At 37.6% G+C, this 57,671-nt stretch carries 44 protein-coding genes (1 of these 44 running past the window's edge); 25 read left to right on the plus strand and 19 right to left on the minus strand.

Features of this window, described 5'->3' with window-relative positions; genetic code table 11:
- On the plus strand, positions 1–314 hold a 314-nt coding region (locus tag BM141_RS02040; RefSeq protein ID WP_143090758.1), incomplete at its 5' end, for a transposase.
- A gap of 1 nt (position 315) precedes the next feature.
- On the opposite strand, the gene BM141_RS23615 is transcribed toward BM141_RS02040, so the two are convergent.
- On the minus strand, positions 316–438 hold the full coding sequence (locus tag BM141_RS23615; RefSeq protein WP_262509444.1) for a hypothetical protein: 123 nt from the start codon (positions 436–438) through the stop codon (positions 316–318).
- Positions 439–522: 84 nt separating this feature from the next.
- Here BM141_RS23615 and BM141_RS02050 point away from each other — a divergent pair, with 84 nt between their 5' ends.
- Positions 523–1,548: a M28 family peptidase gene (locus BM141_RS02050; RefSeq protein ID WP_091539185.1), complete on the plus strand. Its 1,026-nt coding sequence runs from the start codon at positions 523–525 to the stop codon at positions 1,546–1,548.
- 17 nt (positions 1,549–1,565) lie between these two features.
- Here BM141_RS02050 and BM141_RS02055 read toward each other — a convergent pair whose 3' ends face one another.
- Complete coding sequence (locus tag BM141_RS02055) at positions 1,566–3,749, minus strand: carotenoid oxygenase family protein (protein WP_091539189.1); 2,184 nt, start codon at positions 3,747–3,749, stop codon at positions 1,566–1,568.
- A gap of 561 nt (positions 3,750–4,310) precedes the next feature.
- Here BM141_RS02055 and BM141_RS02060 point away from each other — a divergent pair.
- From BM141_RS02060 to gmhA, 3 genes are read left to right on the plus strand one after another with little or no spacing between them, the layout of a single operon-like run.
- Positions 4,311–4,838, plus strand: a complete 528-nt coding sequence (locus BM141_RS02060; protein WP_091539192.1) for a hypothetical protein — start codon at positions 4,311–4,313, stop codon at positions 4,836–4,838.
- 48 nt (positions 4,839–4,886) lie between these two features.
- A complete protein-coding gene (rfaE1, locus tag BM141_RS23505) occupies positions 4,887–6,323 on the plus strand; it encodes a D-glycero-beta-D-manno-heptose-7-phosphate kinase (protein WP_091539196.1) in 1,437 nt (478 codons plus the stop codon).
- Positions 6,320–6,883: a D-sedoheptulose 7-phosphate isomerase gene (gene gmhA / locus BM141_RS02070; RefSeq protein ID WP_091539199.1), complete on the plus strand. Its 564-nt coding sequence runs from the start codon at positions 6,320–6,322 to the stop codon at positions 6,881–6,883. The genes rfaE1 and gmhA overlap by 4 nt, the downstream gene beginning before the upstream one ends.
- Positions 6,884–6,924: 41 nt before the next feature.
- On the opposite strand, the gene BM141_RS02075 is transcribed toward gmhA, so the two are convergent.
- Positions 6,925–7,119 carry a histone H1 gene (locus BM141_RS02075; protein ID WP_091539203.1) on the minus strand — a complete coding sequence of 65 codons (195 nt, stop codon included), beginning with the start codon at positions 7,117–7,119 and terminating at the stop codon, positions 6,925–6,927.
- A 301-nt stretch (positions 7,120–7,420) separates the two neighbouring features.
- Here BM141_RS02075 and scpA point away from each other — a divergent pair, with 301 nt between their 5' ends.
- Positions 7,421–9,553, plus strand: coding sequence for a methylmalonyl-CoA mutase (scpA, locus tag BM141_RS02080; protein WP_091539206.1), 2,133 nt, complete (start codon positions 7,421–7,423; stop codon positions 9,551–9,553).
- Here the strand turns inward: scpA and BM141_RS02085 are convergent.
- From BM141_RS02085 to BM141_RS02095, 3 genes are all read right to left on the minus strand, one after another.
- Positions 9,550–9,843, minus strand: a complete 294-nt coding sequence (locus BM141_RS02085; protein WP_143090759.1) for a hypothetical protein — start codon at positions 9,841–9,843, stop codon at positions 9,550–9,552. The genes scpA and BM141_RS02085 overlap by 4 nt on opposite strands.
- A gap of 64 nt (positions 9,844–9,907) precedes the next feature.
- Positions 9,908–10,189 carry a hypothetical protein gene (locus BM141_RS02090; RefSeq protein WP_143090760.1) on the minus strand — a complete coding sequence of 94 codons (282 nt, stop codon included), beginning with the start codon at positions 10,187–10,189 and terminating at the stop codon, positions 9,908–9,910.
- A gap of 218 nt (positions 10,190–10,407) precedes the next feature.
- Positions 10,408–11,517 (minus strand): hypothetical protein, encoded by a 1,110-nt coding sequence (locus tag BM141_RS02095; protein ID WP_143090761.1) that lies wholly within the window; start codon positions 11,515–11,517, stop codon positions 10,408–10,410.
- Positions 11,518–11,823: 306 nt separating this feature from the next.
- Between BM141_RS02095 and BM141_RS02100 the strand changes: the two genes are divergently transcribed.
- From BM141_RS02100 to BM141_RS02110, 3 genes are read left to right on the plus strand one after another with little or no spacing between them, the layout of a single operon-like run.
- Positions 11,824–13,545, plus strand: a complete 1,722-nt coding sequence (locus BM141_RS02100; RefSeq protein ID WP_091539218.1) for an AAA family ATPase — start codon at positions 11,824–11,826, stop codon at positions 13,543–13,545.
- A 35-nt stretch (positions 13,546–13,580) separates the two neighbouring features.
- Complete coding sequence (locus BM141_RS02105) at positions 13,581–14,558, plus strand: helix-turn-helix domain-containing protein (protein ID WP_091539221.1); 978 nt, start codon at positions 13,581–13,583, stop codon at positions 14,556–14,558.
- 36 nt (positions 14,559–14,594) lie between these two features.
- A complete protein-coding gene (locus BM141_RS02110; RefSeq protein WP_091539223.1) occupies positions 14,595–17,753 on the plus strand; it encodes an HsdM family class I SAM-dependent methyltransferase in 3,159 nt (1,052 codons plus the stop codon).
- Here the strand turns inward: BM141_RS02110 and BM141_RS02115 are convergent.
- Together BM141_RS02115 and BM141_RS02120 are read right to left on the minus strand one after the other, a co-directional pair.
- The gene (locus BM141_RS02115) at positions 17,750–20,284 is read right to left on the minus strand and encodes a heavy metal translocating P-type ATPase (RefSeq protein ID WP_245763963.1); all 2,535 of its coding nucleotides are present in this window, start codon (positions 20,282–20,284) and stop codon (positions 17,750–17,752) included. The genes BM141_RS02110 and BM141_RS02115 overlap by 4 nt on opposite strands.
- A 66-nt stretch (positions 20,285–20,350) precedes the next feature.
- Positions 20,351–21,697 (minus strand): cytochrome P450, encoded by a 1,347-nt coding sequence (locus BM141_RS02120; RefSeq protein ID WP_091539230.1) that lies wholly within the window; start codon positions 21,695–21,697, stop codon positions 20,351–20,353.
- A gap of 421 nt (positions 21,698–22,118) precedes the next feature.
- Between BM141_RS02120 and BM141_RS02125 the strand changes: the two genes are divergently transcribed.
- Positions 22,119–23,258, plus strand: coding sequence for an imelysin family protein (locus BM141_RS02125; protein ID WP_091539233.1), 1,140 nt, complete (start codon positions 22,119–22,121; stop codon positions 23,256–23,258).
- Positions 23,259–23,284: 26 nt separating this feature from the next.
- Here the strand turns inward: BM141_RS02125 and BM141_RS02130 are convergent, their stop codons facing one another.
- From BM141_RS02130 to BM141_RS02145, 4 genes are all read right to left on the minus strand, one after another.
- On the minus strand, positions 23,285–23,947 hold the full coding sequence (locus BM141_RS02130; protein WP_091539237.1) for a ParA family protein: 663 nt from the start codon (positions 23,945–23,947) through the stop codon (positions 23,285–23,287).
- Between the two features lie 268 nt (positions 23,948–24,215).
- Positions 24,216–25,175 carry a bifunctional riboflavin kinase/FAD synthetase gene (locus tag BM141_RS02135; RefSeq protein WP_091539240.1) on the minus strand — a complete coding sequence of 320 codons (960 nt, stop codon included), beginning with the start codon at positions 25,173–25,175 and terminating at the stop codon, positions 24,216–24,218.
- A gap of 1,312 nt (positions 25,176–26,487) precedes the next feature.
- A complete protein-coding gene (locus tag BM141_RS02140) occupies positions 26,488–27,141 on the minus strand; it encodes a response regulator transcription factor (protein ID WP_091539242.1) in 654 nt (217 codons plus the stop codon).
- An 8-nt stretch (positions 27,142–27,149) separates the two neighbouring features.
- Positions 27,150–28,619, minus strand: a complete 1,470-nt coding sequence (locus BM141_RS02145) for a histidine kinase (RefSeq protein ID WP_091539243.1) — start codon at positions 28,617–28,619, stop codon at positions 27,150–27,152.
- A 1,143-nt stretch (positions 28,620–29,762) separates the two neighbouring features.
- Here BM141_RS02145 and BM141_RS02150 point away from each other — a divergent pair.
- The 10 genes from BM141_RS02150 (at position 29,763) to cobA (ending at position 44,676) form a co-directional block, all read left to right on the plus strand.
- Positions 29,763–31,352, plus strand: a complete 1,590-nt coding sequence (locus BM141_RS02150) for an alginate export family protein (protein ID WP_143090762.1) — start codon at positions 29,763–29,765, stop codon at positions 31,350–31,352.
- A gap of 152 nt (positions 31,353–31,504) precedes the next feature.
- Entirely contained in the window at positions 31,505–32,632 is a 1,128-nt protein-coding gene (locus BM141_RS02155) for a CmpA/NrtA family ABC transporter substrate-binding protein (RefSeq protein WP_245763964.1), read from the plus strand.
- A 125-nt stretch (positions 32,633–32,757) separates the two neighbouring features.
- Positions 32,758–33,546, plus strand: a complete 789-nt coding sequence (gene ntrB, locus BM141_RS02160) for a nitrate ABC transporter permease (RefSeq protein WP_177217237.1) — start codon at positions 32,758–32,760, stop codon at positions 33,544–33,546.
- Positions 33,536–34,423: an ABC transporter ATP-binding protein gene (locus tag BM141_RS02165; protein ID WP_091539249.1), complete on the plus strand. Its 888-nt coding sequence runs from the start codon at positions 33,536–33,538 to the stop codon at positions 34,421–34,423. The genes ntrB and BM141_RS02165 overlap by 11 nt, the downstream gene beginning before the upstream one ends.
- 142 nt (positions 34,424–34,565) lie before the next feature.
- On the plus strand, positions 34,566–38,084 hold the full coding sequence (locus BM141_RS02170) for a nitrate reductase (RefSeq protein WP_091539251.1): 3,519 nt from the start codon (positions 34,566–34,568) through the stop codon (positions 38,082–38,084).
- Positions 38,085–38,277: 193 nt separating this feature from the next.
- Positions 38,278–38,733: a nitrate reductase associated protein gene (locus BM141_RS02175; RefSeq protein WP_091539255.1), complete on the plus strand. Its 456-nt coding sequence runs from the start codon at positions 38,278–38,280 to the stop codon at positions 38,731–38,733.
- Positions 38,734–38,785: 52 nt separating this feature from the next.
- Complete coding sequence (locus BM141_RS02180) at positions 38,786–40,294, plus strand: rubredoxin (RefSeq protein WP_091539258.1); 1,509 nt, start codon at positions 38,786–38,788, stop codon at positions 40,292–40,294.
- Positions 40,295–40,650: 356 nt separating this feature from the next.
- The gene (gene nirB, locus BM141_RS02185; protein WP_091539261.1) at positions 40,651–43,143 is read left to right on the plus strand and encodes a nitrite reductase large subunit NirB; all 2,493 of its coding nucleotides are present in this window, start codon (positions 40,651–40,653) and stop codon (positions 43,141–43,143) included.
- A 93-nt stretch (positions 43,144–43,236) separates the two neighbouring features.
- The gene (gene nirD, locus BM141_RS02190) at positions 43,237–43,566 is read left to right on the plus strand and encodes a nitrite reductase small subunit NirD (RefSeq protein ID WP_091539264.1); all 330 of its coding nucleotides are present in this window, start codon (positions 43,237–43,239) and stop codon (positions 43,564–43,566) included.
- Between the two features lie 330 nt (positions 43,567–43,896).
- On the plus strand, positions 43,897–44,676 hold the full coding sequence (cobA, locus tag BM141_RS02195; protein WP_091539267.1) for a uroporphyrinogen-III C-methyltransferase: 780 nt from the start codon (positions 43,897–43,899) through the stop codon (positions 44,674–44,676).
- Between the two features lie 63 nt (positions 44,677–44,739).
- Here the strand turns inward: cobA and BM141_RS02200 are convergent, their stop codons facing one another.
- The 3 genes from BM141_RS02200 to gpmI are packed head-to-tail and all read right to left on the minus strand — an operon-like array spanning position 44,740 to position 48,589.
- A complete protein-coding gene (locus BM141_RS02200) occupies positions 44,740–46,065 on the minus strand; it encodes a serine hydroxymethyltransferase (RefSeq protein ID WP_143090763.1) in 1,326 nt (441 codons plus the stop codon).
- A gap of 52 nt (positions 46,066–46,117) precedes the next feature.
- Positions 46,118–47,047, minus strand: coding sequence for a Ppx/GppA phosphatase family protein (locus tag BM141_RS02205; protein ID WP_091539274.1), 930 nt, complete (start codon positions 47,045–47,047; stop codon positions 46,118–46,120).
- A gap of 15 nt (positions 47,048–47,062) precedes the next feature.
- Complete coding sequence (gpmI, locus tag BM141_RS02210; RefSeq protein WP_091539278.1) at positions 47,063–48,589, minus strand: 2,3-bisphosphoglycerate-independent phosphoglycerate mutase; 1,527 nt, start codon at positions 48,587–48,589, stop codon at positions 47,063–47,065.
- A 190-nt stretch (positions 48,590–48,779) separates the two neighbouring features.
- Between gpmI and BM141_RS02215 the strand changes: the two genes are divergently transcribed.
- From BM141_RS02215 to BM141_RS02235, 5 genes are all read left to right on the plus strand, one after another.
- Complete coding sequence (locus BM141_RS02215; RefSeq protein WP_091539282.1) at positions 48,780–49,214, plus strand: hypothetical protein; 435 nt, start codon at positions 48,780–48,782, stop codon at positions 49,212–49,214.
- Positions 49,215–49,217: 3 nt separating this feature from the next.
- Positions 49,218–49,535 carry a hypothetical protein gene (locus BM141_RS02220; RefSeq protein WP_091539285.1) on the plus strand — a complete coding sequence of 106 codons (318 nt, stop codon included), beginning with the start codon at positions 49,218–49,220 and terminating at the stop codon, positions 49,533–49,535.
- A 5-nt stretch (positions 49,536–49,540) separates the two neighbouring features.
- Positions 49,541–51,019, plus strand: a complete 1,479-nt coding sequence (locus BM141_RS02225; RefSeq protein WP_091539289.1) for a cryptochrome/deoxyribodipyrimidine photo-lyase family protein — start codon at positions 49,541–49,543, stop codon at positions 51,017–51,019.
- Between the two features lie 111 nt (positions 51,020–51,130).
- On the plus strand, positions 51,131–52,933 hold the full coding sequence (locus BM141_RS02230; protein WP_091539292.1) for an acyl-CoA dehydrogenase: 1,803 nt from the start codon (positions 51,131–51,133) through the stop codon (positions 52,931–52,933).
- 6 nt (positions 52,934–52,939) lie between these two features.
- The gene (locus BM141_RS02235; RefSeq protein WP_091539295.1) at positions 52,940–54,916 is read left to right on the plus strand and encodes a tetratricopeptide repeat-containing sensor histidine kinase; all 1,977 of its coding nucleotides are present in this window, start codon (positions 52,940–52,942) and stop codon (positions 54,914–54,916) included.
- Positions 54,917–54,922: 6 nt separating this feature from the next.
- Here the strand turns inward: BM141_RS02235 and BM141_RS02240 are convergent, their stop codons facing one another.
- The 4 genes from BM141_RS02240 to BM141_RS02255 form a co-directional block, all read right to left on the minus strand.
- Complete coding sequence (locus BM141_RS02240) at positions 54,923–56,389, minus strand: hypothetical protein (RefSeq protein ID WP_091539302.1); 1,467 nt, start codon at positions 56,387–56,389, stop codon at positions 54,923–54,925.
- 206 nt (positions 56,390–56,595) lie between these two features.
- A complete protein-coding gene (locus BM141_RS22505) occupies positions 56,596–56,805 on the minus strand; it encodes a hypothetical protein (RefSeq protein ID WP_143090764.1) in 210 nt (69 codons plus the stop codon).
- Between the two features lie 117 nt (positions 56,806–56,922).
- The gene (locus tag BM141_RS02250; protein ID WP_091539311.1) at positions 56,923–57,267 is read right to left on the minus strand and encodes a carboxymuconolactone decarboxylase family protein; all 345 of its coding nucleotides are present in this window, start codon (positions 57,265–57,267) and stop codon (positions 56,923–56,925) included.
- A gap of 189 nt (positions 57,268–57,456) precedes the next feature.
- Positions 57,457–57,671: the 3' end of a sulfite exporter TauE/SafE family protein gene (locus BM141_RS02255; protein ID WP_091539313.1), read on the minus strand. Its footprint extends 598 nt past the window's final position; 215 of the gene's 813 nt are visible here — the last part of the coding sequence; its start codon lies off the right edge, out of view — the gene reads right to left on this strand; its stop codon occupies positions 57,457–57,459.

Here is a 57,671-nt window from a genome sequence, read left to right on the forward strand (position 1 = left end):
TAAAAGAAGAATTTGCAGAAAGAAACTTGCACTTAATCACTAAGTTAAGAGCTAATATGAAGAAAAATCAAGTATTAACAGAACCACAAGCCTATTATTTAAGGCATAGAGGATTGATAGAAACTGCTTTCGATGTACTTAAAAATCAACTAAATATAGAACATTCAAGGCACAGAAGCCCTAAAAATTTTCTTATTAATTTGCTGGCAGGCTTAATTGCTTATACATTTTTGGAAAAAACACCAAACATAAAAGCATATCCACAAAAATTAGAGGACAAACAAATTGTATTTATTCAAGAAAATGTAAAATAATTCACGTTATATTAGTAGCTGTTACTTTTGTCCAAGTAAACACCTCTGTACGGCTTCCGCAAGCATAAAGAGCAAGTAAAATGACTAAACTACCAATGATAAGTAGATTATACCTAAATTTCATTTTTTTAACGCTATCAAAAAATTTGTAACCAACAAAATTATTTAACTTTCGGACAAGTTTTTTCAAATTAACAATCTTTACGATATGCTCCGCAATATTTTATTTTTTAAAATACTTATTATCAATACCATAGCTATTCCATTTTTTTTTCTTTTTTCCTGCGAGCAAAAGAAAAAAAGTAGAGAAAATGAAAAGCCTATTCCCGTTGTCCTACAACCCGCCCCAGATTTTAATGCAGATTCTGCCTATTATTTTGTAGAAAAACAAGTCAGTTTCGGGGCGAGAGTACCTAATACCCTTGCTCATGAAAATTGTGCGAACTTTTTGATAAGCCAATTAGAAAGCTATCATTGGCAAGTTACCCCACAACGCTTTGAAGCAGTGGCGTTTGATGGCACGGTGCTAAAATCGACCAATATCATTGCAAGTTTAAAACCTGAACTCAAAAAACGCATTTTGTTAGCGGCACATTGGGATTCTCGTCCTTTTGCCGACCAAGATAGCCAAAGAAAAAACGAACCTATTTTAGGGGCAAATGACGGAGGCAGCGGTGTAGGTGTGCTTTTAGAAATTGCCAGATTACTCCAAGCAGATACAGCCAAGCTCAATATCGGAATAGATATTATCTTTTTTGATAGCGAGGATTACGGACAGAAAGAGGATACCAAATCTACTGATTATAAGCCTGATACATGGTGCTTAGGTTCTCAATATTGGGCAAAAAATAAGCATATTCCTTCCTATATGGCTTTTTATGGGGTTCTTTTAGATATGGTCGGAGCGAAAGGAGCAAAATTTTACCAAGAAGAAAACTCTATGAAGTTTGCCCCAAGCATAGTACAAAAAATGTGGTCTATTGGGCATCAATTGGGCTACCAAGATTATTTTATTTTTGAGTCTTGTGGAAATATTACTGATGACCACTTGTACGTCAATCAGTTAGCTAAGATTCCTATGATAGACGTTATCCAATATCACCCTAAAAACGGTTTTGGTGAGTTTTGGCACAAACATACAGACACTATGGACATCATAGATAAGAATACACTTAAAGCAGTAGGGCAAACGTTAGTACAACTACTTTATAATGAGAACGTTCCTACACAGTAAAACCAAGATGCATCTACTCAAAAATGAGGATACACAAACTCATTAAAAAATGCTTGCACTTCTTTCCTTTTCTTAGGTCTAATGATGCTCTTTATCAGTTCATTATAATCATCTCTGACAGGAATATTGTACTTCGTAGAGCTTTTGCCTAAGGTTGGAATCCAAGTACAGTGAAGCGTAAAAGTAAATGCCATCTCGGGGTGTTCCAACTTGCAAATAGGTTTGCTCAAATCTTTGGCATCAAAAATCCATATTTGGTTGAAGTATTTGGTATTAGGTTCTTCGCCTTCGCCTATGAGCATGGTGCAAAAAATATATCCGTGCAGTTCAGGCTCTACTCCCGTAGGTACTTCTCCCTTTTTAGGCATGAATTGGATACTCCTGAGATTGTAGTTGTTAGGGAAAACATACACTTGCTTTGCTTTCATGTTGCTGGTGTCTATGTGTAGCAAGGTGTAAGGTATCTGCTTCTTTGTGAGTTCTTTAAGTTCTGAAAGCGGAATAATTCTATTGGGATAATCTGCATACAGATTGTAGATGAATTGGGAAAGCATATCGCGGTTTAGCCCATAGGTTTGCCAAAAAATATGCTTGATGTGGGAAGTTGGGACTGTAGGGGAAATAATGTTTCTAAAGGTGTGCAAACCTACTCCCCAAGAATTTGCCCCTATCTGACTTGGATTTTGTGTATTTCCTTTTTCGCAAAAAATCGCTTGTTTAGTAATTTCTGCTTTCTCAGCATCAATTTCAAAACGCCCAATTCGCCCAATATCCATATCTCCCAAAGCAAAAATCCCCATGTAGTCTTTGTCAATCGCTTGACCGTCAAGAGCTGATACATCGTAAGGACGCAACCACTCTGCCAAGCAAGCTGCGCTGTTATGAGCAGTATGCAACACAATCGTATGATTAGGATTTTCGTATTCCGCTGTAAAATGCACGCACTCCAAAGGAATGGGCTTGATTAATTTCTTTGCTTTTACTTTGCTTACATTTGTCTGTAAATCAGCTCTTTTTACGATGTAAACATCTGTAAAAGGCTCCATTTCTCCTGAAATTAGCTTGCGAATAATGCGGTCAATCGTGTAATTATTTGGGAAAGGGTTGTTTACTAAAATATCTATGGAAAATTTGAAAGAGGAATCAATCAGAACGATATAGTCCCTCGTCAGGCTAATCTGGTGAATACACTGCTTTATGGCAATGGCTTTCCCATTTTCATCAAGCACTTCCCACTTGTTTAGTTTGCCTTGCTGCCCGTTCCATTCCAAAATATAAACACTGTCGTAAGTTTTTGTATTTTCATTGATATAGTTTTCTACTTCACCTAAAATCCAATTCAGAATTTTTTTCCACCAAGTAGGTTTTCCCTTGATTTCCAAGCGAATATTTTTTAAGAAATGATTGATCTTTTGTAAAGATTCTTTTCTTTCCCCATTTTCTACTTTCTCCAACAATTCCTCTAATTTATCTTCGACCTTCTGCTCATCCTCGAGCATCATCTCAAAAATTTCCATAGATGAAAGCATAGTTTGCGTGGATTTAGTAAAATTTACCGTATAAAAAATCTTTTTTACTGGGTCAAAGACAGGGTGAGCAGTACTCTGTACCAAGGGGAAAGGGAAATTGAGCAAGGGCGGCGTAGCGGGTAGCCACTCAGTATTTCGCCCAATTGGGGTTACTACTTCCAAAGAAACAGGGTCAATCTCATAGGGTCGCCCTACATCGTAGGTCGCCACCATTCTGCTATTTGTATCTCCCTCGAAGGCAAAAGGGACTAAGGCAGTATTGAGTTCGTTTCTTGCCCCCAAAGCCAAAGAGATACGAGAAATACCCATGTTTCTGAAAAAAAAATTCTTGTATTTATTTGGGTCTGCTTGAGGATTATCTTTCTTAGTAGCAAGGTCGGCGTAATAGCAAGGCGTTTTGAGCAAGCGAGTTTTGAGTTTGACTTTTTTTGCCTCATCAAAATCGAAGCGAAAAACGTAAGCATCTCCATTCATAATAGGGCTAGCATATTCCCTATTGAAGCTTCCATCTTTATTTTTCTCAGGGAAAGGTAAACCATTTGAATTGACGCTTCCACAAGGCGAATTGACAAAAACATGACCATAAATGTCCTCAGGAATTGCACCCTCTACTACTTTCAACTCTACATCCAATTCCTTCCTACTTGCGTACATGACAGGGCGATTCATCATTGTCTTTAGTGTTTTGAGTTTAGTAGGCGAAAGTAACAAGAATTTTAGAGAAAGCTGAAAATATACCTAATAAAAGTTGTGATTCTCCTATTTTTTTATGCCTAACTTTGTGAAGTTTAGTTAGTTCAAAGATAACTATCCTCCGAAAATGTGCTATTAGGGTAAAAGATATGTGGAATTATACTCAAAATAAAATGATTTTTCAATCCCTTTCTCTTGCTGAGAAAGGAACTTTGGTTCTCTGACACTTTTGGTGGAGTTAGCCAATGAACAATACTACATCTAACTTTAAGCCCGTAGGGCTGTCATCTTGGTAGAAAAGAATAAGCCCAACCCACCTACAGCATCGCCGTAGGCGTGAAATATGCCACCGTTACGCGGTTTTATTCATTATTTTCTACAAAAATAGCACACCTACGGTATTAGTCAAGGGCAGATGAAAGTCCATTGCTTACATAAGTTTTACACAGAAAGTGTCAGAGAACAGGGACGTTGGAGTAAAGAAAATTTTAAAAACACTTTGGATTGAGTATAACAAATAATTTTAAAAAGTTAAAATCTATGAGAAATCAGTATTTTTTCTTGCTTTGTTTGTTGCTTTTAGCTTGCCAAGAAAATAATAATCAACAATTACCGAACATTGTGCTTAGTCCTAATTCGTCTTACGTATCGCCAGAAGGAAACTTTGAAATATTTTTTCCTCATAAACCGCTCATTTCTTCTTTGGAAGGGCAGGTGCAGGGACAGAAAGTTATCAATTATGTTTTTGTATATGATAGTGGGAAAGAAAAATATGCAGTAAACTATGCCGACTACCCAGACAGTTTAAATATTGATTTAGAGGAAATTAAGCAGAAGGGTTTGCAAAGCATGGGAGAGGTCATCATGAAGGAAGAGAAGCAGGTAAGTTTAGGAAAATATCAAGGTTTGCAGTATCAAGCCCAAGTCAAAAATGGCATCGCCAAAGCAAGTGTGGCAGGGAAGATTTACTTGGCAGGACATCGCGTTTATCATATTTCTGTTTTTACTAACAAAGAATTGCCTGAAAACACCCAAACCTTTTTAGATTCTTTTGTTATCACTAAGTAAAATAGCTAAGTTTGCAGTTTGAAATTAGCACAGCTATTTTATTTACTGATGAAGATAAATTTTAAGCACCCACACCCACAAATTTTAGTGGTAGGGGATTTGATGATAGACCATTACCTTTGGGGGAGTTGTAGCCGAATTTCGCCTGAAGCTCCTGTTCAAGTAATTGATATTCAAAGAGAAACTACTGTGCTTGGAGGTGCGGGAAATGTGGTAAACAATCTACTGACTTTTGGCGCAAAAGTTGAAGTGGGGGGGGTAGTAGGCAAGGACGAAGCAGGGCAGGAGTTAGTTCAAATGCTCCAAAATGCAGGAGCAGGCACTTCGCTTTTGCAAGTACAAGAAGGGAGAAAAACAAGCAAAAAAAGTAGAATCATTGCCGCTAACCAGCAAGTAGTTCGCTATGACAAGGAGTCCAAAGACAGTATCAGCAAGGAAAGCGAACAGAAACTGCTCTCAGGAATAGAAAAAAACATTCACCAATACCAACTTATTATTCTTTCTGATTATAACAAAGGAGTGCTTACACCTACACTCACTCAGGCAATCATTAAGATAGCTAATCTAAACAATATCAAAGTATTAATAGACCCAAAAGGCTCGGATTATAGCAAATATACGGGTGCTTTTCTCCTTACGCCAAATAAAAAGGAAGCAAGTACAGCCACCAGCATTGAGATAAAAGACGAGCATACTTTGCAGGAGGCAGGATTTTTACTGAAAAAAAATTATCAACTTACCTATTCAGTCATTACTCTTTCAGAGGAAGGCATTGCATTTTTTGATGAGAAGGAAATGCACAAAATTCCTACCAAAGCAAAAGCCGTCTATGACGTTACAGGGGCAGGAGATACAGTATTGGCAAGTTTAGGCTTTGCTATAGCCAACGATTGGGACATGATTGAGGCTTGTAATTTTGCCAACTATGCCGCTGCCGTAGTGATTAGCAAGGTAGGAAGTGCTACGGCTACTCTGAGCGAAATAGAGGAGTACATTGCTTCGTATATTCCTGATTTTAACAGCGATACAGCTATTAAAACCAGAGAGGAAATAGCAGAAATTAGCAAAGACTTGCGAAAAAGAAATAAGAAAATTGTCTTTACTAATGGTTGCTTTGACGTGTTACACTTAGGTCATGTCAAATACTTAGAAAAAGCGAAAAGTTTTGGTGATGTCCTCATCGTTGGGGTAAATGCTGATGCCTCAGTGAAGCGATTGAAGGGAGAAGAAAGACCTATCAACCCCGAATACGACAGAGCATATCTCTTGGCTTCGCTAAATGTGGTGGACTATGTGGTTGTTTTTGAGGAAGATACTCCTTATAATCTCATTGAAGCAATCAGCCCAGAAATCTTGGTCAAAGGCGGAGATTATGAAGGAAAGGAAGTCGTAGGGAGCAACTTGGTCAAAGAAGTCAAGTTAGTAACTTTTGTAGAAGGAAAAAGCACAACAAACATCATCAAGAAAATTAAAACCAAAGCATGAAAACAATGATTTTGACTGAGTTACAGGCTCATAAAGCGGTAATTCAAAAAGTAATAGATACCCTCCAAGAGGATATTTTGAAAGCCTCAGAGATGCTCGTAGAAACGCTTAAACGAGGAAATAAAATTCTTCTTTTTGGCAATGGAGGGAGCGCAGGAGATGCCCAACACATTGCCGCAGAGCTAACAGGACGCTACAAAACAGAACGCAGAGGACTTCCTGCCATCGCACTTACTACTGACACCTCTGCACTGACAGCCATTGGGAATGACTATGGTTTTCAGAGAGTTTTTGATAGACAAGTAGAAGCGTTGGCGGTCAAAGGAGATTTGTTAGTAGGCATTTCTACGAGTGGGAATAGCCCTAACGTGATAAATGCACTAAAACTTGGGAAAGAAATAGGGTGTATGACTTTGGGATTGAGCGGAAGAGGGGGAGGAAAAATGACAGAATTTTGCGACTTGAACCTTATTGTGCCTTCGGAAGATACGCCTCGTATCCAAGAAATGCACATTTTGATTGGGCATATTGTTTGCCAAGCGGTAGATGATGCTATTTAGACCTTATAAGGTTTTCAAAACCTTATAAGGTTACTAATTAGTTACTTTTTTGTAGCTTCTTGTTCATTTTTAATGTCCTGAACATTTTTGCGAATGTCTTGTGCTAAATTCTTCAAGTCCAACATGCCCTTACGGATACGAGTACCAGCAGCCTTATTTCCCTGTTCGTAGAACTTCTTGAAATCAGCCTCTAAAGACATTACTAAATCTTTGATTTCATTGAATCTGTTTGCCATAATGATTAATACCTAATGTTTTAAAATTGATTAAATGTAAATTTCTTTAAGACGTAGATTAGTGTTGTTACCTAAATTCATTGGCAATTAATAACAAATTCGCTAATAATCCAAAAAAAAACGCTTTATTAATGCTGTTTACTGCTTTTTTTCCATTTGGCAGGATACTTTGTAGTGAATTATAACAAAATTTTACTGATACTGCTTCCCAATCAAAGAAACTCTCACTAATTTTGAGCAAAGCACAATTTATTGCTGAGTAAAGTTTTTACCGAGTTTATAGATTCCAGACTGATATACTATGTTTTCTCATATAACCTTTTCCGAAATACGACAACGTATTCAAAACCAATCTTTTACAGAAATAGAACAAAAAGATGCTTGGACTACTGCCGAGAAAATCAAGGTCAAGCCCTTGCTAAACAAAAAAGATATTCAAGGCGCTGAACATTTAAAATTTACCGCAGGAGTGCCACCCTACTTGCGGGGTCCTTACGCTACTATGTACGTCCAACGCCCTTGGACGATTCGCCAATATGCAGGTTTTTCTACGGCTGCGGAATCTAATGCCTTCTATCGCAGAAACTTAGCCTCAGGGCAGATGGGGCTTTCTGTGGCTTTTGACTTAGCAACCCATAGGGGTTACGACTCCGACCACCCCAGAGTAGTGGGAGATGTGGGCAAGGCAGGAGTAGCTATTGATTCTGTTTTAGATATGAAAATCCTTTTTGACCAGATTCCTCTGGACAAAATGTCAGTTTCTATGACTATGAATGGCGCAGTGATTCCTGTCATGGCTTTTTATATCGTCGCTGCGGAAGAACAGGGCGTAAAACCTGAACAGCTAAGCGGCACAATCCAAAATGACATTTTAAAAGAATTCATGGTTCGCAATACCTATATCTATCCTCCCAAGCCAAGTATGCGAATTGTGGCAGATATTTTTGCTTATACTGCGGAAAAGATGCCTAAGTTTAACTCCATCAGTATCAGTGGCTACCACATGCACGAGGCGGGTGCTACCGCAGAAATAGAGTTGGCTTATACGCTGGCTGACGGTCTGGAATACTTGAAAACGGGGTTAGAGGCTGGATTGGATATTGATGATTTTGCCCCTCGCTTGTCTTTCTTTTGGGGGATTGGCATGAATCATTTTATGGAAATTGCCAAAATGCGTGCAGGTCGCTTGCTTTGGGCAAAAATAGTTAATCAATTTAACCCCAAAAATCCTAAGTCAATGGCTCTGCGAACACATTGCCAAACTTCGGGTTGGAGTTTGACAGAGCAAGACCCCTTCAACAATGTAGCTCGTACTTGCATAGAAGCTATGGCAGCAGCTTTGGGAGGAACGCAGTCTTTGCACACCAATTCGCTTGATGAGGCGATTGCTCTTCCTACGGATTTTTCTGCCAGAATTGCCCGCAATACCCAACTTTTCCTTCAAAAGCAAACCCAAATCACCAAAGCCATAGACCCTTGGGGAGGCTCGTATTATGTGGAATATCTCACTGATAATCTGGTGAAAAAGGCTTGGAAGCTCATCAAAGAAGTGGAAGAATTGGGGGGTATGACGAAAGCAATAGAAACAGGCTTGCCCAAAATGCGGATAGAGGAAGCGGCGGCAAGGAAGCAAGCAAGAATTGATGCTGGCAAAGATACGATTGTAGGCGTGAACAAATACCAAACAGAAGAAGAAACGAAAATAGACCTCTTGGAAGTGGACAATACCGCAGTGCGAAATGCTCAAATTGCTCGTTTAGAACAGCTTAGGAGGGAAAGAAATCAAGAAGAAGTAAAAAAAGCCTTGGACGAATTGACCAAATGTGCAGAAACAGGAGAAGGCAATCTGCTCGAGTTGGCAGTGAAAGCGGCAAGAATAAGAGCGAGTTTAGGAGAAATTTCTACTGCAATGGAAAAAGTTTTTGGCAGACATCAGGCAGTTATCAAATCTATCTCAGGTGTTTATATGAGTGAAGTAACTGAAAACGAAGAATTTAAAAAAGCAAAAGAACTTTCTGATAAGTTTGCAGAAATGGAGGGACGCAGACCGCGTATCCTCATCGCCAAAATGGGGCAGGACGGACACGACAGAGGGGCAAAAGTGATAGCAACGAGTTTTGCCGATTTAGGCTTTGATGTGGACATTGGTTCACTTTTCCAAACTCCCCAAGAAGTTGCCTATCAAGCCGCAGAAAATGATGTACATATCATTGGGGCTTCCAGCCTTGCCGCAGGGCATAAAACTCTGATTCCCCAACTGATAGAAGAACTAAAAAAAATAGGCAGGGAAGACATCATGGTAATAGCTGGCGGAGTGATTCCCCCTAAAGACTATGATTTCCTTTATCAAGCAGGGGTAAGTGGTATTTTTGGACCTGGTACAGTAATTCCTGTGGCAGCACAGGAAATTTTGAGAAAATTGATGCAAAATTAAATTTTTTCTTTTGGTGAAAGCCGAAGAATCTCAGGAAGTTCTATCTTCCTTATTTCTAAGGATTTAGATAGTTTTTCAAACAATAGTGCTTGACTTTCTTTGCTCAAAGAAGATAAGGGGATAAGCATAGACTTAAAAATATCTGCCTTTAATTCCAAAGCATTGCCAAAGTCGTGGTATTTGATTTTATCAATATCTTTGAATTTAAGAGTGCCGATGGAAGAGTTATTTACCAAAGTAATTTCTTCCTCAGTCAGAATAACTCTATGCGGCGAATAAAACTTTTGCAAGAAAATACGGGCTAACTCTACTAAAAAAATTAAAATCCATAGAATATGATTAAAAAACTTAGGGTTAGGCATTGGGCAAAAAAGCAATTACTGAGTACAAAATTCCAGTAATGACTATCCACCAACGTACTTCTACCTTGCTAAAAGTAATCTCTGTAGCATTCTTAGGAGCAGTAAATTCCTTAGCTTTTTTTGCTTTTAAGCCTGTCGTAACAAACATGGGGGGCAGTACGCCTATCATAAGTTCTTTCAAATAGGGAAAATCTATCGTTTCACCTATTCCTAAGATAGCCAATACTACCCAAGCAACCACTAAGCAAATCTCGATAAGAGTAAGGAATTTCATAAGCAATGAAACAAAATACATAGTTTAACGGGAGTAACTTTTATTCAAAACAAATTTTAAATAAAGCCTTACCCCCGTTTATTTGTGGACAAATTTAGCGTAAATCATCAATTTTTCATTATTGTAACTAAAATAGTTACCCCTATAAGGATAAAAAACTGACTTTGATGCCCGTTTTGTATAGAAAAACTTAACTGACTACGCCTATATGTTAGGGCTTACTCATTCTTTGCATTAAAGCCAAAGGAAAGTCCAACCTGCATTCCATCTTTTCTGGGGACAAAGTAGGCATTCAAAGGAATATTCATTCTTCCAGAGCGAAAAGTTTTACCACAAGCAATGACAAAGCCTGTGCGAAGCTGACGTTCTCCTCTACTGTCCAAACGCTTCTCTGTAACCTGTTCAGGATTAGTAAATTCATTTTTCAGTTTCCAAACTCCATCTTCAAAATAGCCCTCTGCCTGAGAAATTGCTTTGAAAGTGGGACCAAAAGCAAATTCCCAACCGTTTTTGTTGTTCCTAATGCCATGCAAAATGCTAAAACTTGGGATAAATAGGCTCTGGTCTATGCCTGTAACCATAGGGATAAACTCAAATAGCCCTTGAAACTTGCCCTCATTCAAATACTGTTTTTCAAACTGATAGCCGAACTGAAACATCGTAGGGAGTACGTCAAAACCGCCTGTGGCTGTTCCTTCTTGCAAACGAGTGGCAATTTCTCCTGAAAATAAGGTTATGCCCATTCTGGGTCCGTCAGAGCGCAAGCGTTTGACTTGATTAAAAGCAGGATTGTTCAAAAAGGTTTCTTGCGTGTTTTTCTTAGTGAGTTGTTGGACGATGAAGTCTTCATTTTTTTGCCCAAAAAGTTCCCTCACTGACAATCGCAACATCAATTGCACCTGTTCAGGCAAGTAAAGGTATTCCCTGACCAAAGATTTTTCCATGTTTGCTTTTTCCACATCAAACAGTCGCAAAGTTACCATGATACTATTTCCATATTTCTCCACGCTTCCCATGAGCATTTTTTCAGCTTTGATAGCTTTGCCAGCCTCTACTAAGCACTGTTTCCCATAACAGCCTTTTACTTCTATTCCACTCTGTTTGAGCAAGTAAAAAACATCATACTTGTCTATGACCTCCATAGTTTCCAACTTTTCCAATTCCAAGCGAAGCATATTGCCTGCCTGCTCGGGCGTTTCGTACAAGCCCTGTACGTCTGCATGCAAAACAGCAATGACAGTACGTTTTTGCGCTTGGGTAAAAGACCTGTTTGTAAAAACACAAACAAGGGCGACTAAGAATGTGAAAATTAAATTTTGTGTTTTCATGTTATTTTTTGATTTTGGGTTTATTCATACTTTTTTGTTTTGCAAGTGAAACACATGCAAAGATGACCTTCAATATGGCACTTGTTATACTTGTTTTAATTAACATCACAAACTTAATACCTTGATTTTAAATTAGATAATTGCTTTTTACAGGCGATTAGGTAGGCTTTACGAAGAAGTGCAAATTCAAATAGCAAAAATACTCGGCTTGCATACTATTTGCGGAAAATATTTTTGTTATCTTTGCTTTTACGGAAAATCGCAAAAATATTTCCTACCTTTACTAAAAATAGCTGAAGAATTCCCATGCCTAAAATTCGCTTTCCTTATGGCATAAGCAACATAGAGCAGTTGATAACACAAGGGTATTACTTTGTGGACAAGACAGCTTTTATAGAAAAATTGGAAGAGAGAAGTGAGAAATTTATCTCTTTCCTTCGCCCTCGCCGCATAGGAAAGAGTTTGTTTGTGTCTATTTTGGAGTATTACTACGGCAAGGAATACCAAGCCAAGTTTAACCAAATCTTTGGCAAGCTGTATATTGGCAAGAATCCTACTCCCCTGCAAGGCAAGTACGCAGTGCTAACAATGGATTTTAGTGGAATAGATACCCAAACCGAAGAGAGCAGTTATAGAGGTTTTTTGGTAAAAGTGCGTAGCTACTTGCATAGTTTTATGATTCGCTATGAACTTTTTGATGAAGCAATCAAAAATGAAATCCTCAGCCAAGCAAGTCCTGATGGAGTAATGACTATGTTTTTCAACTTTTATCTTGCTCATTTTCAAGAAACACCTATCTACCTTATCATAGATGAGTACGACCACTTTACCAACGAGATTCTGCTTCAAGATTTAAGTCAATTCAAAAAAGCAGTTACTCAAAATGGGTATGTCCGCAAGTTTTATGAAACTATCAAAGAAGCAACTCGGAAAAATGTAGTGGATAGGGTTTTCATCACAGGTGTTGCCCCCATCACGCTGGATTCGCTGACCAGTGGCTTCAATATCATTACCCATTTGACGCATCACATTCAGTTTCACGACATGATGGGCTTTACCACAGAGGAGGTAGGCACTATGCTGGATTTGATTTTGGAAGACAAAACTCGCAAAGAAAACATCATGCAAGACCTCAAAGAGTGGTACAACGGATACAAGTTTCGGGTGGAGGCAAAAACTACCCTGTATAACTCTGATATGGTTTTGTACTTTATGTTGGCATGGGCAGATGAGCAGGCTTACCCTAAACCTATGCTTGACCCCAACATCGCCCCTGACTACGGCAAAGTAAAACGAGTGTTTGAAATCCAAAATCCAAAAGGAAACTATGAAGTCTTGGAAAAAATTATCCGAGAAAATGAAATTAACAATACATTAATTTTTCAATTCTCTTTTGATAAGCCCTTTGATGAAACTGCCTTTGTTAGCTTGCTTTATTATTTAGGGTATCTAACACTGAAAGAAGATATAGGGGCTGGGTTTGCTACTTTCAAAATCCCCAATTACGTCATCAAAGAATTGTATTGGGAATATTTTGCTTATCTGATAACAGAGCAAAAGCAACTCCCTTTCAACACCACTAAGCTCATAGAAGCCATGTCGCCTATGGCATTGAAAGGGGATATTTCTCTGTTTATGAGCATTATCCAAGAGGTCTTACAAACGCTTTCCAATCGTGATTTTAGGCAGTTTGATGAAAAGTATATCAAAATGCTCATCATCGCTTTTGCCCTGCAAAGTCAAATTTACTACATCAGAAGTGAAGCAGAAAACAGGGTAGGCTATACAGACATAGAGTTTATTACTCCCCCACAAAATCCCAATGTACTGCATGAATACATTTTTGAGGTCAAGTATTTGAGAAAAGAGCAAGCAAGTCTGTTGGCAAGCAAGCAAGAAGAAGCCAAAATGCAGATAAAGAAATATTTAGCTACTGATGATTTCTTGAAAAAGAGGCAAAAACTTCATGCCTATACTATCGTAGTGGTCAAAGATGAAATGTTTATAGATAAAGTAGAAAATGATTAAACCTCAAACCATTTCAAACAATATCAAATATTCTTATGGAAGCACAAATTCAATTCTTGCAAAAAATCAGGAACTTATCGCAGGGGCAGTATTCTTTTGCTGATGAGTTGGCTGAGGTCTTAGGATTGAGTGCAGACAGCATTTATAGACGCATACGTGGAGAAACCGCTCTTTCTGTGGACGAGTTACTCAAAATTTGTAGGCATTACAAGGTGTCGCCCGATATTTTGAATGAAACAGATTCGGGTTTTGTCAATTTCCACTACAATCTCTTGCAAAATGCAGCAGATTTTGAAAACTACTTGACCTCCTTTTTGGCTTCCTTGCAAATGCTCAAAAAAGCAGGAAAGTCCGCACAGATTATATATGCAGCAGACGATGTACCTATTTTTCACCATTTTAACTTTACAGAACACGCGGCTTTCAAGATGTTTTATTGGATGAAATCAGTCCTGAATATGGATATTTTTGCGGGCAAAAAATTTTCCTATTCCCTCATCAAGCCCGAACTCCTCCGATTAGGAAAGGAAATTTATGAAGCCTATTGCCAAGTGCCTTCCATAGAAATTTGGACAGAAGAATCGCTCAATAGTACCTTAAATCAAATTTTATACTATTGGGAATCAGGTCTTTTTGAAAATCCCAAAGAGATAGGAATCATCATAGAGCAAACTTACAAACTCATAGACTTGATTCAAAAGCAAGCCGAAGCAGGCTCAAAAACCTTAGATATTCGCAATAGGGATAATTTTTTAATGTATCACACTGAAATTCAGATAGGAAACAACTGTGTGTTGGTAACAGCAGGTGAGCAGAAAATGGTCTATATTCGCCACCAAACTTTTAATACCTTGCGAAGTACTAACCCCAATTTTTGCAAAGAAACACAGCAATGGCTTCAAAACGAAATTCGCAAATCCTTGCCTATCAGTGGAGTAGCTGAAAAGCAACGCTACCAATTTTTTCAAAAGATAAAACAAAAGATAGACAAATTAGCCAATAAGGTAGGGTAAGAAACTGTATATTTGCATTTTATTTTTCCAACAAAAATGAAAATAGAACGACAACTACAAGGAATACTCAGCTCCATTTTATCTAAGCGCATAGAAGCAAGGGGATTGCAAGATAAAATTTTACTTCCTGTCCAAGAGGAAGGAAGGGCTGACGTCATGCTCGTTGCTGCCAAAAATAACAAAAACATTTTTTTCATAGAACTCAAAGACCCAACCACAGTAGAAGGAAAAACAATTTATAATTTCCAACTCATTTATAGAGAGGCAAAAAGGGCAGAAAAATTAGAGGTAATCTATTTCGGCATCTGCAATTTTACTACGGCGGCTCTGCTACATAGGGACAAGATTTTAGAAAATTCTGATTTTCAGGGCAATTTGTTTTCTGCCACAGAAATACTGAATCTCCAAAGGGATTTTTCAGCTTTTATCAATCAAAAATACTACCTGCAAAAGATTGAGCAAATCGCTGATTTCTACTTAGATAAAGCCCTTGAAATTTTGCAAAACAAGAAAATTGTTGGCAAACCTCTTGATGCTACTTTCATTTTTGTTATCCAAGAACTCATCAATGCCTACACCGCAGACATTGCCTTGAAAGCCTTTGATAAGTATCAGAAAAACAGAGAGTTTAGACACAAAATACAATTATACGCCCAAAAACAGCAGTGGAACACCCCCACGACTTATGAAGAAATAGAAAACATCACTACGATTTCCCTACTTGTACTGGTTTCCAAGTTGATTTTCTACAAAACTTGCTATGACAATAAAGTCTGGACTGGGCTTTCCCCTCTCCAAATCTCTGAAAACATACAAGAGGCAGCAGATTTGAAAATAAAAATTTGGAGCTTTTTCGAGGAGTTTAAAGAGGCTACAGGAGATTTTGAACTGCTCATTGGGGAGAAAGAGGACATTATTTTTGACTTGCCTTTTGTTTCAGATAGCGTGCTTGAGGTAGTAAAAAAGATAATAGAGTCAGGTAAAATCTACGACTTCAGCAAGATAGAGTACGACATTATTGGGAGGATTTTTGAAGGATTGATTCGTCCTGACGAAAGACATCAGTTAGGGCAATATTTTACGCCCTCTGACGTGATAGATGTGATGCTGGCTTTGGTGATGAAACATGGAAAGGAAAAGGTTTTTGACCCTTCCTGTGGCTCTGGGACATTTTTAGTAAGGGCTTATCAGCGAAAACGCCAACTTTCCAATCAATCTCATCGCTACTTATTAGAAGATATTTACGGGAATGACCTTGCCAATTATCCCGCTTACTTGGCAATGCTCAACTTGGCTATTCGCAATGTAAGTTCGCCTTCTTATCCCAAAATCATCAATCAAGATTTTTTTAGCATTACTGACAAAACGAAAGTAGAAATCCATGATTTTGAGGGGAAAAAGCAGAAGAAAATATTACCCAAATTTGATATTATCATTGGCAATCCTCCTTATACGAGGCAAGAAGACATTGGGATAATGCAAGGCACGGTCAAAAAAGAAACTATCCAACAGTTGGTAAAAGATTATTGGAACATGACTCCTTCGGCTCGCACTTCCATTTATGCTTACTTCTTTTACCATGCCGCTCTTTTCCTCAAAGAAAATGGCTATTTGGCTTTCATTGTGTCAAATTCTTGGTTAGATACCGACTTTGGGGCAGATTTACAGCGATTTATGCTCAAAAACTTCCAGATTGTAGCTATTATGGACAGTGCGGTGGAACGCTTTTTCCCTGATGCTTCTGTAAATACTACTATGGTAGTTTTGAAAAAGGAAAGCAAGGAAGAGCAAAGAAATAACCATCTGGTGCAGTTTGTTTATTTTAAAAATAGCCTTGCCAACTTATTAAAAAAATACCAGACCGCAGACAAGTTAGTAAGTCATTTAACTCAAAATGAAGGAAATAACTCAGATTTTTCTTGCCGTAAAGTACCGCAAAGCCAACTTGACCAAGACATGAAATGGGGAAAATACCTCAAAGCCCCACAAATTTACTTTGATATCTTGGAAAAAGGCAAAAATAAATTTGTTCCTTTAAACAAGTTGGCAGAAGTGAGGTTTGGGATAAAAACAGGTTGCAATGAGTTCTTTATTTTAGAAGATTTCGCTACTCAACTGACTGACAAAGACTTAGGTTTTGCTGTCAATAACACAGGCAGAAAATATATCCATTCCATAGCAGAAGCCACGCAAGAAGGTTTAGCTATAGTCAAAAATGGCTTTAATGAGCTTTGGCTGATAGAAAAAGAGTGCGTAGCGGCTTTTTTGACCAGCCCCAAAGACGTAAAAACTTACCACGTACAGCAAAAAGATTTGACATACATGGTTTTACGCATCAGTGAAGCCCCAGAAGTAGTAAAAGATTTGTTCCCCTATACTTGGAAATATATTTTGTACGGGGAGAAAATGCAAATCCACGAAAGACCTACTTGCAAATCGCGAAAGTACTGGTACAGCATAGGAAATAGGGAAATTCCTCCCATGTCCTTTAACTATATGCTTAATGATGCAGGACGTACTTTTTTGGGAAATGTGCTTGCCATCAACAATTTTCATAATATCTATACTTTAAATAATACGAAAAGTATTTGGCTATATCTAAATTCTACTATTTCATGGCTAATCCAGCAAACAATGATAAGAAGTAATTTAGGAGATGGCTTAGGGAAAATAGAAACCTATGAATTAGCTAATTTCCCTGTCATTCAAGTAGATTTAGAAAACACAGACATCGATTTGGGGCAGACAAAAAGCTATAAAGAAGAATTAGGGACATTGAAAAGTTTGAAAACCGTCAATCCTCAACGCTTGAAATTGGACAATGCCATACTGACAGCGATTGGTTTTGTAGATAAAGCAGAAAGAGAAAAAACCTTATTAGCACTTTATCGAGTTACAGCAGAGATGATAGAAGCTCGCTTCCAAAAAGCACAAAGTATGGATATAGTGAAAAAAGAAAGAGAAAAAGTAGAAATAGAGGCTTACGTAGCAGAGTTTAGGCAAATCCTTGATTTAGAGCCTACAAAGCCTCAAAACAATCTCAGTTTTGCTAAAAAACTACAAAAGTTAGCTCCCTCTATCACCTCCAATTTGAAACTACAAAAGAAAATCATTAGCACCTATTGGCAGGAGGAGTTTCAAGAGCCTTTTGACGAAAAGAAAATGATAAAAAAAGAGCAAGGAAGTATTTTTTAGGAGTTCTTCCCTTTAACAATTCTCCTCGCCCACAAACTGACCGCCAGCGTAGCAAAACTCACTACGGTAATAGAACTCAAAGGCATCAAAATCGCTGAGATGACGGGCGTAAACAGCCCTTGCACAGCAAAACTTAGCCCTACTATGTTGTAAGCCAGCGAGATAGCAAAACTCCAATTCACAACTTGCTTGCCTGCTTTGGCAATTTGCAAAAATTGGGGAAGTTGGGTAAAAACACTTGCCTCTAAAATGCCGTCAGAAGCTGGCGAAAAAGAAGCTACGTCCTCGGCTAAGGCAATTCCTACATTGCTTTGCTTCAAAGCCCCTGCATCGTTCAGCCCATCGCCTATCATCATGACGTTTTTTCCTTTAACTTGCAAGTCTTTGATAAAGTTGAGCTTATCTTGGGGGGTTTGTTTGAAGGTCAAGTTCTTTTTATCAAAAATTTTGCTAAGGCGTTCTTTTTCTTGTTCATTGTCGCCTGAAAGCACCAAAAGTTCGTACTTATTTTCTAAGGAATTGAGCATTTTTTCTAAGCCTTTGCGGTACTCATTGCTAATCAGGAATTTACCTTTGTAATCTCCATTGATTGCCAAATGCACGACAGCAGAAGCCTCTGTACTTTTATCTTCTTTTTCATCTTTTACATAGGCAGAAATAAAACTGTAAGAGCCTAATAATAAGTGATTTCCTTCTATCTCCCCCTCTATTCCCTTGCCAATATATTCTCTAAAATTAGCAATAGCAAACGTTTGATTTTTTTCCGGTAGGTTCATTTTTGCCAATGCCTTGCTCAAAGGGTGAGTAGAGTTCTTGGCTACATGCTGCACCATAGCTAACTCTTTGTCTGTAAGTAATTTACCTTCATATTTTACTTGGGTTTTGTGCGTATCGGTAATTGTTCCAGTCTTGTCAAAAACAATGGTGTCTATGTTCGCCAAACTTTCTACGGCATCGGTACTTTTAAGGTACAATTTGTACTTTCCTAAGATTCTCAAGGTATTTCCCAAAGCAAAAGGAGCGGACAAAGCCAAAGCACAAGGGCAAGCGACAATCAGCACAGAGGTAAAAACTTTGAGGGCAGTCGAGGTATCTCCCTGCCAAAGCCAGTAAGCTGTAGCCGTAATAGCTACTAATAATAGATTGATAGTGAATCTTTTGCTAAATTGGTCGGTGATTCTTGTAATTTTAGAATTATTTTGTTTTTTAAAAATATCGTTGTTCCAAAGTTGTGTAAGATAGCTTTGCGAAAAAGGCTTCATCACCTCTAACTCTATCGTTCCCCCGATTTGCCTACCCCCCGCATAAATCATTTCTCCACTCACTTTTTCCACAGGCACTGCCTCTCCCGTTACAAAACTATAATCTATCAAAGCCTTTCCCGAAGCATCATTAATTTGTAACAAAATAGAATCCGAAGGAATAAGCTCCTGATTATGAATCACTATTCTATCGCCTACTTTGAGTTCTTTGACGGGTACATATTTTTCTGAATCTTGATTTTTGACCAACACAGAAACAGGGAAATAAGACAAATGGTCGCGCTCAAAAGAAAGCGATTGATAGGTTTTTTGCTGAAAAAGTCGTCCTAAGAGCAAAAAGAAAATTAAGCCAGCCAAAGAATCAAAATAACCCGCACCTGTACCCGTAAAAACTTCGTATGTGCTTACAAACAAAAGCACTATCATTCCCAAAGCAATCGGCACTTCTATATTGAGATGCTTTTGGCGGAATGCAGTCAGGGCAGATTGCAAATAATACATCCCACTGTAAAAAGCCACAGGGAGAGCCAGTATAAAATTTAGATAACCAAATAGTTTGCGAAAATTAGTTTCTATATAATCTGAAAAAGATAGGTACTCAGGCAGACTCAAGAGCATGATATTGCCAAAGCAGAAAAATGCTACGCCTAACTTATAGTACATTTGTCGGTAGGCTTTTTTATCTTGTTGGATTTCTTTTTGCTTGTTGCTTTCTTTTTTCTCTAAGCTATCCAGACGTATCAAGGGTGTATAGCCAATAGAAGTCAGCAAATCAGCCACTTGCCTTAGACTAATGCCTTCATGTTTGAAAGTAACACTGACCTCCTTACGCAAGAAGTTCACCCTTGAGTTTAAAATATTTTCATCTAATTTATGTAAGTTTTCTAATAGCCAGATACAAGCGCTGCAATGAATGGCAGGTATATAGAAAGTCATCTTACTAATACCCCCATCGGAAAAATCCAATAATTTGAAAGCAATAGCTTGGTCATCTAAAAAGGCAAATTGGGTGGAGGTAGGCAAGTCTTTGAGGCTTCGCCCTGCAGTTTTATCGGCTAAATTGTAGTAACTGCAAAGATTGTTTTCCTCTAAAATCTCATAAACGGTCTTACATCCTTGACAGCAGAATTGTTTTTCTTCTATTTTCAGGGCTTCGTTGGGTTCACATTCTTCTCCGCAGTGATAGCAAGCCAAATGTTGCTCTATGAGCGGCACATCAGTGATAATTTCGGGCATAATGACAAAATGATAAGTTGTAATTTTTCTCAAAATTGGGGGAAAGAGGAAAGAAAAAAAATGACTTAAATCATTTTGCCTGTGAAGAATGAAATTTTTTTATTTGACCTGTACCCAAATACCATGTTTGGGTTTGAGAGTAATCATAGCCTCTTCTGTTATTACTTGTTTATCAACTAATTCAAAATCAAATTTCTGAAGAATCATGGTTAAAGCAAGCGTCATCTCCAGCATTGCAAAGTTATTGCCTATACAAAATCTGGGACCTCCACCAAAAGGAAAATGTGCAAACTTATGTCTTGTTTTTACTAATTCACTCTCAAAGCGTTCAGGATAAAAGCTTTGAGGATTTTCCCAAAGGTCAGGGTGTCTATGAATGACCCAAGTAGGCATGATAGTTTGTGTTCGTTTAGGAATAAAGTATCCGTCTATCTCGTCGTCTTCTTTGGCTTGCCTACCTACTATCCAAGCGGGCGGATAAAGCCTAAGGGTTTCTTGAATGACTTGGTTAGTATAAGTAAGTTTTTGAATATCTGTAAATTGAGGGCTATTGCATTGAAGTACGCCTTGGATTTCTTTTTTTAATTTTTCTTTTTTTTCAGGATTGGTTGCAAGCAAGAAAATAGCCCAAGCGAGAGCATTGGAGGAGGTTTCTGAACCTGCGGCAAAAAGTGTAATCACTTCATCTCTTAGTTGCAAATTGTCCATACTTTCTCCTGTTTCCTCATCTTTTGCCTCCAAAAGTAACTGTAATAAATCATTGTAGCGGTCAGTCTGTGTTTTTCGCCTGTTTTCTATTAGGTAATAGATGATTTTATCAAACGCTCTTTGATTTTTTCTAAAAAACAGATTATTAGGCGTAGGAAACCACCCCACAAACCTACTAAATGGGGATTTTATCATGTTAGAGATAGATAGATTTAGATTGTTGATGCAATCTATCACCTTGTCTTTAAAGCCAGAAATATCAGAACTAAAAAGTGCCTTAGCAGCAATATCAGAGGTAAGTCGCATCATCTCATCTGCTATATCAAAAGCTTTTCCTTGAGCTTTGTAAGTTTCCATTCTTAGCAACGACTCCTCAATAGAATCAGTCATGATTTGTGCCAAAGCAGTCAGCCGCTCTCTATGAAAAGCGGGTTGGGCTATCCTTCTTTGTCTTAGCCAAAAATCTCCTTCACTTGTTACTAAGCCGTTTCCTAAGGCTCGTTTCAGAAAGCCATACGCAAAACTTTTCGTGTAATTTTTTGCATTATCTATTAGCAAGTGCTTGACATATTCAGGTTTACAAAAGACAAACATTCTTAAAAATGGGGAGAGGTTAGACTCATACACATCTCCATATTTTTGCCGATTTTTTTCAAAGAAAGCAAGCGGATTGCGAGCAAAAACCAGCATATTTCTGGTAATTAGGTTCTCAACAGGGACTTGGGGAATGGGTTTCATAGTATAGTAGCACTTTGATTTACGAAGATATAAAAACGCTACAGAAGATATAGTAAGTAATTCAATAAAAAATCAATAGAGTTTTTACTTACTTATAATCAGCAGGTTAATTGAATAACTTTTTTGCATAATAACTTTAGAACACAGATTTTACAGATGATACGGATTTTCACTGATAAATTACCCCAAAATCTGTGTTTTATCAGTAAAATCAGTATTATCTGTGTTCCATAAATAGTTAATAACAATTTAGATAAATTAATCATCTAAGTCTTAAAAAGTAATCTATTGAAAATCAAATAGTAAAAAGTCTATTGTAAGAAAACAAAAGTTTACCTTTACAAAAATTTGCTAACATTAAAAAAACATTTACTTTTGCATCTATTTAGAATTAGTCTAAACAAACTTGATAACTAAAATAATGCAGAAAATAAAATACATCTTCTTTCTTCTTTTTATACTTTTTGCTTGTAGTGATAACGCTAAGCAAATCAACAACTTAAAAGCAGAAGTGGTACGTGATTATGCCCAAATAGCTTACCTGAATTATCAAGATGCTTACCAACATACTTTAGCATTGAAAATAGCAATTGATTCTTTCGTCTTTTCTCCTTCTGACGATTTGTTCCAAAAAACCAAACAAGCATGGTTAGCAGCAAGAAAAGTATATTCGCAAACAGAGGTATTTCGCTTCTATGGCAGTCCCATAGACCACCCACAGCATAACTTAGAACCACAAATCAATGCTTGGCCACTTGACGAAAGCTATATAGATTATGTCGAAGATAATCTTAGTAGCGGCATCATTAATGACCTCAGTATCAACTTAGACAAAGCTACCCTAAGAGCCAAGAATGAACAAGACGGAGTCGAGGAGAATGTAAGTATTGGTTATCATGCGATTGAGTTTTTACTCTGGGGGCAGGATTTGTATGAGGAGAGTGCAGGAAAAAGAAGTTTTACTGACTATACTACAGCAAAAAATGCAGACCGCAGAAAAAAATATTTACAACTTTGTGCAGAATTGTTAGTAGAAGATTTGGCAAAAGTCATTAAACAATGGAATCCTGATGAAAAAGACAACTATAGGAGTGAATTTGTCAAAGATGTAGATACTTCATTAGCCAAAATATTGACAGGTTGGGGTAGCCTAAGTCGAGCCGAGTTAGGTGGGGAACGCATGAGAGTAGCCTTAGTTAATCACGACCAAGAAGACGAACATTCTTGCTTTAGTGATAATACCCACAATGACGTTATTGCCAATATTCAAGGTATGGTAAATATTTACGAAGGAAGGTATAGCAATTTTCAAGGCAAAGGATTAGCTGATTTGCTGACCGTCTTAGACAAAAATTTGGCGGAGAAGATGAGAGAAAACTTAGCTCATTCGCTCCAGTGCGCCAGAACTATACAGCCTCCTTTTGATATGGAAATAAGTGCTAAAAATCCTCAGGGAAATGAACGTATTTTAAAAACTATTCAAGCCTTAGATGAGCAGACCCAAACTATAGAAGAAATAGCTAAACTCCTTGGGCTAAGCATCAATACTAAAGGGACATAGCACTTAGTCAGGAGGTCAAAATTGGGCTAAAAAACATAGCACTTAGTACAAAATTCATCAAAATACATATTGAATTCGTCTTCCTTGGCATCGGGCAAAGTAATATCGTGTACCGTAGAAATACCTCTCTTGTAACGCACTAAGTTAGACAAGGGAGAGTAAAATAACTGCATACCTCCTATGCCTGCTAACTTAGTAAGATGCTTGTACTCTATGCTTTGGTCTTGTTTATTGATAACACCATACACTTCCAAAGGAGTTGTTTTATCTTTAAGTATTTCAGGTAGCGTTTCCAAAAAAGTAGTCGTAGCGTTGATGTCAAGTACACTTGCTACTACAGGCACTATTAGTACATCTGAGCGCAAAATACTGTGGTAAATTTCTGTATCTGTAATGCGTCCGGGAGGCAAGTCCATGAAAATCAAGTCGTATTTGCTTTTAGCAATGGTAAGTACTTTCTCAAAATTCTCATCGGGCTTGGGCTGATTCCAATTAAAAGCAAATACATCGTAAGAGTTTTTGTTATTTTCTTGCACATAAATTTGCTTTACAGAACGCTGTGGGTCAGAATCAATTACTAAGAGTTTCTTGTGAGTACGGTTATGTACTGCCGCTGCCGTTAGCATCAGCAGTGTAGTTTTTCCTGAGCCACCTTTGAGCGTTACAAAAGAAATCACTTTGGTTGCCATGTTGCTATGTAGTTGGTAATAGTTGGATACTATGTGCCAAAGCTGGTAGCTTTGTCAGTATAAAATTGTATGTATTGGATATTACTGCCTATAAAATAACTTACTAAACTTAGTCAATACAGAGGATTAAGATTCACTACAAAACGGTCATCTCCAAGAGATTATAAAGAACGACTATTTTTATTGAATTACCTTCTTTACAAATATATAAATATTTTTAATCAATAATAACATACATTCTCTAATTTTCAAACACTATTACATGAATCTATGCTTTAATTTGTGCTAATTTGTAAAGAGCCACCTCCTTATCTTTGTCTAACTGCACTTTCATTTCTTCTATGCTATTGAACTTCATCTCTTGACGAAGTAAAGCAACTAACTCAACAGATAAGTTTTCCCCATAAATCATTTTATCAAAATCAAAAATATTGACTTCTATGGTTCTTTGTAAGTCCTCCCCTAGCGTTGTACGAGAGCCTATATATAACATTCCCTTGTAAATCAACTCATTATAAATCACTTTCACTGCATAAATACCATCTGCTGGAATTAATTTGTGCTTCTCTGGAATAGCCATATTAGCAGTAGGGTAGTCAATAGTCCTTCCGATTTGATTCCCTTTGACTACCTGCCCTGAGAGCATGTACAAATGTCCTAAATATTCATTTGCCATTTCTATTTTACCTTGAATAAGAGCATTACGAATCTTTGTACTACTAATTGCCACATTATCAATATCTTGTCGTGGTATTTCTTCTATTTCAAAAGGATACAAGTGCTGATTTGCCCGTAAATACTCAAAACTTCCTTCCCTATTTTTGCCAAATCTATGGTCATAGCCTATGACTAACTTTTTAGTATTGAGCTTATTAATCAGTATATTTTGAATAAAGTCTTTTGAGCTTGTCTGGGAAAATTCTTTGTCAAAAGGAATAACAAGCAAATGCTCTACACCGTATTTTTCCATCAAGTTTATTTTTTCATCTAAGGTGGAAAGTAGAAATAAATTTGCTTGATCAGGAAACAGCACCAAACGCGGATGAGGGTGATAAGTAATCACGACAGACTCAGCGTGCTTATGTTCTTTTTCTCTTAAAAGAGTTACTATTTCTCGAATGCGTTGGAGGATTTTTTGATGCCCGATATGCACTCCGTCGAAAGTACCGCTTGTTACTACTGTGTGAGGAAGTTTACTTATATTTTCAAGTCCGTAATGTACTTGCATTATATTTCAAATAGTTAATTTACAGTTAGATGAGTATCTCAATATTAGGTTATTCTACAAAATTAGAATAAGGAAGTGAAAAAGCTATTTATCAAGTAGATTAAATATTTGATTGGTTTTGAGCATCAGGCTAATAAAATAAAAAAGGTTTTAGCAAAGCCAAAACCCTTAGTCGACTATCTAGTAAATATGAAAATGAAAAATCTTTATCTTTATTTGGAAAAACTCTATTAACTCTTTTTAATCAAACTACACCTATATAACGTAAATGCTTGACAGAAGGTTTTAAATATTAGATGTTTTTTGTTAAAATTTAACATATTTTCAAAAAAAAGCATACTTTATTGATGCAAATTTAATAAATATAACTCTATTTTGAAAATATTTTAATGAAATTCTTTTTAAAAAGGGCTTTATCACAAATAAAGCCCTTAGTCTAACATAGTAAATATGAAAATGAAAAGTCTCTATGGCTTCATCAATGAATCTTAGTCATCAATGTACTTTCATTATCAGCTTTTAATCATCAACCTTTATTAATAAGTTCAGTCTATGCATTCAAACGACTCTTAGCTTTACCTACCTTACTAATTTATGCTACAAAATTAGGGATAATTTATAAAGCCACAAAACTGCTTATTTGCTTATTCAAATATAAGCCCAATATTTTATAATTATTTAACATTACAAAATTTGCATAAACAAATATACAAAACTAAGTATTGCAATATTTTTAATATGAAAATTGGCTTTAAATATAATTAGGGAGGCATAATAGCGTTCAAACATGCCTAAATAGCGTAGGTTCATTAACTTTGTCTTTGCTGAAAAGTAATTTTTATATAAAGTAGTTTTGATCGCAAAGTGTCAGAGATTTAACAATAAATTAATACCTGTTCCTTGAGCAGAAAGATACATGCGTAAATATTTATATTCGAAATAAAATGATTTTTCAATCCATTTCTCTTGCTGAGAAAGGGACTTTGGTTCTCTGACACTTTTTCCAATGAACAATACTACATCTAACTTTAAGCCCGTAGGGCTGTCATCTTGGTAGAAAAGAGCAAGCCCAACCCACCTACAGCAAGGTCGTAGGCGTGAAATATGCCACCGCTACGCGGTTTTATTCATTATTTTCTACAAAAATAGTACACCTATGGTGTTAGTCTAAAAGTCCAATGCTTACCTAAGTTTTACACGGAAAGTGTCAGAGAACAGGGACTTTGGAGTAAAGAAAATTTCAAAACCACTTTTGATGGAGTATATTTTATAATAGTTACAATTTATGAACAGTAAAAAGAATAATAAGCCATTATTCTACCAGTTTCTCTTCCATAGCAATTTTTACTAGCTCGGCAGTATTACGCACTTGCAGTCGCTTTATAATGTTAGCTCGGTGATTATCTACTGTTCTTACGCTAAGGTCTAATTTTTCAGCAATTTCTTTGCTATTTAAACCTTCAATAAGAAGTGCTATAATCTCTTTTTCTCTGTCAGAAAGAATTGTTTTTTTCTTATCGTTTTGGTGCTGCACTTGCTTATTTAGGTTCATATACGCATTGACAATCAAATTGGCAACTGCATTACTAAAAAAGCGTTCGCCTCTATTTACCTCGCGGATTGCCCTTAACATTTCTTCTTGGGTAGAATCTTTGAGCATATATCCGTAAGCCCCTGCATCTAAGGATTGTAAAATGTATTCTTCGCTGTTATGCATAGATAAAATCAGTGATTTTACCTGTGGAAATTGTTTTTTTGCTTCTCCAACCATTTCTATCCCATTCATTTCGGGCATACTAATATCTACTAAGGCAAGGTCAGGTTGCAGCATTTTTATTTTTTCCAATCCTTCTTTTCCATTGCTTGCTTCGCCTATGACTTCTATATCTTCTACGTCTTCTAAAAGCAGACGGATTCCTTTTCGTACTAAATGATGGTCATCTATAAGTAAAACTTTGATTTTCATTAATATATTTAATTTTTAATTTTCAGCATTACTTTCGTTCCTCTATCCATTACCGATACTATCTGCAACTGAGCATTAATCAAACTTGCCCTTTGCTTCATATTTTGTAGTCCATAAGTGGCGTTACTTTTTCCTTTTGTTATTTCTGACTTATATTCTCCGAGTTGAAACCCAATACCATTATCCACCAGTAAAAATACTAAGTATTTTTGATTTTGTACAACTTTTAGTTTAATTTCTGTAGCTTTTGAGTGCTTGACAGCGTTGGTAAGAGCTTCTTGAGCGATACGAAAAATATTGATTTCCGTATTTTTATCTAATATTTGCATAGGCAAATCTATCTCAGAAGTGATTTTTGCAGAAGTAATTTTTGCATAACGCTCAACTAAATCTTTTAGCGCAGAGGCAAGCCCAAAATCACTCAATACCGTAGGCATAAGGTCATGTGAAATATTACGAACCTCTTGAATTGTTTTGAAAATCATGGATTTGAGTTCTAAAAATACTACTTTTTCTTTTGCAGATAGACTTTCTAAATTTTTTATCTTCTCAGCAAGTAGTTTCATTACCGTTAGTGTTTGTCCAATACCATCATGCAGTTCTCGGCTAATCCTTTTTCGCTCCTCTTCCTGCCCTTGTAAGAGTGCTATGGTTGTAATTTTATGTTCATTGAGTTCTTGTTGATAGCGTTTTTGAGTTGCTTGTAATAATTCTTCTTTGGTAGCTTCCAAAAGTTGGTTACTGTGCTTTAGCTGATTATTAATCATGGAAAGTTCTTGATTTATCAAGGTTTTTTTCTTTTCAGATTCTAAGAGTTGGAGAATAGTTTTTCTTAGGGTATTGACTGCGGGACGAAAAACAAAAAAGCCTTCTAATAATAAGATTATCAGCGTAAAAGTAATTAGTAAGAATTCTATTTGTTGTAGTGTCTTGACCTTTTCACGAGCATTCTTGTCGTATTGGAAGACAATTCTATCCATTTTGTGCAAAAACAAAAATTCATTTGCTAAAACAGTTCGGATAGCCTCTTTCATTGTTGTATCATCTGCTTTATGATTTTCTAACATTGTAATTATCTTTTTTACATTGTTCTTTACTAAGTAAAAATGCGGGTCTATATCAGCAAAGAGCTGGTAAATCTCTGGAGTATTAGGAACAATAATGCTCGAATTTTTAATTTTTCCACTTTTCAAGCCCTCATGATAGCTTTCCCAATTGTTAAGAACGGTCTTTAAATTCATTAAGTAAAAAGTAGTATCTATGGGAATAGTAGTTTGATTAAGTAAAACTACATTTTTAGTAATTAATTGACTTTGAAAACGTTGCCTACCCGCATAGTTCACTACCCACGAATCGTTAAGGTGATTTTTAAGGGTAAACTGTACCAAAATCTGTCCCAAAATACTTAATAACGCAACGCCCAAGAGGGCAAGCACATACAAACGCGTAAAACGACGCGCTATTGTAAGAGGCTGCATAAGTTTAATTGATTGTAATTAAAAGATTATTAGTAAGTTAATCTTGCGTTGTTTGGTAAGCCACTAAAAATAAGTAAATGTATTTTTAATTAAGTAGTCTTGCATACATCATAACTACTTAAAATGTCCGCTTTATAGCTAATAAGAAGCATTAAACATAGAAATATCTTTTTAGAAACACAGTATTGCCTCTTATCTATTTTATTTATATTTTTATAAAATTAATATTTTTTTATAAAAAATGCAATAAAAAACAGATAATTATAAAAATTAGCAAAAATTATAAGCAAAAATTAAAAAAAATATAATTAAAAATTTGGATTGTAATTTTTTGTTATTAACTTTGGGTATAAATACTAAGTATTAACGCTTAATGAATATATTATCACTTTTTGTAAGAGTCGCTTCATGTATGAAAATGAAATTAGAGAGAAGTCTAATTTACTGAATTATACCTCTTTAAACAAACAAACAAACAAAATAAGAATATAAAAAGTATAAAAAATTTGACTAAGCTAACTTAAACAAATTTTTCATTAAGCGTTGTATTTAGTATTAAATAGTAGCATACGTCTTGGAGTATATGCAGAAGTGGTCAGTAAAGTCTATGCTGCGTTTTAAGTCAAACCAAATTATCAATTTTTTAGACCAGAAAAGCAAGTTTTATTTTGCATATAAGTAAGTGGGCAAGAATCACCGCACCTTACCCAACTCTTATCCAAAAAAGGGAGTCAAAATATCGATAATCAAAAAGTCTTTCCCTTGTTGGGTAAAAATTAGGAGAGAGGGTAAAAGAGCTTTAGAATTGTTTACTTACTTAATTATAGTAGAGTAGTACTGAGCCTTTCGTTCTTCACCAAACCAAATCAATTTAGTGCGAATGTAGCCTCTGATAGATATATCAATGCTTTGCGATACATTCGTCAAAAATTACAAATCATTCTTCTTTGCTAATACTGGGCTAAGGTGATTTTTCATCTTAGGATTAAAAATACTTGTGTGGGTCTGTGCCAAAGAAAATGGCAGTTTTCATTTGGTTAAAGATTTTTCTCACAGAAACACATAAAGAATCCCCGCAAGAATGGCAGTTCTTACAGGGATGAGATGTTTTAAATCATTGCTAACTTAAAACTAAACAAAATTATGAGTAAATTCTTATTTTATCAAGAAATCTACTTGATTATTTTACTTACGGGAATTACTTGTTTTGGTTGCACTTCTGAAACAAAAGCACAGTTTTCTCTCATTGGACAAGTTCGCACACGCTCCGAACTCCGCAATGGCTTTGGTACGCTTAATCTGAATGATGCAAAAGCAGCCTTCTTTACCTCGCAACGCACTCGCTTGACCTTTGGCTACAAATGGGAAAGACTTAATTTTCAAACCTCGATACAAGACGTAAGAATATGGGGACAAGATGCTTCCTCTATTAGCAATAGTGATGGCAGCAAATTTATGCTACATGAGGCTTGGGCAGAAGTAGTGCTTGCTAATATGGCAGATACTACCTTTAAATTTAGACTTATAGAAAATCTCTCTCTAAAAATTGGCAGGCAAGAATTACTCTATGATGACTCTCGTCTTTTGGGCAACTTAGATTGGTTACAGCAGGCACGCCGACATGATGCAGTCGTCTTAAAAGCCTTACACAAAGGCTGGCAAGTAGATATTGGAGGTGCATTCAACCAGAATACCGATGCGTTTGGTTACACGGGTACGGGCTACGCGCCCGCCAATGTCCCTCAATTTTTAGCTGGCACGCAAGGGGGGGTGGTCGAGATACCTGTAGGTTTTGTTCCTACCAATGGCAAGGGCGGTACACCAAGGTTCAATAATCCACCAAGCACCAACGGCATGAATCAGCAATACAAATCCATGCAGTTTGTTTATCTAAGTCGCAAATTTGGGCAAACTAAGTTTGCAGGGCTATTTTTTAAAGACGACTTTGGAGTATATCAACTTGACTCCGTCGGTAATGCTACTACAGGATATGTCTATGGTCGCAATTACCGCAAAGGGGAAGGGGTAAATAGTCGGTACACTTATGGATTTTTACTTACAAAAACAATGGGTAATGCCTCGTTGGGTTTTAAAACGGTGCTGACCGTAGGGTTGTATTTTCAAAGTGGCAAAAATAGAGATGGTAGGGACTTGAGAGCGCAGCACTATACTGCGGCACTGACTTTCCAAAAAGGCAATTTTAGCTTCGGACCTGGCTGGGACTATCTCTCTGGCAACCATACGATAGGCGGTGGAAACAGGACAAATTTTACCGATGCCAGTGCTACCGATAATCGCTTTGACCCACTTTACGGTACACCTCACAAGTTTTGGGGCTACATGGACTACTTCTATGTAGGTACAGGCGCGCCTATGCAAGGACTAAACAATGGTTATTTCAAAGCCAAGTATGCAACCAATACACTTTCCATTGGTTTAGATTATCATTATTTTGCAACTATCGCAACCCAAACGACGCTTATTTCTGATGCTCAGCCCAACACACAATTGGACAAATATCTGGGGAGTGAAATAGACCTTATTATAAATTATTCCCTGAACAAGTTTACCAATTTGGAATTTGGATTTAGTGTTATGAAGGCGACAAATAGCTTGGAATACAATAAGTTAGGCTCTTTTGATAAAGCAAACCAAACTCCTACTTGGGCTTATTTGATGGTCAATCTTCGCCCTGACTTTTTCTTTGTAAAACCTGTGGCGATAAAGCAATAATCCAATCAAGTAAGGCAATCTGAAAGTAAGTTAGTTCACCTCAATTCATTAGAAACTCATTTTAAAATACAAAAACTATGAAAAAATATCTCTTATTCTTCGTTTATTTATTTTTGTGTTTCACTTTTTCATCTTACACATCGCATAAAACATTGAAAACCATTAAGTTAGGTTTTATCCCACTCACTGATTGCGCACCTTTAGTGGTAGCTAAAGAAATGAACCTCTTTCAAAAGCATGGTGTAACAGTAGAATTGAGCAAAGAAGCTTCTTGGGCAAATATCCGCGATAAAATACTCAGTGGCGAACTTGATGGAGCGCATTGTCTTTTTAGCATGCCTTTTTCTGTCTATACAGGTATAGGAGGTAAAGCAGGAACGGAAATGAAAATTGCAATGGTACTTAGCAACAACGGTCAAGGTATTACTCTTTCAAAAGATTTCTGCGGTTTGGTAGGTTTCAAAGAATACAACAAAGTAGCAAGCGCAGTAAAAAATATCCAAACTCGTAAAGAAGTTACTTTTGCGATGACTTTTCCGGGAGGTACACATGATATTTGGTTGCGTAATTGGTTGGCAGCCTGCGGAATCAATCAAAAATCTGTGGGTATTATTACGATTCCTCCGCCTCAAATGGTTGCTAATATGAGAGTAGATAACATGGAAGGCTACTGCGTAGGTGAGCCTTGGAACGGCGTTGCCGCTATCCAAAATGTGGGTTTTACACACATTGCAAGCCAAGATATTTGGAAACATCACCCCGAGAAGGCTTTGGTTGTCAATTCAGAATTTGCAAAAAACAATCGCGAAGACCTCAAAAAAGTAATGAAAGCAATTTTAGAGGCTTGTCAGTGGCTGGACAATATGTCAAATCGTAAGAAAGCAGCCAACTGGCTGACCAAACCTTATTATGTAAATGCTAACCTGTCAGTTATTGAGACGCGTTTGTTGGGTTCTAACGACTTGGGGTGTGAACTGGGCGTACAGAAGTACAAAGATGACTACATGACTTTTTATAACAACGGCTTTGTCAATGCTCCGCGCAAATCTCATGCAATTTGGTTTCTGTCCCAATATGTCCGCTTTGGAATGATGAAGGATATCCCTGATTACAAGGCAATTGCAGATAAATTAATCTTAAATGATCTTTACGAAGAAGTAGCCCAAAGCATGGATATTCCACTGCCCAAAGACGATATGAAGCCCTTTAAAACTAACTTGGAAACCATAACTTTTGACCCCAATAATCCAAGTCAATACTTGCAATTAGCAAAGAAATGAATATGCGGACTATGAGGTACTATAAGTAATTCAGCAAGTTAAAATATGCTTTTACTTAGTGCCGCAAGCAAGACAGCTCAGTAAACTAAAAAATATAACCATTGGACTATTTAAACTACTAAAAAATGATGAAGCAAATTTTTCAAATCAAAAATACTTTCTCGTTGCTCTATTTTCTGATGAGCGCACTATTGCTTGTAGGCATTTGGAAGGTAATTTCTATACTTACTGAGGGAGAAATTCCTTCCCCTGCGGCTACATGGCTTATTTTCCAAGAAATGTTAAGCGACCCTTTTTATGATTATGGTCCCAACGACAAAGGCATAGGATTACAATTGTGGAACTCCGTCAAGCGCGTTTTCATTGGCTTTTCCTTAGGCAGTCTAATCGCCATCCCATTAGGAATGTTGATGGGCAGTAATAAGCTGGCAATGAGGCTATTTAACCCATTAGTACAAGTATTCAGACCTGTATCTCCTTTGGCATGGTTTCCTTTGGGATTGCTTGCTTTCAAAAATGCAGAAGGTGCAACTATCTTCATTATTACGATTACTTCTCTATGGAGTACGCTAATCAACACTGCTTTTGGTGTGTCTTCTATTCCACAAGAATACAAAAACGTAAGCACAGCTTTCGGATTTTCTAAGTGGAAATACATAGTAAAAATCATGATTCCCTATGCTCTACCTCACATCATTACAGGTTTGAGGCTTTCTATTGGGGTAGCATGGATGGTCATTGTGGCAGGCGAAATGCTTTCTGGGGGTATAGGTATTGGCTTTTTTGTATGGGATAGCTGGAACGCCTTGAGCTTAGAAAAAATCTTGATTGCCATTCTTATTATTGGCATAGTAGGACTTCTTTTAGATAAATTCTTTAACCTTATTCAAAAACTAACAGTATATGAAAACTAATCATTTGGAACAGTCTAACATAGCTACCTCAGAAAGCATATTGGTAGATTCGGAGAATAACTATCACAAAATCAATACACAAGGTACAAGCATTGACATACAAGATGTAAGTGTATCTTTCAGAACATCTAAAGGTATATCTACAGTTATCAAAAAAATCAATTTACAAATAGCTAAGGGCGAAATCGTAGCAATAATTGGGCACTCTGGGTGCGGAAAATCTACTCTCATGAACACAATTAGTGGTATGGTCACTCCTACACAGGGCAGAGTCATAGTAAACAACAAAATTGTAGTAGGACCTAGCCCTGACAGAGGCATTGTATTCCAAAACTATTCCTTATTACCTTGGCTATCAGTATATCAGAATATTTATGAAGCGGTAGATGCCGTAATGAAAGACAAAAGGAAAAAGGAAAAAAAAGCAATAGTAGAAGAAAACTTGGAAGCTGTTGGTCTAATTCCGCATCGCAGTAAACTTCCCAAAGAACTTTCGGGCGGAATGAAACAGCGAGTTGCGATTGCGCGGGCATTTGCTATTAATCCAAGCATTTTGTTGTTGGACGAGCCTTTCGGGGCATTAGATGCACTGACCAAAAGCAGCATGCACGTAGAACTGCTTAAACTTTGGAACTTAGATAACCGCAACAAAACTATTGTTATGGTTACACATGACATAGAGGAAGCTATCTTCTTAGCAGACAGGATAGTAGTAATGAATGACGGTCCTTCTGCCACTATCAAAGAAATAGTAGATATTCCCCTCCAACGTCCAAGAAATAAAAAGGACATAGTTCACGAGCCTCTTTACGCAGAAATCCATGACAGGTTGTTAAGTTTACTCATCAAAAAGTTTTCTATTAAAGATATGGAATAAATTGGTGAGGGGGCAGATACAAGTTAGGCATGACTGCATGATGGTTTTTCATAGTAATGTAAGAGCTTATGGTTTATACTTTAAAAACTACTTAATCAACTAATAATTAAGCATTAATAACTAACAACAAATTTGATGGCTCATGAATCAATCTTTTAAAACAACCTGCTGCTATTGTGGGGTCGGCTGTGGGATTGTTGTAAATAAGGATAAGCATGGCAAACTGACGATAGAGGGCGATAAGAATCACCCAGTTAATCGAGGAATGTTGTGTTCTAAGGGTATGAATCTGCACTATACTGTAATGGATACCTCTGACCGTTTGCTTTTTCCAGAAATGCGTTTAAATAAAAACCTGCCCCGACAAAGAGTCAGTTGGGACGATGCCCTTGACCGAGCTGCTGCCGTCTTTAAGACTTTAATCCAAAAATATGGAGCTAATGCAGTAGGTTTTTACGTGTCAGGGCAGTGCCTCACTGAAGAGTATTACGTGATTAATAAGTTGATGAAGGGCTTCATAGGCTCTAATAACATAGATACAAACTCTCGTTTGTGTATGAGTTCGGCAGTAGTAGCCTATAAGATGGCACTTGGAGAAGATTTAGTTCCCACAAGCTATGATGATTTAGAATTAGCAGACTGCTTTTTTATTGCAGGGGCAAATCCTGCATGGTGCCATCCGATTTTATGGAGGCGTATAGAAACACACAAAGCAAAGAATCCTCATGTAAAAATTATTGTTGCTGACCCAAGAAAAACACAGACTTGTGCTTTGGCAGACTTGTATCTACCCCTGAACCCTGGCACAGACATCGTTTTGAACCATGCAATAGGGAGATTGCTTATAGAACAGGGTAACATAGACTTAGGCTTTATCAAAAATCATACTGAAGGATTTGAGGCATACAAAAATACAGTCATGCAACGCACAGTAGAAGAGGCTGCCAAAATTTGCGGAATAGAAGAAGCAGACTTGCGCTTAGCAGCAAGCTACATTGGGGAATCGAGAGGTTTTATGACGCTTTGGGCAATGGGGCTGAATCAAAGTGTAATAGGTGTAAATAAGAACTTGAGTCTGATTAACTTAAACCTAATTACAGGGCATATTGGCAAAGCTGGTTCGGGACCTTTTTCGCTCACGGGGCAGCCTAATGCAATGGGAGGCAGGGAGGTAGGTGGCTTAGCCAACCTTCTCCCTGCTCACCGCAACCTCAATGACCCCAAGCATCGAGAAGAGATACAGAAATTTTGGAAGGGAACAGAAATTTCGGAAAAACCAGGACTAACAGCTACAGAAATGTTTGATGCCCTGCGCAGCGGCGACCTTAAAGCTATTTGGATAGTCTGTACTAATCCTTTGGTAAGTCTGCCTGATGCACGCTTAGCAGAAGAAGCACTCAAAAAAGCAAAATTTGTAATAGTCCAGGAGATTTCCAGTAAAGCAGAAACCTTGCAATATGCTGATATTGTCCTTCCTGCAGCAACTTGGTTAGAAAAAGAAGGAACAATGACCAACTCAGAAAGACGCATCACTTACCTCGCCAAGGCGATAGAACCCGTAGGCGAAGCTCTACCTGACGCTGAAATTATATGTCGCTTTGCTCAAAAGATGGGCTTTCATGGTTTTGATTACCAAAACACAGAGGAGATTTATAACGAACACGTCTTGCTTACTAAGGGAACAAATATTGATATAAGTGGAGTAGATTATAATTTGTTGAAAAATAAGTCTATTCAATATCCATATACTTTAGAAAATCGGCAAACGAAGACCAATCCAGAAGGGACAAAACGACTGTTCACAGACAAAATTTTTCATACCTCGACTAAAAAGGCGATAATCCATGCAGTTCCAGATGTAAATGAATCAGAACTTCCTACGCCTACTTTTCCTCTGATTCTGACGACAGGGCGTATCCGCGACCAGTGGCATACTCGCAGCAAAACCAGTAAAGTCAGCAAACTAAACCAGCACATCAGCGAATCTTTTTTGGAGATGCATCCTGACGATGCAGTAGATAGATACTTGAAAATGAATGACTTGGTAGATGTCTTTAACCTAAGAGGGAGGCTTAGGGTAAAAGTAAAAATTACTACAGACATTAAAAAAGGGGTGGTCTTCTTGCCCATGCACTATGGAAAAATTTTAGCAAGCGAGCTTCATAGGACTAATAACCTCACTCATAACCTGATAGACCCCCAATCCAAAGAGCCAGATTTGAAATTTTGTGCAGTACAGGTAAAAAAATATCACAAACCAAAGCAAAAAATCATCGTGATAGGAGCTGGGGCTGGTGCTTACGGATTTGTAAAGTCCTATAGAGCCTTGAATCAAATTGACGATATTGAAGTATTTAGCAAAGAAAATTTCCCCTTTTATAATCGAGTAATGTTGCCTGACTACATCAGTGGAAGACAGGCATGGGAGCAGTTGGTCAAAATGAGAAGCTGTGAAGAAAAACAAGCTAAGGTCATATTACATAAGGGCTTAGGGATTAAAAAAATAGATAGAGCAAATAAAAAAGTCTTAGATGAATGTGGAATTTGGCATGAGTACGATATTTTGATTCTGGCAACAGGAAGCAGAGCAACAATGCTCAAAAATGTTCCTTTTATGCAAGGTATTTTCACCATGCGAACTCGCTACGATGCCGACAATTTTAAAAATTACTTGCCACAGAAAGCACAAGTAGTCATTATTGGAGGCGGACTTTTGGGCGTTGAGCTTGCCGCTTCGCTTTGTGAAATGGGTGCAACAGTTACAATTATTCAACGTATCTCGCGTCTGATGGACAGGCAGTTAGACCTTATAGGAAGCCAGCTTTTGCACGAAGAGCTGACTGAAAAAGGTATTGATATTTTTTATAACGATGAGGTACAGACTTTCTTGGGCAAAGAACATATTGAGGGTATATTGCTCAAAAGTGGTCGCAAAATAGACTGTCAAGCAATAGTCATTGCTATCGGAACTACGCCTAATGTAGAGTTGGCAAAGGAAATTTCGCTTAATGTCAAACGTGGAGTAGTAGTAAACGAATACTTACAAACTTCTGATAATAACATATTTGCAATTGGGGAAATTGCAGAATTTAAAGGAATGTTGTATGGGATTACGGCAGCGGCTGAGCAGCAAGCAGAAATCGTAGCCCGCTACCTCAGTGGAGAGATTGCAAGCTACTACAAAGGCTCTTTATTGATGAATATTCTCAAAGTGCATGGCTCGTATATCTGTTCTTTAGGTGTGGTAGAAGTACCAGAAAGTATTGATTATGAAGAAGTTGTATTTATAGATAAAGCAAAGCGATACTATAAAAAATGTATCATTCACCAAGACCGACTCATTGGAGCTATACTGATAGGAGATAACACGGAATTTGCAGAATTTAAAGAGCTAATACAAAACAAAATAGAACTTTCTGAAAAGCGTCTTGCCCTTCTGCGTTCAGGCAAAAAAGCAGAACCTATCTTAGGAAAACTGATTTGCTCATGTGGCGGAGTAGGTGAAGGGAATATACAAAACAAAATAAATGAAGGTTTTACAGAGTTAAAATCACTTTGCCAAGCATCAGGCGCAGGCTTAGGGTGTGGTTCGTGCAAGCCTGAAGTGCAAGCAGTGTTAGAGAAATATCAAAAGTACTCAAAAGAATTAGAAAAAGTGTAGAAAAATTTTGAGTCGCTTGATGCTATTAGAGGATAGTTTCCAGCCAGTATAGCATCATGAAATCTTAACATACCTAATCAATAAGCAATATTATAGATAAAAGACTTTAAGTAATTACTTAAACTGACTATTGAATGAGTATTTGAAATTTTTATAATTAATTTGTAATGAATCATTTAAAAATCTTAGCCTTATGAATCGTCCCATATTTTTCAAATTCGAAACCGACTTTATAGATACCTTACGTTGTATCCCTATGCAGGTGAGATTCAAATTAGATACATGTGGTATCAAGCTCAAGCTCGCAGAATGGGCAAAGTTTTCTAAAAAAGAAAAAGCAAACTTAGCCGCAATGCCTTGTAAAAGTCTTGAAAGCATACAAGTTTATAGAAATTACCTGCAAGAATTAGTTTTCCGATATACTAATGAGCAAGCGACAGATTTACCCATAGACCCAGCTCCTGTTTGGGCAAACTTGCAAGCTATTCCGCCAGATTTAGTAAAAAAACTATCAGAAGTAAATACCTTTATCTCACTAACTCAATGGCAAAAACTGACTGATTTACAGCGATTTGCTTTAGTGAAACTTTGTCATTCTTCTCATGAGAGCAAAAATTTTCCTCATGCCTTAAAAGAATTTGGTTTGTAGAGTTTCTATTCAGGCTTTTGTAATGTGCAAGAATTAAAGTCGAAATACAAATATGAAAAAGTTTACTACTATCAAAATTAATTTTACGGGAGGAATTATCGCTCTTAGTAAGCTACAAGACATTTTAACTTCTTCTCAGAAAGTAGGTATTAGAAATATACGTTTTGGCTTACGTCAGCAATTGATACTTGATATACCTCAAAAATTACAGAATATTTTTGAAAAAGAACTCAAAAGTAAGGAAATCTTATACGAAACAGACCTTGATTCTTTTCCTAATATTGTAAGTTCCTACCCAGCCGAAGAAGTATTCATAGAGGACAACTGGAACAGTGAGGGCGTATATAGAGATATTTTTGACCTATTTGACTACCGACCTAAGCTAAAAATTAATATCTCAGACCATTCCCAGAACTTTACCCCTTTTTTCACGGGCAATATTAATTGGATAGCATCTGAGGATACTCACCTTTGGTTTTTGGTAGTGCGTTTTCCGAAGACAAACGTAGTTTTTGAATGGAAAGAACTGATTTACAGTTTAGACATTCCAAAAGTCTCGAGAACGATAGAGGAAATAATTATTTCTTCTGGGGTAGATTTTTATGGCAACGATAGAGCCAATGGCGAGTTACTTTTTTTTAAGGTAAAACAAAAAATAGCCTATATCAGCAAGCCTATTGAGAAAAAAATGGAATTACCTCCCTTTAATCTGCCTTATTATGAGGGATTTAACCGACAAGGAAACAAAACTTGGTTAGGTATTTATCGCAGAGATGAGCTATTCTCAGTGGAGTTTCTATTGGAAATTTGTACTCTTTGCCTACAAACTAAAATAGGGCATATTTGTATTACTCCTTGGAAATCTCTGATTGTCAAGGGAATTGAAGAAAAGGATAGGAAACTTTGGAGTAGAATTATGGACAAATATGAGATGAACATAAGACATGCCGCCAATGAGCTTAACTGGCAAATAGAAGACCACAGCAACGAGGGAAATCAGCTTAAACAGTACTTAATCAAGTATCTGAACAAATATGATATGCGAACCTTTGGTTTATGTTTTGGGATTCAATTGCGTCCTAAATCAGAGCTTTTTGGCTCAGTAATTATTAGGAAAAAATACATTAAATTATTAGGAATTAAACTTTTGCCCTTATATGATATTTTGCATACAGAAAATTTCAATCCTAATCAAAGACAATTATATACTTTTAAGAAGAATGTATCTCGACTACAATTAGGCAAACAACTGTGTGAAATTTGTCATTTCTTCTATGCTTGGAAAAGCGTACAAGAAGAAAGACAAAAGCCCAATCAAATAACCTACAAAGATGATAGCAACGCATACGAGCCTAATAGTCCTTTTAATGTGGTATATCAATGCGCTGACTGCCTAAGTGTTTACGATGAAACAGTCGGCGAACCTGACAGAGGGATAGAACAAGGTACTCCTTTTGACTTACTTCCCGCTGATTATTGCTGTCCGCTTTGTGAGGCTAAAAAGGAACAGTATGTAAGAGTAAACATGGTAGAAAATAAAATAGTAAGGACAAGTATGTGAGTATTTGTACTTGGGACTTTTCAAAAAACATCTATAAGCACACTCACCCCTGACAGGTTTCGCAAACTAATTTTGTTTGGGGATAAAATAGCTAAGACATCTAATCTATATAATGAATAAATAGTACATGGTAGATGCTCTCTTTATCGATACATGATATTTTTACTTAAATGCTCAAAAAAATACTTAAAAAAAATACTTAAAAATTTTATTTTAATAAAAATTGTTCGTATTTTTGATATAAATTAAATTTTAAGCACTATTTATTAACAAGTTGATAATTTTTTAGCAAACCAAATCCGACTAAACTGATTTATTTTAATTTTTTACTCGTTACATTGTTTTTACCTAAACTAATGAAAATCATAGTTGTCGGAAATGGAATGGTTGGCTACAAATTTTGTGAAAAGCTAACCTCCCAGTCAATCAAATGCCAAATTACCGTTTTTGCAGAGGAAACACGCCCTGCTTATGACCGCGTACACTTAAGCGACCTTGTGAATGGCAAATCTCCTGAGGAACTTAGCATGAGTAGTGTAGAGTGGTACAGAGAAAGGGGGATTACCTTGCATCTTGCAGACCCAGTTCTTCACATAGACCGCTGTGACCAAAAAGTAACTTCTTTTTCAGGCATAGAGGCGTATTATGATTATTTAGTTCTTGCTACAGGCTCTGCACCTTTTGTTCCTTCAATCCAAGGTGTTGAGAAAGATGGCGTATTCGTTTATAGGACTATTGAGGACATAGAGCAACTCACCAGTTATGCTAAAAAAGCACAAATAGGAGCAGTTATTGGTGGGGGACTTTTGGGTTTAGAGGCAGCTAAGGCACTTTTGGACTTAGGCTTAGAAGAAATACACGTTATTGAATCCGCTCCAAGGCTGATGCCTCGCCAGATAGATGACAGAGGCTCGCAAATGCTCAAATCGAAACTTGAATCCATGAGGATACGAGTTCACACTAACAAAGTTACTAACCGAATTATAGGTAATGAATGTATTAGTGGAGTACAATTTGCTGACGGCAGTGAGCTGTTCCTACAAATGTTAATTATTTCTGCGGGAATCAAACCCAGAGATGAGTTGGCTGTTAAGGCTGGTTTAAGTGTAGGCGCGAAAGGTGGCATTATAGTCAATGAAAAAATGCAAACTTCTGACAAGAATATATTTGCCATCGGAGAATGCGCACTTTATGAAGGAATGATTTATGGTTTGGTAGCACCAGGTTATGAAATGGCAGAAGTGGCTGTTGCTCAGCTCACCCAAGCAAACAAGCGATTCTCTTATTATGACATGAGTACTAAGCTAAAGTTAGTGGGGGTAGATGTAGCAAGTTTTGGTAATCCATTTGCTTGTGAGCCTGAATGTAAAACACTTATCCTGGAGGATAAAAACAAAGGCATTTACAAGCGCATCAATATCAGTGCAGACGGCAAATACCTGATTGGAGGGATATTAGTAGGAGAAGCCAAAGACTACAATATGCTCTTACAAATCACTAAAAACAAAATATTACTTCCACCAAATCCTGAAGATTTGATATTGGGAACAGGCGGTGAAGGTAAAGAAAACTCAGCAACCAAAATAACAGATTTGCCTGAGGAGGCAATAGTGTGCTCTTGTGAATCAGTAAATAAAGGTAGTATTTGCAATGCTATCATAGCGCAAAATATAGAAAGCATAGAACAAGTAAAAAAATGTACCAAAGCAGGCACCGGTTGCGGTGGTTGCACGCCACTACTCCAAGAACTTCTCACTGCTACTATGAAAACACAGGGAAAATACGTAAGAAATGTACTCTGCGAACATTTCCAATACTCGAGGCAAGAGATTCTTGACCTCATCAAGCTAAAAGGCTTCAGAACCTACGATGAGGTATTGGACACAATAGGCAAAGGCGACGGCTGTGAAATTTGTAAACCTGCAATTGCTTCTATTTTGGCGAGTTTATGGAATGAAATGATTTTAAAGCAAGATACTATCCAAGACACTAATGACAGGTTCTTAGCAAATATTCAAAAAGGAGGTACTTATTCCGTAGTGCCTCGTATCCCAGGAGGTGAAATCTCTCCTGACAAACTCATAGTTATTGGGCAGATTGCTAAAAAATACGGCTTATATACAAAAATCACGGGCGGGCAGCGCATAGACCTATTTGGAGCGCACCTCTCCGACCTCCCACTTATCTGGGAAGAGCTTATCGCCGCAGGTTTTGAGAGTGGACATGCCTACGGAAAGGCAATGCGTACTGTTAAAAGTTGTATAGGCTCGACATGGTGCCGCTTTGGCGTACAAGATAGTGTTAGCTTTGCCATAAGAATCGAGGAACGCTACAAAGGAATCCGCGCTCCTCATAAACTAAAATCTGCGGTATCAGGCTGTATTAGAGAATGTGCTGAGGCACAGAGCAAAGATTTTGGTATTATCGCTACTGAAAAAGGTTGGAATTTGTATGTATGTGGGAACGGAGGTACAAAACCACAGCACGCCCTTCTCTTAGCAAGTGACTTAGACGAGGAAACCTGTATTCGTTACATAGACCGCTTTCTCATGTTTTACATCAAAACAGCAGACCCTCTCACACGTACAGCCACTTGGCTCAACAAAATGGAAGGAGGCATTAATTACCTTCGCAATGTAGTGGTCAATGATAGTTTGGGCATGGCAGCACAGTGGGAGGCAGAAATGCAACAACTCGTCAATACCTTTAAGTGTGAGTGGAAAGAGGCTATTAATGACCCTCAAATCCGCAAGCGATTCTGTCATTTTGTAAATGCTCCTATGGAAAAAGACCCTACTGTAGAGTTTGTCCCTTTACGCAACCAAGTAAAAGCAAAAGATTGGAAATAGGTAAATTAAGTATGCTCAGTGAGATAAATCTTACCCAATAACAACAAGTAATTAATAATGAGTAACTAACATAGAAAATTTAATAATAAAAAAATGAATTGGTTTTTAGCTTGTACCGAGCAGGACGTTCCAGATAATGGAGGAGCTTGCATCAAATACAAAAATGAACAGATTGCTGTATTTAACTTCAAGCGCAGAGGTGAATGGTATGCTACCCAAAACCTCTGCCCACACCGCCAACAGATGGTTCTCTCACGAGGCATTATAGGCACACAAGAAGGCGAACCTAAAGTTGCTTGTCCTTTCCACAAAAAGAACTATTCTTTGCAGAGCGGCAAGTGCCTCAACGGAAGTGAGCAAAGCCTCAAAATCTATCCTATCAAAGTTGAAAATGGTATGGTATATATTGGGGTAGAAGAGTAAAGCAGTATAGCCTGAATTGGGCTGGTACAGATTGAGATAGGCAATTCTATCTCCAAGCAAACTATCAGAATTTTTACCATTTGATTTGCAATAGATTACTTTTTTAGGCTTAGATGATTAATTTATCTAAATTGTTACTGACTATCTATGGAACACCGATAATACTGATTTTACTGATAAAACACCGATTTGGAGGTAATTTATCAGTGAAAATCCATGCAATCTGTAAAATCTGTCTTGTAAAGTTATTATGCAAAAAAAGTTACTCAACTAACTTACTGATTATAAGTAAGTAAAGCTCTATAGAATAAATTTTCAGTCAAAGCTAATATGAAAAAAAAAATCAAACTTAGTTTAGTAGGTGCGGGACCGGGAGACCCCGACCTCATCACCCTTAAAGCAATTAAAGTATTACAGAAAGCAGATGTAATCCTTTATGATGCTTTAGTAAATGAAGCACTTTTAGACTACGCCCCTCAAGCAGTCAAAATGTTTGTAGGTAAGCGTTTAGGCTGTCATGCTTGCACCCAAGAACAGATAAACCAACTCATTATCGAATCTGCCTTTAAGTATGGTCATGTTGTCAGGTTAAAAGGCGGCGACCCTTTCATATTTGGGCGAGCCAAAGAAGAAATAGACTATGCTACTGCTTTTAATATCCCTGTCGAGGTAGTCCAAGGGGTATCCAGCCCGCTTGCTGTGCCCGCTTCTCAAATGATACCCCTAACATGCCGAGGCATTAGTGAAAGTTTTTGGGTAATTACAGGCACAAAGCACACAGGAGAACTCTCCACTGACCTGCTACTTGCAGCACAATCCTCTGCTACTGTAGTTATCTTAATGGCAATGAGCAAACTAAGTCAAATCATGGATATCTTTAATAACTATGGCAAAGCCAATACCCCCGTTGCTATTATCCAAAATGGTACGACAAAAGAAGAAAAATATGTCTTAGGATATGTACATGACATTGTTCAAAAATCTCGACAAGCAGGCATGAGTAATCCAGCTGTTATTGTGGTCGGCGAAGTCGTAAGCCTTCACCCTGATTTGATGAGCAGCCTATATTTAGTAGAAAATAATCGATACCATGGGCATAAAGCCCCGTAGGAAGAACGAATGTATATTTCTGCCTACGGAGCCATACAATTATTTATGCTGCTTACTTTTTTACTATGCCATTGCAACTTCCTCTACTTGTGCAAACAACGGAAAATGACTCATCCACTCATTTACTTCGTTTTTCACTTGGGCAATGATAGCTTCGTTGGTATGGTTAGTAAGTACTTTGTCTATCAGCTCTGCTACTCTTGCCATGTCTTGTTCTTTCATACCTCTGGTAGTAATGGCAGGTACGCCTATCCTGATACCCGAAGTTACCATAGGGGATTTGTCATCAAAAGGTACCATGTTTTTATTTACTGTAATATCTGCTTTGATAAGTGCGTTCTCCGCCTCTTTTCCTGTGATACCTTTATTCCTCAGGTCTATGAGCATGAGGTGGTTATCCGTTCCTCCTGAAATAATTTGATAGCCTCTTTCCAGAAACATATCTGCCAAGAGGTCTGCATTTTTCTTTACCTGCAAGATGTAGTGCATATACTCATCAGAGAGGGCTTCTCGGTAAGCCACTGCTTTTGCAGCAATGATATGCTCCAAAGGACCTCCTTGAGTACCAGGAAACACGCCAGAGTCCAATAATTCAGACATCATGCGAAGTTTCCCCTTAGGATTAGTTTTGCCAAAAGGATTTTCAAAGTCTTCACCTATCATAATCATACCACCTCTGGGACCTCTTAGGGTTTTGTGGGTAGTAGTCGTAACGATATGGCAATGCTTCATAGGGTCGTTGAGTAAACCTCTGGCTATCAAGCCTGATGGGTGGGAAATATCTGCTAAAAGCAAAGCTCCTACTTTGTCAGCGATTTGTCTAAGGGCTACATAGTCCCAATCTCTGGAATAAGCAGACGCTCCACAGATGATTAACTTAGGGAGTTCTTTCTTGGCTGTAGCTTCTACTTTGTTATAATCAATTACGCCTGTTTCTTTTTCTACTCCATAAAAGGAGGCTTTGTATAGTTTTCCTGAGAAATTTACAGGCGAACCATGCGTCAAATGCCCTCCATGAGATAGGTCAAAACCGAGAATTTTATCCCCTGCTTCTAAAACGGCAAGCATTACTGCGGCATTTGCCTGCGCTCCAGAATGCGGTTGTACGTTTACCCATTCTGCACGGAAAAGCTCTTTGGCACGCTCTATGGCTAAACTTTCTATTTCATCTACTACCTCACAGCCCCCATAATAGCGTTTATGAGGCAATCCTTCTGCATATTTATTAGTCAATACTGTTCCCATTGCTTGTAGCACATAGGGAGAAACAAAGTTTTCTGAGGCTATCAGTTCTAAACCTCTTGTTTGTCTTTCTTGCTCTTTATCAATTAGTTCAAAGATTCTTTCGTCAGGTCGTATCATAAAATTGGACAGAGTTGAATAGTTCATAAAACAAAGATAGATAAGTTCATTAGAAAAGCCTAACTTCTTTCTTTTTTTATTAGATTTTCTTGTTTGCCCATTCCCACAAAACTCCTTCTTTAAGTGAGGCGGCGGAAACACGCATTTGCTTGATAGCTAATCTATTGACTATAAAATCAATAAGGCAGGAAGCCACTACTATCATCTCAGCTCTTTCTGCCGTCATGCCTTCTATTTTTAACCTTTCTTCTAAGTTTTTACTAATAAGTTGCTGATGAATTTGCTTGTATGCACTGATAGGCATGTTAAACTCTTTTTTCTCTTTCAAGCTGTTATAAATATGATTTTCAGCGCAATAAATATCTACTATGGTATCAAAAGAACCCGCAGAGCCTATCAATGCTTGGGGTAAAAATTGCTCATTTGCTTCAAACAAAGGGGACAATATTTTTTCCAAATAAGCATTGAGTTGTTCTATTTCTCTTTGGCTAATAGGGTCGTTTTGGTGAAAATCATACAATAATCGCTGCGCTCCTATCTCAAAACTTTGCTTCCAATAGATTTCTTCAGCATCGCATATAATAAACTCCACACTTCCCCCCCCTATGTCCATAATGAGAGAAATTTCTGTAATGACCAAATAAGATTTTACCCCATAATAAATTAGTTCTGCCTCCCTTTCTCCCTCTATAACTTGGATTTGAATACCCGTTTTTGATTTGACCAAGTTTATTAACTCCTTCCCATTCAAGGCATTGCGTACAGCACTTGTAGCAATCGCCTGAATCTCCTCGCACCCAAAAGTATCTATGATTTTTTTGAAATTTTGCAAATATTGTAAAGCACGCTCCATAGCGTCGGGAGCAATTATCCGACTGTGAATCCCTCCCTTGCCAATAAAGGCAAAAACTTTTGACTTGTGTAAAATCTCAATTTTATCTTGTTGCTTTTCAGCAATTAGTAAGTGAAAGTTATTTGTCCCAATATCTATAATAGCGATTCTACTCATTGTATCTACCTAAGATTAATCCGCTATCAAGGACTCCCCTGTCATCTCTGCGGGCTGCTTGATACCCATAAGTTTGAGGATAGTAGGAGCAATATCTGCTAATTTTCCGTCTTTTAGCTTGCCTTTGAAGTCTTTATCTACCAAAATGCAAGGTACTAAGTTCAAGCTATGGGCTGTATTGGGCGAGCCATCGGGGTTAATCATGTAGTCGGCGTTGCCATGGTCGGCAATTACAATACTTGCATAGTCATTGGCTAAGGCAGTATCAAGAACTTCTCCCATGCACCTATCCACCGTTTCGCAGGCTTTGACCACGGCAGAAAACACGCCTGTATGCCCTACCATGTCAGGATTGGCAAAGTTCAAACAAATAAAATCTGCACTTTTCTGCTTGATTTCAGGGATAATAGCATTTTTGATGTCCTCTGCACTCATTTCTGGTTGTAAATCATAGGTCGCTACCTTAGGTGAAGGGCACATAATTCTTTTTTCTCCTTCAAAAACTTCTTCTCTACCTCCAGAGAAAAAGAAAGTTACGTGTGGATATTTTTCTGTTTCTGCAATTCGAATTTGTGTTTTTCCCTCTTTTGCCAAGACCTCCCCCAAAGACATCGCTAAATTATCTTCCTCAAAAAGAATATTCACGCCTTTAAAACTCTCATCGTAACGCGTCATAGTGAGGTAGTTCAGGTTGAGTTTGTGCATGTTCTGCTCGTGGAAATCTTGCTGCGTAAGAGCCATAGTAATTTCCCTACCTCTATCCGTCCTGAAATTGAAGCAAAGCACTACATCACCGTCTTTAATAATAGCAAGTGGTTGATTATTAGCATCTGTGCAAATAATTGGCTTGATGAACTCATCGGTGATTTCCTTAGCATAAGAGGCTTTGATGCCTTCCTCTGCGGTAGAAAAATGATCGCCAATGCCATTGACCATTGCATCGTAGGCTAATTTTACCCTTTCCCAACGCTTATCTCTGTCCATAGCATAATAACGTCCTGTAACAGAAGCAATTTTTCCTGCACTATTTTGCAAGTGATTCTCTAATTCTTGGATAAAGCCCAAACCTGACTGTGGGTCAGTATCTCGCCCATCGGTAAAGGCATGAATGAAAACATCGCTTAGTCCTTCATTTTTAGCAATGTTACAAAGGGCTTTGAGGTGGTTGATATGTGAGTGAACCCCGCCATCAGACACTAAACCTATCAAATGCACGGATTTTTTATTTTCTTTGGCGTATTTGAAAGCCTCTAATAAGGTTGGGTTTTTATCTAAAATTTTGGCATCTATGGCTTTATTAATTTTGACAAACATCTGATTGACTACTCTGCCTGCCCCCAAGTTCATGTGTCCTACTTCTGAGTTGCCCATTTGCCCATCGGGTAGCCCTACTGCCAACCCACAGGCTTCCAATTTACTATGGGCATATTTTTCATTCAAACTGTCCATGACAGGTGTATTTGCTTGTGCAATGGCAGAAATTTTGGGGTCTAAACCTAAGCCCCAACCGTCTAATATCATCAGAAGAACTCGTTTGTTCATGTTAGTAAGTAAGTGTAATGGATAAATGATTGATGCTCAAAATTACTGACTTATTGTGGACTTTTCAAAAAACCACTCTTAAAATAAAATTTAAAGTCATCATTTTGGGTTGCCTTCAAACAAAAAGTAGTTTTTCAGGTTTAGGTATGTAAAACTAAATTTTTTATCTAACCGACATTTTTATCTGATTATGGAAAATAAATTATCTAATGACTTTCAACTTATTGAAAGATTCAGTCATGCAGAAGTTTATATATGGCAAGAAAAGAAGGCTTTACTCATCGTAGCTAATGCTAATTATATTCCAATAGAAGAATTTAAAGAATTATTTACTCAAACAGGCGAAATCATTCAAAAGTATCATATAACAAAAGTGATTTTTGACAAAAGAAAATTAACGGTATTCCACCAACCTTCTATGGAGTGGTATTTTGTTATTTGGAAAGAGGAGATGTTTTTAAAATATGGCGTAAAAACGCACCGCAAAATTCTGCCTGATGATAGTGTTTTTGTGCAAAGCGTAAAGTTAGGTAGAATGAAAATAGAAAGAGAGTATCCTAACGGAAAATACAAAGAATTGGACATTCAGTATGCAGATTCCATTGAGGAAGCAGTAGAAAAATGATGTATGAACGAAAAGCAAAATGAAACCCAACACTGCCTTCATGAGGAAGTGGTTTATTTGAAAGAGCAGTTAGCGGCACAGAAATGCATGCTTAGCGATGCACTCGCTTATTCTAATGAATTGCAAAAAGAAGTTGCTCACCTAAAAGAGCAACTTTCTTTGCATCAGTCAAAACTCATAGATACGGAGAGTTACTCCAAAAAGTTAGAAGAAAAACTTAGTCAGTTGGCTTACTTGATAAAAACACTGAATAGTCAAGTGGCAGAAATTGGAAATACTTTACAAAATCTCGATGATTGTATAGACAAAGCAGAAGACTGAGGTCAATGGAAACTATCAACGTCTTATGGTTTAAAAGAGATTTAAGGCTTTATGACCACGCTCCCCTGCGTCAAGCATTGGAAAGCCTCTATGCTACTCTATTGATTTTCTTTTTTGAACCCTCTGTCATACAGTTAGCTGAACATTCTGAAAGGCATTGGATTTTTGCCAAAGAGTCGCTGCAAGACCTGCAAAATCGCCTTAGACCTTACCAAGCACACATTTATATATTTGAAAATGAGGTAATTCCGGTTTTTAAGCGAATTTTAGAAAAGTATAAAATTCATGCTGTTTTTTCGCACCAAGAAATTGGACAGAAAGTTACTTTTGACCGGGATAAACAATTTAAAAAATTTTGTCAAGCTGCTCAAATACAATGGATTGAAAGTAAAAAAGACGGGGTACTGCGCGGGCTAAAAAACAGAGAAGGCTGGAACGAGCAGTGGGTCGCTACCATGCAAACCCCTACGGAAAAAGTAAATTTAACAAAGCTAAAAGCAGTTCATTTAGAACCTTCATTTTTTGAAAACTATGGCTTGCTTAATATTGAGAATCAAAAGTTTACTCATGATTTGCAGAAAGGTGGAGAAACTTTGGCATGGCGATATTTAAAAAGTTTTACCCAAGAGCGAATCGTAAACTATGCCAAACATCTTTCCAAACCCGCAGAAAGCAGAAAGTCTTGTAGCCGCATTTCCCCTTACTTGGCTTGGGGCAATTTGTCTATCAGGCAGGTATATCAAGTCATGCAAGCAGAGAAGGAAAAATTCCCTTTTCTCCAGCACGCTTTCACAAGTTTTGAATCTCGTTTGCATTGGCACTGTCATTATATCCAACGCTTTGAGATGGAGTGTAGCATGGAGTTCAAAAATCTTCACCCTGCCTTTGATGCAGTACGCCAAGAGGTCAATCCTGAGTACGTACATGCTTGGCAGACAGGCAGAACGGGTATTCCTCTCGTAGATGCTTGTATGCGTTGCGTCAATGCCACAGGCTACTTGAACTTTAGAATGAGGGCTATGCTGGTTTCTTTCCTTACACACCACCTTTTCCAGCCTTGGCAGGCAGGAGTAGCCCACTTAGCAAGGCAATTTCTTGACTATGAGGTAGGGATTCATTTCTGCCAATTCCAAATGCAAGCAAGCACCATGGGAACAGCCTCCCAGAAAATCCGCATATACAATCCCACTAAGCAAGCCGAAGACCACGACCCTGAAGCCAAATTCATTAAAACTTGGCTTCCTGAACTGCAAAACTTGCCTACGTATCTGGCTTACGAACCTTGGAAAATTACGCACTTGGAAGAACATTTATACAAATTCAAGTTGGGCATAGACTATCCGTACCCTTTGGTAGATATAGAGGAAAGTGCCAGAAAAGCAAGAGATACTCTCTTTGAGATTAGCAAGACCGACTTTGCCAAACGAGAAACTTTGCGAATTACCCAAAAACACTCGATGCCTGCTTATATTGCTTTTGGGTAAGTAGAAGGGCTATTACCGCTAAACGAAAACTTTATTATTTTATCCTTTCTTGCTTATCAAAACAAATTCTCTTAACTTTCCCTTCTCAAAAAAGCATCAAATTAAGTTAATATGCCTAAACAATATTTAAACTTACGCAATCTATATTTCTTGTTGCACGAAGTCCACCAAGCAAGTTCTCTTTGTAAATATGCTTACTACCAAGACCATAACAAAGAAACTTTTAATATGGTGCTTGATGCCGCCAAATCCTTAGCAGATAAGCACTTGCATCCTTATCTGACTGAGATGGACAGAAAAGCCCCACGATACGAGCATGGACAAATCTTCGTACACCCCCAAGTAAAAAACTTGATGAAACTCTACGGAGAAGGAGGCTGGATTTCTGCTACTGCTACTTATGAGGAAGGAGGGCAACAACTACCCTTGATAGTTTCTAACTTAGTGGGTTTTATCTTTGGTGCGGCAAATTATTCGGCTTCTGTTTTTCCTTTTCTCTCCACAGGGGCTTCTAACCTCATTCGCAATTTTGGGAAGGAAGAATTGAAAAAAACTTTCATTCCTAAAATGTACACTGGGGAATGGCAAGGTACTATGGCTCTTACCGAACCGCAGGCGGGAAGTTCGCTTTCCGATGTGCAAACTACGGCATACCCTACTGCAACAGGGCATTTCCTCATCAAAGGGCAAAAGATTTTCATTTCCGCAGGCGACCACGACGCCGTAGAAAATGTCGTGCATTTGCTTTTGGCAAGAATACAGGGAGCGCCCGCAGGCACGAAGGGAATTTCTCTTTTTGTCGTGCCTAAAAAAAGATTAGAAAACGGACAATTGGTGAGTAATGACGTAATTACAGCAGGCATGTATCATAAAATGGGTTATAAAGGTGCGCCCATTGCTCACTTGATTTTTGGAGAAAAGGAGGACTGTCATGGCTATTTAGTGGGAGAACCCCACAAGGGTTTGAGCTATATGTTCCAAATGATGAACGAGGCACGCTTGGCGGTGGGAATGTCGGCAGTATCTATTGCCTCTGCCGCTTATTATGCCTCTTTGGAATACGCACAAGAAAGACCACAAGGCAGACCACTCTCCGCTAAAAATCTTGCCGAGCCTCAAATTCCTATTATAGAGCATTTTGACGTAAGGCGAATGTTGCTTTTCCAAAAATCAGTAGTAGAAGGTTCACTTTCCCTGTTGATGCAGTGCAGTTTGTACGCAGATTTAGCTAAAGTAAGCGAAGGCGAAACAAAAGCAGAATACGAACTCTTGTTAGACTTGCTCACTCCCGTAGCTAAAAGCTATCCTTCGGAAATGGCGATTTTGACCACAAGTGCTGCTATTCAATGCTTGGGAGGTTATGGTTTTTTGGAAGATTTCACTCCTGAGCAATTTTTTAGGGATACGCGCATCCACCCTATTCACGAAGGGACTACAGGCATACAAGGGTTAGATTTGTTAGGACGGAAAGCCATGATGCAAGACGGCAAGGCGGTAGTGCTATTCATGACCGAAATACGAAAAACCCTACTTGCTGTACCTGCGGTAAGTCGCTTACGACCCAGAAAACATGAATTAGCAGAAGCAAGCCAATACTTGCAAGGCATTACTATGCACTTAGCAGACTTAGCAAAAGAAGGGCAAATAGAAAAGTGTTTAGCCGATGCTACCTTATATTTAGAATATTTTGGTATCATAGCCATAGCTTGGCAGTGGCTTGTTCAGGGTATAGCCGCAGAAAAAGCCTTAGACAATGATAATTTAAGCGAAGAGGAATACAATTTTTATCAAGGAAAAATCCTTACTTTGCATTATTTTTATGAATATGAATTGCCTAAAATAAAGATACTTCATAGACGTTTAGAAAGTAGTAATTACCTGACCGTTACTATGAAATCAACCTATTTGGTTTAGAAATATATGCAAAAATATTTTTTGTTGGTCTTTTGTATGATTTTTCTTAGCTGCGCTTTGTTTGCTCAACCCAATGAGCGTATAGATATCCTTGAAAACCTACTAAAAAATGCAAAAGAAGATAGCAACAAAGTATTGATTATGTATCAGTTGGCTTGGAATTACCTCTCCTCTAAGCCTGAGAAAATGAAAGAATATACACTCAAAGGCATTGCCCTTGCTCACCAAATTAGGTTCTATCACGGCGAGGTACTTTTGTTGAACCGCTTAGGAGATTATTATTCTCATGCAGGCAATTATCCCAAAGCCATAGAATATTCTACCCAATCTTTGAAATTAGCCGAAGCGACCAAGGACTCCATAGGTATTGCCGATGCCCATGTCCTTTTAGGTATCATTCATCAAGAAGGACTGAAAAACAAAGAGTTAGCTATGCGACATCACATAGAAGCATTGAAAATTTACGAAAAGCAAAAGAATAAGAATGGTGTAGCGGCAGCACTGAACCTCCTTGCTCGCTTCTATTCCTCTACTAAGCGGGACTTACCGCTTGCCTTGCAATACACGGAAAAATCCATAACAATTGCTCGAGGTACTCATAATGAAGACTTTTTAGCGTGGTGCTTGACTACAAGAGGCTCAGTATATAACGATGCAGCTAATTTTGACTCAGCTTTATTTTATTTTCAAAAAGCCACGCAAGCCTATCAAAGAGCCAAAGATAAAACCAATGTAGCAATCAATGGATTACTTATTGGGAATGTGTACCTGAAACAGGGTAAATTTTCACAAGCATTACAAAGCTATTGGCAGCAACTTTATCCTATCAAAGAACTGAAAGCCAATGCCATGCTCAGAGATGCTTACAAGGGATTAGCCGAAGTCTATGCCGCCCAGAAGCGTTACGATAGTGCCTACCTCTATCATTTTTGGTACACCCAACTCAAAGATTCTATTTCTAATGAGGAAACAGCCCAAAAAGTAGCGATTGTGCAATCCCGATACGAAGAAGAAAAGAAAGAAGCCAAAATAGCTCTTTTAGAGAAAGAAAAGGAAATAGCCAAAGATGAAAAGCAACATTACATCGTAGGTTTTGCGGGGTTTGCTTTGTTGGTATTATTTGTTTTATTCTTTATTGTTAGAAACAACCAGCAAAAACAAAAAGTAAATCGCCTACTGCAAGAAAAAAACGAAGAGATAGCTACCCAAAACGAAGAGCTTTTGCAAGCCAAAGAGGAAATTACTGTGCAAAGAGATATGTTAGAAGAACAAAATAAACAACTCAAAGAAGTCAATGATACTAAAAATAAACTTTTTTCTATTGTTTCTCACGACCTCAGAAGTCCTATCAACCGCTTAAAAGGCATACTTAGCTTAGTGGTACATGATGCAATTTCGGAGGCTGAGCTTAAAATGTATTTTGCGAACCTTTATGGAAATATCAATAGCCTTCACGACACCTTAGATAACCTGCTCCAATGGGCTTATTCTCAAATGGAAGGTATCAAAAGTACCCCACAAAAAGTAGATATACACCAACTTATTGAAAATCACATTATTTTATTTTCAGAAATTGCTAAAGCAAAGCAAATTGCAATCTCTCAACAAGTACCTTCAGATTTGTATGCTTTTGCTGATGAACACCAAGTGAGGCTTATTTTGAGAAATTTAATTCATAACGCTATCAAATTTACTCCTCTACAAGGGCAAATTACCATTTTTACCAAACAAATAGAGGAGTTCGTAGAAATTGCCGTAAAGGATACAGGCGTAGGAATGTCTAAAGAGCAATTAGCCAACTTATTCCAAACCAAACTATATCAATCCACACAAGGGACACAAGGAGAAAAAGGCACAGGTTTAGGGCTAATCCTTTGCAAAGAAATGGTAGAAAAAAATGGTGGCAGCATTTGGGTAGAAAGTACAGAAGGTAAAGGAAGTATTTTTTATTTCACCTTACCTATTGACCGTGCAAACCATTAGTACTTATTAGATACCAGAATCAAAAACAATCTTTTGGGACATGGGTATAAAACCTTTTGCCTTGCGTAATCGCTCTGCCTCTTGGAGTTCTGTTTTCAGCTTGTCGAATCGATAGACTATTTCCCCATTATCTTTGACATCAATTTCCCCTTGTAAGTCAATAATCAAATCGTTCATGACTTGCTCTATTTGTTTTTGCGACAGTTTTTCCTCCCCTGCTGACTTAGCATTGACAGCCTGTTCCAAAGCTGACAAAGGGAGTTCTTTGTCTGAATCATGGAAAATTACTTTCATTAGTCGCTTGCGTATATTGTTCAGATGGCGTTTTTTACGCTTAGGAAGGATAAAAATAGTGCGTAAAATAGGTACACTAAAAAATATAGTAGAAAATGTCAAAGGAATCCAACCGAAAACTACTTCTATCCACTTAGGAAGTTCAGAGTAGTCATTTGCCATACCCAAAACTACACCAGAAAGCACCAAATTAAATAAGTTCATCGCAATAATTCCTGCATTTCTCCCTGCTGTGTTGCCGGTAATCTCATATTCAGGCTCGTACTCGTCCCAAAACCACTCTACTTTGCTTTCCACTTGCTTATTTGCTGCACTGCGTATCAAATCCTCAAAGTCTGCGTACAGCACTCCTTGTTCGCTCACTTCTGCTTTCCCGTTGAAATGTACCATAGAGTCGGTCATGAACTTGTCTGCTTCTTCACTTGGGTAGCCTGTCAAGCCCTTAATTTCAGCAGGGACAATGATACCATTTTGCTTACGTGCATAAGTGGCTAATTCTTTGAGATTATCCGCCAAAGTATTTTCTACTCTTGAAGGTCCGAATACAAAATCATAGACCGATACTACAAAACTTTTAGAAGGTAACTCCCTGTTTTTCTTGGACAACTTACTCCACGTAGAACTTTTAGGGGCGTAATGCTTGTACTTGTAACCTCTGCTATCCGTTTCGTAGTAAGTAGTACTTCCCGTGAGTGCGTCCCAAATAAAAATCATTCGGAACATTTCTATCAGTGCATGGAACAAACCTCCAACTGCATCTCCAACATCAAAATCACTATCGCTATCTCCAAATACTGCCGCAAGAATAATAGCAATAAGCACGACAAGGAAAACAACAAAATAAAAGACCAAAGTTACTGCAATCCAAAGCTTGAAAAATACTTGAAAAGCCTTCCATAAAAAATCTTTTATCTCTGACCAGTACTCAGCAATAGTTTTTTTACCTCTGCGAAGTAGCGTACTTCCAAAGTCGTATATCAAATCCCCTGCCTCTGTAACTTTTAAAGTACAGTCATATTTAGACATGAGTTTTTCCAAAGTTTGCTTTGCATCATCAGTACTTAAACCTGTGAGGGTAGAAACATCTCCCAAAGTCAATGTACGAAGAGAAGAGGATAGCCTGTCTTCTAAAAGTTTTTCAGCTTGTTGAAGTGTAACAACTTGATTGGATAGCATCATTTATGAACAGCAAATTTTTAATAAACAAAGATAAAAATTTATACGTACAATCTACCTCTAAGATTCATTTCTTGCCAAGAATAAGTTTTGCTCAAAAGAATTTCTTTTTTTCATAGTTTTAGCTTAGATTCATCTTTTGAGAAATGAAAAAATAACTAATCTTTTTTTACCTCAGTCAATATTCAATATTATCGCCAAATTTTAGTTTACTCGATATTGATGGTGCGTAGTTTAACAAAATTAAGCAAGATTTCATCATTGCTACCAGTGGACAAGCTGCCGAAACGACCTATGGCACGGGTGGTCACGGGGACAGAGAAACGAAAAATGGTAGTGATGATGTCAGATAACTTTGCTATGTTTGCAACAGAAACTTCTGGTGCTAAGACTAAGAGGATTTCTAATAAATTTGGCATTTTTTTTAGGTTAATTGTAAGAAAATTCCTCTAAATAAATGCCATTTTTTTAATTCAGTAAATTATACTCTTGGCGGTCATATTGATAATATATTTTGGTTTTTTTATTTGTCAATCTTATTGGTCAAACTCTTCCAGATACTCTACTGCTCTTCTCAAATGAGGAATGACAATACTCCCCCCAATCAACAAAGCAATGGAGAAAACCTCAAAAAATTCTTCTTTGCTTAGTCCTTCTTCTTTGCACTTGCCGATGTGGTACTTGATGCAATCATCACATCGCAACACCATAGAGCAAGCAAGTCCAATCATCTCTTTGGTCTTTATACTCAAACTTCCTGCGGTATAGGCATGAGTGTCCAGATTGAAAAAACGCTTGATTACCAAATTATCAGACTCAAAGATGCGTTCGTTCATGCGACTTCTATACTCGTTAAATTCTGTAATTTTATCTGTCGTCATTTTGTTAATTTAGGATTAAATGGCTTAAATAGTGATTGGGCAAAAATAAGATTTTATATCATGGAATATGATGTGGCTATAAAATATTTTCCAACATAGGTGAGATACTATGCAAGCAGCTTATAAAACTATTTTGACAAAGACCTATATGGTATGAGAGTAGATGATGAATTGTATTGCTCACTTTTTTTATATGAAAGAAGTATATAACGTTCTTATACTTAGCAAGATAATAACTATACCTACTAAAACCATAAAAACTTTACGGTTGATTTTGGTGCAGAGATAGGCGGCGAAGGGTGCGGCAATGACTCCTCCTATCAAGAGCCCAATAACTGCTTGCCAATCAGTGATTTTCAAAAAAATCAAAAAAGTACCTGCCCCAGCCAAAGAAATGAAAAATT

The sequence above is a fragment of the Thermoflexibacter ruber genome, assembly GCF_900113045.1.
In the GTDB taxonomy this organism is placed as follows: Bacteria; Bacteroidota; Bacteroidia; order Cytophagales; family Thermoflexibacteraceae; genus Thermoflexibacter; species Thermoflexibacter ruber.

Bases quoted from the DNA above. Each gene is read 5' to 3' on its own strand.
- BM141_RS23615 (WP_262509444.1), bottom strand. From the start codon at position 438: ATGAAATTTAGGTATAATCTACTTATCATTGGTAGTTTAGTCATTTTA.
- BM141_RS02050 (WP_091539185.1), top strand. From the start codon at position 523: ATGCTCCGCAATATTTTATTTTTTAAAATACTTATTATCAATACCATA.
- BM141_RS02055 (WP_091539189.1), bottom strand. From the start codon at position 3,749: ATGATGAATCGCCCTGTCATGTACGCAAGTAGGAAGGAATTGGATGTA.
- BM141_RS02060 (WP_091539192.1), top strand. From the start codon at position 4,311: ATGAGAAATCAGTATTTTTTCTTGCTTTGTTTGTTGCTTTTAGCTTGC.
- rfaE1 (WP_091539196.1), top strand. From the start codon at position 4,887: ATGAAGATAAATTTTAAGCACCCACACCCACAAATTTTAGTGGTAGGG.
- gmhA (WP_091539199.1), top strand. From the start codon at position 6,320: ATGAAAACAATGATTTTGACTGAGTTACAGGCTCATAAAGCGGTAATT.
- BM141_RS02075 (WP_091539203.1), bottom strand. From the start codon at position 7,119: ATGGCAAACAGATTCAATGAAATCAAAGATTTAGTAATGTCTTTAGAG.
- scpA (WP_091539206.1), top strand. From the start codon at position 7,421: ATGTTTTCTCATATAACCTTTTCCGAAATACGACAACGTATTCAAAAC.
- BM141_RS02090 (WP_143090760.1), bottom strand. From the start codon at position 10,189: ATGAAATTCCTTACTCTTATCGAGATTTGCTTAGTGGTTGCTTGGGTA.
- BM141_RS02095 (WP_143090761.1), bottom strand. From the start codon at position 11,517: ATGAAAACACAAAATTTAATTTTCACATTCTTAGTCGCCCTTGTTTGT.
- BM141_RS02100 (WP_091539218.1), top strand. From the start codon at position 11,824: ATGCCTAAAATTCGCTTTCCTTATGGCATAAGCAACATAGAGCAGTTG.
- BM141_RS02105 (WP_091539221.1), top strand. From the start codon at position 13,581: ATGGAAGCACAAATTCAATTCTTGCAAAAAATCAGGAACTTATCGCAG.
- BM141_RS02110 (WP_091539223.1), top strand. From the start codon at position 14,595: ATGAAAATAGAACGACAACTACAAGGAATACTCAGCTCCATTTTATCT.
- BM141_RS02120 (WP_091539230.1), bottom strand. From the start codon at position 21,697: ATGAAACCCATTCCCCAAGTCCCTGTTGAGAACCTAATTACCAGAAAT.
- BM141_RS02125 (WP_091539233.1), top strand. From the start codon at position 22,119: ATGCAGAAAATAAAATACATCTTCTTTCTTCTTTTTATACTTTTTGCT.
- BM141_RS02130 (WP_091539237.1), bottom strand. From the start codon at position 23,947: ATGGCAACCAAAGTGATTTCTTTTGTAACGCTCAAAGGTGGCTCAGGA.
- BM141_RS02135 (WP_091539240.1), bottom strand. From the start codon at position 25,175: ATGCAAGTACATTACGGACTTGAAAATATAAGTAAACTTCCTCACACA.
- BM141_RS02140 (WP_091539242.1), bottom strand. From the start codon at position 27,141: ATGAAAATCAAAGTTTTACTTATAGATGACCATCATTTAGTACGAAAA.
- BM141_RS02145 (WP_091539243.1), bottom strand. From the start codon at position 28,619: ATGCAGCCTCTTACAATAGCGCGTCGTTTTACGCGTTTGTATGTGCTT.
- BM141_RS02150 (WP_143090762.1), top strand. From the start codon at position 29,763: ATGAGTAAATTCTTATTTTATCAAGAAATCTACTTGATTATTTTACTT.
- ntrB (WP_177217237.1), top strand. From the start codon at position 32,758: ATGATGAAGCAAATTTTTCAAATCAAAAATACTTTCTCGTTGCTCTAT.
- BM141_RS02165 (WP_091539249.1), top strand. From the start codon at position 33,536: ATGAAAACTAATCATTTGGAACAGTCTAACATAGCTACCTCAGAAAGC.
- BM141_RS02170 (WP_091539251.1), top strand. From the start codon at position 34,566: ATGAATCAATCTTTTAAAACAACCTGCTGCTATTGTGGGGTCGGCTGT.
- BM141_RS02175 (WP_091539255.1), top strand. From the start codon at position 38,278: ATGAATCGTCCCATATTTTTCAAATTCGAAACCGACTTTATAGATACC.
- BM141_RS02180 (WP_091539258.1), top strand. From the start codon at position 38,786: ATGAAAAAGTTTACTACTATCAAAATTAATTTTACGGGAGGAATTATC.
- nirB (WP_091539261.1), top strand. From the start codon at position 40,651: ATGAAAATCATAGTTGTCGGAAATGGAATGGTTGGCTACAAATTTTGT.
- nirD (WP_091539264.1), top strand. From the start codon at position 43,237: ATGAATTGGTTTTTAGCTTGTACCGAGCAGGACGTTCCAGATAATGGA.
- cobA (WP_091539267.1), top strand. From the start codon at position 43,897: ATGAAAAAAAAAATCAAACTTAGTTTAGTAGGTGCGGGACCGGGAGAC.
- BM141_RS02200 (WP_143090763.1), bottom strand. From the start codon at position 46,065: ATGAACTATTCAACTCTGTCCAATTTTATGATACGACCTGACGAAAGA.
- BM141_RS02205 (WP_091539274.1), bottom strand. From the start codon at position 47,047: ATGAGTAGAATCGCTATTATAGATATTGGGACAAATAACTTTCACTTA.
- gpmI (WP_091539278.1), bottom strand. From the start codon at position 48,589: ATGAACAAACGAGTTCTTCTGATGATATTAGACGGTTGGGGCTTAGGT.
- BM141_RS02215 (WP_091539282.1), top strand. From the start codon at position 48,780: ATGGAAAATAAATTATCTAATGACTTTCAACTTATTGAAAGATTCAGT.
- BM141_RS02220 (WP_091539285.1), top strand. From the start codon at position 49,218: ATGAACGAAAAGCAAAATGAAACCCAACACTGCCTTCATGAGGAAGTG.
- BM141_RS02225 (WP_091539289.1), top strand. From the start codon at position 49,541: ATGGAAACTATCAACGTCTTATGGTTTAAAAGAGATTTAAGGCTTTAT.
- BM141_RS02230 (WP_091539292.1), top strand. From the start codon at position 51,131: ATGCCTAAACAATATTTAAACTTACGCAATCTATATTTCTTGTTGCAC.
- BM141_RS02235 (WP_091539295.1), top strand. From the start codon at position 52,940: ATGCAAAAATATTTTTTGTTGGTCTTTTGTATGATTTTTCTTAGCTGC.
- BM141_RS02240 (WP_091539302.1), bottom strand. From the start codon at position 56,389: ATGATGCTATCCAATCAAGTTGTTACACTTCAACAAGCTGAAAAACTT.
- BM141_RS22505 (WP_143090764.1), bottom strand. From the start codon at position 56,805: ATGCCAAATTTATTAGAAATCCTCTTAGTCTTAGCACCAGAAGTTTCT.
- BM141_RS02250 (WP_091539311.1), bottom strand. From the start codon at position 57,267: ATGACGACAGATAAAATTACAGAATTTAACGAGTATAGAAGTCGCATG.